The sequence below is a fragment of the Rahnella sp. PAMC25617 genome (assembly GCF_050606005.1).
GTDB lineage: Bacteria > Pseudomonadota > Gammaproteobacteria > Enterobacterales > Enterobacteriaceae > Rahnella > Rahnella variigena.
Genome location: NZ_JBOCUM010000006.1, coordinates 1 through 57,671, shown reverse-complemented (window position 1 = coordinate 57,671; position 57,671 = coordinate 1). Strand labels below are relative to the sequence as shown.

Genomic DNA, 57,671 nt, shown 5'->3' with positions numbered 1-57,671 from the left:
TCCTTTGAATTCATCAAGCACACTTCCAGATGCTTTATCAAGCCCCCAGTGCTCGTGATTAATAATATCGACAAGTCTTTTGAAGAATGAAATGGAAGAATAAGGATGGTAAATACCTCCTTCATAATTCCCCCAATAACTGCAATGCAGGTCCTCAGCAATAAACACACCACCATTTTTGATGGTGCCGAAGTATTTGCAAAAAGCTCGGATAATATCAGGAGATGTATGCGAACCATCATCTATGACAATATCGAACTCAGGCTGAAAACTGATGATTTTTTGGCTGGTGACGTCTGATGTGGCATCTCCGACAAAAACGCTAATGCGGGGATCGGTGTATGTTAAATTCCCGCATAATTCATCGATGTCGCAGCCTATGATTTTTTCTGCCAGAGGGAAATAGTTCGACCAAGCTTCAAGTGAACCGCCATTCTGAACACCAATCTCCAGCATAGTGATTGGCTTATTACGATACGGAGCCATAATGTTATCGTAAGCATCAAAGTAAATATTCCATTTATCTGAAATTTTACCGGTGCTTTCTTCGTACAAATCGTAAAGTTTTTTCATACTATGGCTCTCAAATCAACTTTTGAAAAATTAATACCAACCAGTCCCCAGCGTACTTTGCTTGAAGAGACATTTATAATAAGGGCATCATGCAGAAAATGATGTTGAACATGATCGTGAACATCACCATTAGCAAGTGATGCCATGACGACATATTGACCATTAGGCAACATGGGAAGTTTAAATTTAAATTCTCCCTCGATATTTTGCCCGGGTTCAATTTCTTTTGGATTCAGGTTGGTGAAGGGGAGAGTGTTCTCACCAAATAAATCCTGACCCAGTCTGTCTTTAACAATGAAGCCAAGAATAGGGCGATCAAAGTGGGTATCTACTTTGGCTTTGATGACCAATTTGACGGACTCTCCGCCTTGATACACTGTTTTCGTTTCATTGTTGTAAGTAGTTAGTTCGACAGCGGTAATCTCTCCGGCGCCGCTTTTCCAGCCATTAGCCTGACTGAGATTATCAGTGACCTTAATTTTACTTTCGTAATCGAAGAGTATTGGCTCATTAGCTTCGAATGCTTCGTCGAGAGCCTGGTTTGCATTTTGAGTTGATTCCGCTAATGCCTGGAGTTTGGCATCCTCACCATAGACTTCCTGTAATGTGTACTGCAGGTAATCTTCTGCGATTTCCTTCGCTGAACCTGTTTTAACCAAATCACCTTTGTGAAGCCAGACGGCATCCTGACAAAGATTCAGTACCGAATTCATATCGTGGCTGACAAAAATCAGCGTGCCCGTTTCTTTGAATTTGCGGATAAAGCGCATACATTTTTGCGTAAATACAGCATCACCCACGGCAAGTGCTTCATCGATGACCATAATATCTGCATCAACGTGTGCAATAACAGCAAACGCCAGGCGCACGTACATGCCGCTAGAATAGTTCTTAACCGGTTGATCGATGTGCTCGCCAATATCTGCAAAGGTTTCGATTAAGTCGAATCGTTTTGTAACCTCTTCGCGGCTCAAACCATAGAGCGATGCGGCCATATAAACGTTATCACGCCCGGTAAATTCAGGGTTAAAACCGGCGCCCAATTCAAGTAGTGCTGCGACTTTACCGTGAACTGTGACATTGCCGAGTGTTGGGTTTAACGTGCCACAAATCATCTGCAGGAGTGTGGACTTACCTGAACCATTGCGGCCAATGATCCCTACTGTTTCCCCTTTACGCACCTTAAAGGAAACGTCCCGTAATGCCCAAAATTCTCTGAAGAAGTTTTTGCGGCCACGGAAAAATATTTGCAGCAAACGATCACGGGGTTTTTCGTAAATCTGATAACATTTCCCCAGACCTTCTACGCTAATGGCAATATCTTCCGTTAGGACATTACTATCCGGAGCGTTAACGTCAGTCGTAGAAATTATAGAATTACAAGACATCGGCAAACCCCTTTCTTGTCTTTTGGAACCAGGCAAATCCCAGCCAGGCTACCAGGCTGCAGGCAGCAAAATAAATGCAGAAGGAACTGATTTTTGGGATCCCACCGAAGTAGAGAATGTCGCGCATTTCGGCGATAGCAGGTGCTAGAGGGTTCATTTTCAATAACGGACGATATTGTTCCGGCAATGCTTCAATCGGGAAGAAAATTGGCGATAAAAACATCAGAACAGTGGTTAATACTGCAACCAGTTGGGACACATCGCGCAAATACACGCCTAATGAGGCCAGAGCCCAACTGACGCCAACAGAAAGGAGGACTAACGGTATAATCGTTATCGGCAGTAAAAGAATGGTTAAATGAGGAACCCCGACGACGAAAATGTAAAATATTACCCAAACTAAGACGCTGATCATTGCATGGAATAAAGCGGCACCGACAGCGACCCAGGGAAGGATTTCTAAAGGGAAAACAACTTTTTTAACATAGTTAGCATTGGCCAGAACCAAACCTGGCGCACGATTGAAACAGTCTGCAAATAAATTGAAAACAATAAGCCCTGCAAAAAGTATCAGCGCAAATTCAGTTTTTGACTGCCCACCACCGGCCCATCTCGCATTAAATACGACACTAAACACAAAAGTATAAACAGCAAGCATAAATACGGGGTTAAAAAACGACCAGAGAATACCCAGCATTGAGCCTTTATATCGCCCAATAACTTCCCTTTTAACTAAGTTATAAATTAATGCTCGGTTGCGTACAGCGCTGGCCACGAATTCTCTCGGGGACGCATTGAAAGATTGCATCAGGCAACTACCTCATTACTCATAAAAACCTCGTTATACTTCTACTGTAGGGGTTTCTTAATAGACAACGCTTTACCCTTAGCCGGTAATTTTAACCCCAAAGTTGTGCTAAAGGATACATGCCTTGTGTTGGTTTATCCCCTCAGATAAATCTAACTTGTCACTGCCTGTAAGGGATGGGGACACTTTTATGCAAGTTGAATAAAAATGCAGCGATTAGAATAGTTAAATGCATCCACTAAAATGCGTTGTGTCTGTTTAGCTCTTTTTTACCTGCATTCCCCACATGTTACCGGTAAAGTGAAACCGGCCTCTGAGAAAGGCGAGGCGGGTGGCTGCCGGTACGTGCGATCAGAATATTGTTATGGCTGCAATAGGTTCACCCATCGCCATTCTCATGTACAATGCTTGTGTTCATTTGTATGGCCCGGTGCAGTTAAACTCACTGTTAACAGGAGTTTAGACTAAAAACTGGGCGATCAACTATTTCAGACAGGAGTTGCTAATGTCCAAACAACAGATCGGCGTTGTCGGTATGGCGGTCATGGGCCGTAACCTCGCGCTTAACATCGAAAGCCGTGGTTATTCCGTTTCCATTTTTAACCGTTCTGGTGACAAGACTGATGAAGTCATCGCCGAAAATCCGGGTAAAAATCTGGTCCCGCACTACACCGTCGAAGAGTTTGTTGACTCACTGGAAAAACCTCGTCGTATCTTGCTGATGGTGAAAGCCGGTGAAGCAACTGACAAAACCATCGCATCCCTGACTCCGCACCTGGATAAAGGCGACATCCTGATCGATGGCGGCAACACGTATTATAAAGACACCATTCGTCGTAACCGCGAACTGTCTGAGCAAGGTTTTAACTTCATCGGTACCGGTGTTTCCGGTGGTGAAGAGGGCGCACTGAAAGGCCCGTCCATCATGCCTGGCGGTCAGAAAGAAGCGTACGCGCTGGTGGCTCCGATTCTTGAGAAAATCGCAGCGCGTGCTGAAGATGGCGACGCTTGCGTAGCTTACATCGGTGCAGATGGTGCTGGTCATTACGTTAAGATGGTTCATAACGGTATCGAATACGGCGACATGCAACTTATCGCAGAAGCGTATTCCCTGCTGAAACAGTCCCTGAACCTGAGCAACGAAGAGCTGGCAGCCACCTTCGCTGACTGGAACAAAGGCGAGCTGAGCAGCTACCTGATCGACATCACCAAAGATATCTTCACTAAGAAAGACGAAGAAGGTAAATATCTGGTTGATGTGATCCTGGACGAAGCTGCGAACAAAGGTACCGGTAAATGGACCAGCCAGAGCTCGCTGGATCTCGGCGAACCACTGACCCTGATTACTGAGTCCGTATTTGCCCGTTATCTTTCTTCCCTAAAAGATCAGCGCGTTGCAGCCTCTAAGGTATTATCTGGCCCGGCTGTTAAACCTTTCTCTGGTGACAAAGCTGAGTTCATCGAAAAAGTGCGTCGTGCGCTGTATCTGGGTAAACTCGTTTCTTACGCTCAGGGTTTCTCACAGCTCAAAGCTGCTTCAGACGAGAACAACTGGGACCTGAACTACGGCGAAATCGCGAAGATCTTCCGTGCTGGTTGTATCATCCGCGCGCAGTTCCTGCAGAAAATCACCGATGCATATGCTGAAAATGCCTCTATCGCTAACCTGCTGCTGGCTCCTTACTTCAAAAACATTGCTGACGAATATCAGCAAGCGCTGCGTGATGTTGTGTCTTATGCCGTTCAGAACGGTATCCCGACGCCAACCTTCTCTGCTGCGATCAACTACTATGACAGCTACCGCTCAGCGGTTCTGCCAGCTAACCTGATCCAGGCACAGCGTGACTACTTCGGTGCGCATACTTATAAACGTACTGATAAAGATGGCGTATTCCATACCGAATGGTTGGATTAATAGCCTGACCGGCGCGTGTTAAGCACGCCAGTTTTGTAGCGCCAATAAAAAGCCGCCAATGCATAAGCAAAGGCGGCTTTTTTACGTCTGGACTTTATTAGCGTTAAAGCCTGCTGTTATTTCTTATGACGCTGACGCAGATTTTCGATCACGGCGCTCAGGTTTAGATCCTGATCCTGGAGTAATACCAGCAGGTGATAAATCAGATCAGAGGCTTCGTTTTTCAGTTCGAAGCGGTCATTGACGGTGGCGGCCAGCGCAGTTTCCACGCCTTCTTCACCGACTTTCTGCGCGATACGTTTGGTCCCGCTGGCGTACAGTTTGGCGGTATAAGAGCTTTCCGGATCGGCGGTTTTGCGCGATGCCAGCAGTTCTTCCAGCTGATACAAAAACGCCCAGTCGGTTTCGGCAGGGTGGAAGCAGCTGTTATTGCCTTTGTGGCAGGTCGGACCCACCGGATTAACCAGAATCAGCAACGTATCGTTATCACAATCTGGCGTGATGCTGACCACATTCAGATAGTTTTCTGACGTTTCGCCTTTTGTCCAAAGACGTTCTTTGGTGCGGGAATAAAAGGTGACTTTACCGGAAGACTGGGTAACGCTCAGCGCTTCCTGATTCATATAACCGAGCATCAGTACTTCACCCGACACCGCATGCTGGATGATGGCCGGCATCAGGTTGTCCACTTTTTCCCAGTCGAGCTGGCTGATCTGTTCATCGGTTAACAGACAGGTTTTTACGTCCTGAATACTCACAAGCGGATCTCCACGCCATTTTCGGCTAAGTAGCTTTTCAGCTCACCAATATTAATAATTTGTTTGTGGAACACAGAGGCGGCCAGTGCGCCGTCAACCTGTGCTTCGCGAAAGGCATCGAGGAAGTGTGGCATGGTGCCGGCACCGCCGGAGGCGATCAGCGGAACGTGACACACTTCGCGGATCATCTTAAGTTGCGCAAGGTCGTAACCGTTACGCACGCCGTCCTGATTCATCATATTCAGTACAATTTCACCGGCGCCGCGTTCCTGAACTTCTTTCACCCAGTCAACCGTCTGCCAGGTAGTGACTTTAGTACGCGCTTCGTCGCCGGTAAACTGATGCACCTGATAGATACCGGTCGCTGCATCGTGCCACGTATCAATGCCAACGACGATACACTGTACACCATAGCGGTCGGCGAGGCGGCTGATCAATGTCGGGTCAGCCAGTGCGGGTGAATTAATGGAAATCTTGTCTGCACCAAACTGCAAAATCTGGCCTGCATCTTCCAGGCTCTTGATGCCGCCCGCGACACAGAAGGGGATATCGATGACTTCCGCCACGCGTGATACCCAGCTTTTGTCTACCACGCGACCGTCGCTGGACGCCGTAATGTCGTAAAACACCAGTTCGTCTGCGCCTTCCTCAGCGTAACGCTGCGCTAAAGGCACGATGTCACCGATGATTTCGTGATTGCGGAACTGCACGCCTTTAACAACCTGACCGTCTTTAACGTCGAGGCAGGGGATTATCCGTTTTGCCAGCATGAAATTGCCTCCGTCGCAGTAAATTTACCGTCGAGCAATGCGCGCCCGACAATGACACCTTTTACGCCGCTGTCGCGTAATGCCGCAATATCATCAAGCGAGCCGATGCCGCCGGATGCCTGAAATTCTACCTGCGGATAACGTGCGGTCACTTCACGATAAAGTTCAACGTTAGAACCCGCCAGCGTGCCGTCACGGGAAATATCGGTGCAAAGTACATGTTTCAGGCCGAACGGCAGATATTGCTCGACGACCTGTTCCAGTGTGGCGTTGGAGTTTTCCTGCCAGCCGCTGATGGCGACATTTTTAGTGCCTTCTGCATCGATGCGGACATCAAGTGCCAGCACCAGCGCATCTGCGCCGAAACGGGTGAACCAGCCCTGTACGGTCTGCGGATCTTTTACCGCTGTCGAGCCGACCACCACGCGGGTTGCCCCGGCGCTGAGCAAAGCCTCAACGTCTTGTTCGGTGCGGATGCCGCCGCCGACCTGCACCGGCACGGAAACACCAGCCAGCAGTTTGGTCAGCAAAGGGATCTGACGCGCTGCCGGATCCTTTGCGCCAGTCAGATCCACCAGATGCAGAACCTGCGCGCCTTGTTGCTGATAATCCTGCAACCGTGGCAGCGGATCATTGCCGTAGTCACGCTGCTGGCCGTAATCGCCCTGATGCAAACGCACCACGCTGCCTTCGATCAAATCTAAAGCGGGAATAATCATGCTGTTTACATCTCCAGAAAGTTTTTCAGCAACTGTGCGCCAGCGGCACCGGAGCGCTCGGGATGAAACTGCACGCCGAAGAAGTTGTCTTTTTGTACGGCTGCGCTGAAGGGCTCACCGTATAGTGTCTGCGCGATGGTGTTTTCGCATACCGGCATGGCAAATCCATGGACGAAATAGAAGTAGGCGTTTTCATCGATACCACGGAAAAGATGGCTGTCGGCGTTGGCAATGACCTGATTCCATCCCATGTGCGGCAGTGGCAGCCCCATATCCTGCATACGTGTTACCGGCGTTTCGATAATGCCCAGCGTATCAATCCCGCCATTTTCTTCACTCGAAGAAGCCAGCAGTTGCATCCCCAGACAAATACCCAGCACCGGTTGCGTGCAGGCTTTGATGAGTTCGATCAGCTCGCGTTGTTCAAGTTGTTCCATTGCGGCCTGTGCGGTACCAACGCCCGGCAGAAATAACTTGTCGGCCTGCAACACAATTTCCGCTTCACGGCTAACCGTCGGCTCGTAGCCCAAACGTTGCACCGCGTATTTTACGGAAGAGAGGTTGGCACAGCCGGTATCAAGGATAACGACATTCATCACAGCACTCCTTTCGAACTCGGCAGGGTGTTGCCATCGACGCGAATTGCCTGGCGCAGTGTGCGGCCAAAGGCTTTGAACAGGCTTTCGACGCGGTGGTGATCGTTCTTGCCTTTGGTGCGCAGGTGCAGGGTACAGGCCATCGCGTAGGACAGGGAACGGAAGAAGTGTTCGACCATTTCCGTGCTCAGGTCACCGACGCGCTGATAGTTAAATTCTGCTTTGTATTCCAGGTGCGGACGGCCAGAGATATCCAGCGCACAGCGTGCCAGACATTCATCCATAGGCAGCACGAATCCGAAACGACCAATGCCACGTTTATCGCCCAGCGCTTTGTTCAACGCTTCGCCCAGCGCCAGTGCGGTATCTTCTACCGTGTGGTGATCGTCGATATACAAATCGCCTTTCACTTCGATGTTCATACGGAAACCGCCGTGCGTGGCAATCTGATCCAGCATATGGTCGAAGAAGCCCACACCGGTGCGGATTTTGCTTTCGCCTTCACGATCCAGCCAGACATCGACATCAATCGCCGTTTCACGCGTCACGCGGTTCACTTTCGCATGGCGGTCACGTTTAGTCAGCTGTTCAGCAATGGCTGCCCAGTTCAGGGTATCGCGCTGATAACGCAGCCCGGCGATGCCCATATTGGCTGCCAGCTGAATATCGGTATCACGATCACCAATCACATAGCTGTTTGCCGTGTCCAGCACGCCGCTTTCCAGATAACCTGTCACCAGTTTGGTTTTCGGTTTACGGCAATCACAGTGATCGGCCGGAAGATGAGGGCAGATCAGTACTTCATCAAAAACGATACCCTGCGAGGTCAGGATTTGCATCATCAGGTTGTGCGGCGGATCGAAAGTTTCCTGAGGGAAACTGGCGGTCCCCAGACCGTCCTGATTGGTGATCATCACCAGTTTGAAACCGGCGTCTTGCAGCGCCAGCAGTGCCGGAATAACGCCCGGCTCGAGAGCCAGTTTATCCAGACGGTCCACCTGGAAATCTTCCGGTGGCTCAGAAATCAGCGTACCGTCGCGGTCGATAAACAGTGTTTTTTGCAATAACGGGCTCTGGCTCACATGTGCTCCTTGCGGGGGCTATTTTGATTATCGTTGATGGTCGTGGCGGTCGCGCCCGGTAACGGTTGCAGTGCGTCAATCACGCGTTGCAACTCGTTACGCGTACCAATGGTAATTCGCAGGCAGCCGGAAAGTCCCGGTTGCTTATTCTGGTCACGCAGGATAATGCCCTGATCCCAGAGGTTTTTAAATACTGCACTTGAAGCAGAGAAACGGGCAAGCACATAGTTCGTGTCGCTGGCAAAAGCCTCTTCAACGCAGGCGCATTTTTCCAGTTCTTTCAGTAACCACTCGCGGTTCTCTGTTACTTCAGCCACGCGCTGACGCATAATCGCCAGTCCTTCAGGGCTCAGCGCCTGTGCAGCGATATCGGCGACCGGCGTAGATAAAGGATAAGGCGCGATGACTTTCATTAATAAGCCAATCAGCTCGCTGTTGGCGATCGTGAAGCCGCAGCGCAGACCGGCAAGTGCGAAGGCTTTAGACAGCGTGCGCAAAATCGCCAGATGTGGGTATTCCTGCAACCAGCCGGAAACTGTCGCCTGCGGGCAGAATTCGATATAAGCCTCATCGACGGCGACAATCGCGCGGCCACGGGTCATTTCCAGTACGGCGCGGATTTCATCCGGGTCGATAATGTTGCCGGTCGGATTATTCGGGCTGCACACATACACCAGTTTCACGCCGTCGAGGGCAGCTTCAATGGCAGGAATATCCAGAGACCAGTCGGCTTTCGCGGCCACCGTGCGGCCTTCAACGCCAATGGTTTCGGCACTCACGCTGTACATGCCATACGTTGGCGGACAATAAAGGATGGCGTCTTTGCCCGGTTCGCAGAATGCGCGGATCAAAAGCTCGATGCCTTCGTCTGCGCCGCGACTGACCAGCACCTGTTCCGGATCCACACCCGCATAAGCTGCATAACGGTTGATGACCAGCGCAGGCTGACATTCCGGGTAACGGTTAAACGTTTGCTGTGTCAGTTGGAACTGTGGCGCGATGGCATATTCGTTGGCATTCAGCCAGACATCACCGTTCCCCCCCAGACGGCGGGCGGACTGATACGGCGTCAGTTCCTGCACATTCTTACGTGCCAGCGCCTGAACGCTGAGGTTGTTTTCGTTGCTCATCAGCGTTGCTCCTTTAAAGCGTTAACGCGCAAAGTCACGGCATTTTTGTGTGCGGTCAGCTGTTCAGCCTGCGCCAGGGTTTCAATGGTATTTGCCAGACCGAGCAAACCTTCAGGTGTTAACTGCTGAACGGTCATGCGTTTCTGGAAATCGGCCAGCCCGAGGCTGGAACAGGTCGCGGTGTAACCGTAAGTCGGCAAGACGTGGTTGGTACCGGAGGCGTAATCGCCCGCAGATTCCGGTGACCAGTCACCGAGAAAGACCGAACCGGCGCTGGTAATCCTGTCGACAAGCTGTTCCGGCTCGCGGGTTTGCAGGATCAGGTGCTCCGGACCGTAGGCATTGCTGATGTCGATACATTGCGCGAGGTCTTTCGCCACAATCAGACGGCTGCTCGCCAGCGCCTGACGGGCGATCTCGCTGCGGGATAATGTCTGTAACTGACGTTCAACGGCTTCGCCAACGGCCTGTGCCATTTTCAAATCAGGTGTCAGCAAAATCACCTGAGAATCCGGGCCGTGTTCAGCCTGTGAAAGTAAATCAGAGGCGACGAAATCCGGTGTGGCACCGCTGTCGGCAATCACCAGCACTTCGGAAGGCCCGGCAGGCATATCAATCGCCGCGCCGTCCAGGCTCTGACTGACCTGACGTTTAGCTTCGGTCACATAGGCATTACCTGGTCCGAAGATTTTCGCCACACGTGGCACGGTTTCGGTGCCGAAGGCCAGCGCGGCAATCGCCTGCGCACCGCCAAGCTGATACACCTCTTCCACACCGCAAAGTTGCGCGGCATAGAGAATTTCATCGGCAATCGGTGGCGGAGAACACAGCACCACTTTCTGGCATCCGGCAATACGCGCCGGCGTGGCTAACATTAATACGGTCGATACCAGCGGCGCAGAACCGCCCGGAATATACAGCCCGACGGACTGAATAGGGCGGGTCAGTTGCTGGCAACGTACGCCCGGCTGAGTTTCGATATCCACCACCGCCAGTTTTTGCGCCTGATGGAAGGTATCGATATTGCGCACGGCGTGGGCCATCGCCTGTTTAACGTCATCACCTAAACGCGCGGATGCTGCCTCGATTTGCTGTGCGGTGACGCGCAATTCCTGAACTTCAGTCTTATCAAAGCGGGCGCAAAACTCGCGCAGCGCACTGTCACCTTCACTGCGCACACGGCGCAGAATTTCACTGACAGATTCGGTAATACGGTCGGACGCCGAAATTGCCGGGCGTGTCAGCAGCTCGCGACGCTGTTGTTCGTCGCATTGCTGCCAGTCAATCGGGGTAGTGAACGCGTCAGGCTTCATGGCTTACTCCATCATTTTTTCGATTGGCAGAACCAGAATTGAGCTGGCGCCCAGCGCTTTCAGTTTCTCCATGGTTTCCCAGAATAACGTTTCGCTGCTGACCATGTGCATGGCCACGCGCTGCTGATCGCCTGCCAGCGGCAGAATCGTCGGACGCTCAGCACCCGGCAGCAGGGCAACGATTTCGTCCAGACGCTCACTTGGCGCGTGCAACATAATGTATTTGGATTCGCGAGCCTGAATAACGCCCTGAATACGGGTCATCATTTTGTCGATCAGCAGTTGTTTCTCTTGCGGCATTTCGCCATCGCGCTGGATCAGACAGGCTTTGGAGCGGTAAATCACTTCAACTTCGCGCAGTCCGTTGGCTTCCAGCGTTGCGCCGGTAGACACCAGGTCGCAAATCGCATCAGACAGGCCGGCACGCGGTGCGACTTCAACAGAACCGTTCAGCAGACAAGATTTGAAATCGACGCCTTTTTTATCGAGGTATTGCTTGAGCAGGTGCGGATAAGACGTCGCGATACGGGCGTTTTGCAGACTTTGCGGACCGGTATATTCGGTATCCAGCGGCGTTGCCAGAGACAAGCGGCAGCCGCCGAAATCCAGGCGACGCAGGGTAAAGTAACGCGGGTCTTCGCCCTGAGCGCGACGGCTCAGCAGTTCTTCTTCGAGCACGTTTTCGCCGATAATCCCCAGATCCACCACGCCATCCATCACCAGTCCCGGGATATCGTCATCACGGACACGCAAAATATCGATGGGCATGTTTTCAGCGAAAGCGATCAGACGCTGTTCTTGCAGATTGATTTTGATGCCGCAGCGCGCCAGTAATTCGCGTGATTCATCGCTCAGGCGACCCGACTTCTGCATTGCTATCCGTAAACGTGTTTTATCCAGCATGATGACCTCAGTTTCTCAATTATTTATATAAATCGTTTTGTTTAAAATTCTTTAACTTCAATCCGTCAGGCCAAAAAAAAAGCCCCCGGAAGAAATCTTCCGGGGGCTATCTCTGCGTTCTGCGCCACTGGAAGATCTAAACAGTCTCCCAGCACCAATCGCCTGAAAGACTAGTCAGGGTGATGGTGATGATGGTGGTTAATCAGAACGTTTGTCATGTCAGTGTCTCTATTCAGTGATTCAGATGCCGCGTGATTCAATTTGAATCATTCGCCACACATATCAAATTCGTTGCCAATAAAACTAAACTATCGGGCGGCAACAGCGCAACCTTTTTTTCCGATGATGAGTTTTTCTTATCAGCCGCAGGGTTTTCATCTGATTTTTGAATAATCTGTTAACAGACACCAAGAAAACCTTACGCAGACTGAACGGGGAAAAGGCGACCTTTGCTAGTATAAAGGAAGATATCAGCAGTTGGTGATGTGATACCAGGTGCCTCTGAACAAATGGAGCAAAGTATGAAGAAGGTTTCGATTATCGGACTGGGCTGGCTGGGAATGCCACTGGCGATGGCGCTGGCTGCAAAAGGCTACGATGTCGTGGGCAGCAAAACGACGCTGGATGGCGTGGACGCTGCAAGAATGGTGGGGATCGAATGCTTCCCGCTGGTTTTCACACCAGAAATGGAATGCGAAGCGGAAGATCTCGATCGTCTGCTTAATGTGGATGCCCTGATTATCACTCTGCCCGCGCGCCGGACCGTGGAGGGCAGTGAACTTTATTTCCAGGCGGTGCAGCAGTTAACCGACAGTGCGCTGGCGCATAACGTGAAACGGATTATTTTCACCAGTTCGACGTCGGTATACGGCGAAAGAGAGGGCGTGGTGCGGGAAGATTCTCTTCTCGAGCCGGTGACAGCCAGCGGCAAAGTCCTTAAAGAGCTGGAGAACTGGTTCCACGGACTGCCAAATACGTCCGTTGATGTACTGCGTCTGGCAGGTCTGGTGGGCGGAGATCGCCATCCCGGCCGTTTCATGGCGGGTAAGACCGGGGTGAAAGGCGGTCACCACGGGGTCAATCTGGTCCATCAGGATGACGTAGTGGCGGCAATTGCTTTATTGCTCAGCCGGCCGAAAGGCGGGCATATCTTTAACTTATGTGCACCGAAGCATCCGGCGAAAGCGGATTACTATCCGGCACTGGCAAGACAAATGGGGCTGCAACCGCCGACCTTTGCTGAAGAAGGTTCAGCAGGAAAGGGCAAAATCGTGGATGGGGAGCGGATCTGCAAAGAGCTCGGTTTTGAGTATCAGTATCCCGACCCGCAATCTATGCCTTTTTAATCGTTAAATCGTTTTTGAATAATAATAAGTTATGGCCTGCCTGAAATATCGGCAGGCTTTTTTTATTCAGCTGGATTAACACACAATGACATCCCCCGTTACTTTGAATGAAAGTAATCACCCTTCAAAAGTATCCGCAGTCGTATATTTCACTAATAAGACAAGTTAATGACCTTCCGTTCCTCCGGTTATTCACTTATACCTTTAATTATCTCCGTTAAAAATGTGTCTTATGCGTATTTCATGGGGGGATTCTGGCGTGGGATGCTGGTTAGGTAATAAAAATCCTATTCTTGAGCTGTTAATTTACGCTTGCACCGCACAAACCACTTTTTTAAGCCCAATCATTAAAGTTTTTCTGAACAGTTGCCGATAGGTAAGCACGGCAAAAATCCGCTGTTTCATCACTTCTCCTTATCAATCTGGTCAGATGACTGGATGATTCTTCCTGCGCAGTAACAAATTATTACAATCATTGTCTTTTTACTTTTGAAACCACGTGGTTGCTCACGATTTCAGAACAATTCGTCCTTATTTTAAACACCATTTTTTCAGATAACTCCCCGAAACGCCCCGTCCTGACTGGGTTGCGCATTATTAGCACAATGATCACGCTATTTGAAATTTGCAGCATATAACACTGCATGAACTATGATTAATTGCTGCGTGTGCTAATCATTTGGCTTTAGGTGGTCTTTGTACAAAATGATCTAAAAATGGCGAAAAAAGACAGTTTGAAGACAGCTTTTTAGATGGTTTTTTACTTTTGACTTAAATCTGCGCAAATTCTCACGATAAATTGCACTTTTGGAGACAAAATAAATTTCAAAAGTGTGATGTATGTCACACTTTATTCAAAATTCGTCCACGGCAAGATTGTATGTGTAAAGGGAACGGGGTTAGAGTTGCGTCGTAGTAAGATAATTCCTAATAATGTATGTAAAAGCGTTTCACTGAATGACACGCCATCACAGCAACGGACCCTGCCAGTACACCAAAACTAAAGTGTTTCACTAATACTTAGCAGTGCAATTGTCACAATTAATTTAGTTTACATCAGGAACAACTTTGTATTGGCGGTGAAGTAAATACCGCGGGATAAATCTAATTTTCATCGCAGGATTTATTAAACAGCCAATGATCCAATTGTTTTGATAGTAAAAAATACTCCTGTCACGCCGGGTGAAACTCTCGCTGCATGGAATATGTCTATCAATCAGCCACCTTTAAAAGTGGCATCGGTAATGGGGTAGAACAGAATGTCCGAATTGCTTAAGCACATATATGATATCAACCTGTCATATTTACTGTTGGCGCAGCGTTTGATTAACGACGAAAAAGCCTCAGCGATGTTCCGGTTGGGAATTGATGACGTCATGGCAGACACACTTGGCCAGCTCACGTTGCCACAGATGGTGAAATTAGCTGAAACGAACCAGCTTTTGTGTCAGTTCCGCTTTGATGACAGCAAAACGATTGAACGCCTGACACAAGAATCGCGCGTGGATGACCTGCAGCAAATCCATACCGGCATTCTGTTGTCGAGTCATTTGCTCAAAGGTCTGGCTGCGAAAGATAGCGGCGCGATGAAGAAAAGGGCGTAGCTATGTCTGGGAAAGATGGGTTAACCAAACCGGCAGAAAAAAGTATCGTTCAGGAAGCACGCGACATTCAGCTTGCCATGGAACTGATTACGCTGGGTGCCCGGCTACAGATGCTGGAAAGCGAAACGCAATTAAGTCGTGGCCGGCTGATCAAACTGTACAAAGAACTGCGTGGAAGTCCTCCGCCGAAAGGAATGTTGCCGTTCTCTACTGACTGGTTTATGACCTGGGAACAAAACATTCATTCTTCCATGTTTTACAACGCGTACTCTTTCCTCTTAAAGAGCGGGCATTGTAATGGGGTGGAAGCGGTGATTAAAGCTTACCGTCTGTATCTTGAACAATGTCCTGAACAACCCGGTGAAGCGCCGATCCTCGCGCTGACACGTGCGTGGACACTGGTCCGTTTTGTCGACAGCGGCATGTTGCAACTCTCTGCGTGTAACTGCTGTGACGGTTCATTTATTACCCATGCACACCAGCCCCGTCACGGGTTTGTTTGCAGTCTTTGCCAGCCCCCATCCCGAGCAGTAAAAAAACGTAAACTTTCCCCGCAGGTTGCCGATATAACATCTCAAGAGCTGGACGAACAGGTCAAGCGCGCTGTCTGAGATGATTGGGTTGCAGTAAGTCGTTCTGAGCGGTGGTAACACCGCTCATCATTTCCCCCCCGAATATCTCAGTCATTACTGGCACCGTTTATGCACGTCTTAGCGGCATAAACCTCGGCAGAATCATGGCGTCGCGCTTTTCCTCGCCCTAAAACCACATCGAATTAAGGATTCATCGTGCTAGTGATAATAGGTTACATCGTGGTGTTGGGCTCAGTGTTCGGCGGTTTCATGCTCGTCGGCGGTGAACTGGGCGCGTTATACCAACCCGCAGAATTACTCATCATCGGCGGTGCAGGCATCGGTGCCTTTTTCGTGGGTAACAACGGAAAAGCGATTAAATCCACAATGCGCGCGCTGCCTCAGTTGTTCCGCGCATCGAAATACAACAAAGCGTTGTATATGGATCTGATGGCGTTGCTGTACCGCTTACTGGCGAAATCACGTCAGCAGGGGATGCTGTCGCTGGAAAATGACATCGACAATCCCAACGAAAGCGACATTTTCGCTAATTATCCGCGCATCCTTGCCGATAAGCATTTAGTCGAATATCTGACGGATTATCTGCGCCTGATGGTGAGCGGCAACATGAATGCTTTTGAAATCGAGGCATTGATGGATGAAGAAATCGAAACCTACGAGCACGAAAGCGAAGTGCCTGCCAACAGCCTGGCGCTGGTCGGTGATTCACTCCCGGCTTTCGGTATCGTCGCGGCGGTGATGGGCATCGTTCATACCCTGGCGGCGGCGGATCGTCCGGCGGCTGAGCTCGGTGCGCTGATTGCACATGCGATGGTGGGGACCTTCCTCGGTATCCTTCTGGCATACGGGTTTATTTCTCCGCTTGCCAGCGTTCTGCGCCAGAAAAGCGCGGAAAACGCCAAGATGATGCAATGCATCAAAGTGACATTGCTTTCCAGCATCAATGGCTATGCGCCACAAATCGCCGTCGAGTTTGGCCGTAAGACGCTGTACACCTCTGAACGTCCTTCCTTCATCGAACTGGAGGAGCACGTTCGCCAGGTTAAGTCGCCGGGTCAGAAACAAACTGAAGAAGAAAAAGTATGAAGCATCAAAGCCATCCAATCGTTGTTGTCCGCAAGAAAAAGAACAAGCACGGCGGAGGGCATCACGGCGGTTCGTGGAAGATTGCTTACGCTGACTTTATGACAGCGATGATGGCTTTCTTCCTGGTGATGTGGCTGATTTCGATCTCCAGCCCTAAAGAACTGGTACAAATTGCCGAATACTTTCGTACACCGCTGGCGGTGGCGATAACCGGCGGGCCGCGCAGCAGTGATGCGACCAGCCCGATCCCGGGCGGCGGGGAAGACCCGACCGTGCAGGACGGCGAAGTGCACAAAATGGATCAGTCGCAGGGCGAGAGCAAACGTGAGGCCGGTGATTTACAACGCTTGCAGCAGAAACTCGAAGACATGCTGGCGTCTGACCCGCGGCTGAAAGATTTGCGTCCGCATCTGATGATTAACCTGACCGAACAGGGTTTGCGCATCCAGATTATTGATAGCAAAAATCGTCCGATGTTCCAGCTGGGCAGCGCGATTGTCGAGCCGTATATGCGCGATATTCTGCGCGCTATCGGGCCGGTGCTGGATGATTTTCCGAATAAAATCAGTCTTGCAGGCCATACGGACGATATGCCGTATGCGCAGGGCGAACGCGGGTACAGCAACTGGGAGCTCTCGACAGATCGCGCAAATGCTTCACGTCGCGAAATGATTATCGGCGGACTCAGTGAAGGTAAAGTTCTGCGCGTGATGGGCATGGGATCCACCATGCAGTTAAAAAACCATCCGGCGGGTGACGCGATTAACCGCCGTATCAGCATTTTAGTTCTGAACAAACATGCTGAAGAAGCGATTGAACGTGAAAACAGCGAGGGTGAAGCGATCACTATCAGTGACGCCGGCGAACTGCAAAAAGCTGTGCCGGGACGTCAGACGGCACCGGCGCTGGCGCCAAAAATGAGCCCGGCTCCGGCTGCACCTGCGGTACCTGATTCATCAGCAGCACCAGCACCAGCACCATCACAATTACAGGCACCATCAATACCCGGGATTGAGACGCAGACGCCAGTGACACCACCGGCAGGCGCTCAACCTGCGACGGCAGCTCCGGCTGTCGCGGCAGGCACGGCACCTGCGACACATTAACAAGCCGCGATTCACAGCAGAGGTGATCACGTGAGCATGGATATTACTGATTTTTATCAGACATTTTTTGATGAAGCAGACGAGCTGCTGGCGGACATGGAACAACATCTGTTGTTACTTGATCCGCAGGCGCCAGATGTTGAGCAGCTCAATGCGATTTTCCGCGCAGCGCACTCAATCAAAGGCGGGGCGGCAACGTTTGGATTTACGGTTTTGCAGGAAACGACCCACTTACTGGAAAACCTGCTCGACGGTGCGCGTCGCGCTGAAATGAGCCTGAGCACCGACATCATCAACCTGTTTCTGGAAACAAAAGACATTATGCAGGAGCAACTCGACGCCTATAAATCCTCCCGGGATCCTGATGCAGAAAGCTTTGAATATATCTGTGCAGCCCTGAGACAACTGGCCCTCGACGCGCAGGAACAGCGCGAACCTGCGCCGGAACTTCACGTGGTGGAAGATGAACCCGCAGCGGCTGCGCCCGTCGCGGCAGCAACGCCTGCGGCGAAAGGCGGGATGCGTGTCCGCCTGTCCGGCCTGAAAACGCAGGAAGTGCCTGTCATGCTCGAAGAGCTGGGCAATCTTGGCGAAATCAAAGATCCGGTTCAGACCGCAGACAGCGTGGAAGCCACGCTTATCACTACGGTGACCGAAGACGACATTATTGCGGTGCTGTGTTTTGTGCTGGAACCGGAGCAAATCAGTTTCACACAGGCCGCTGTGCCTGCGGTTGCTGAATCCGCACCTGCGCCAGCCCCGGTTGTCACTGAAAGCGCCGCCGTCGCCGTGCGTCCGGCACCGGTTCTGACTGCCGTGCCTAACAGCGAACCGGCGAAAGCCCGTGCGCCAAAAGCCGCTGAATCGACCAGTATTCGTGTCGCCGTCGAAAAAGTGGATCAGCTGATCAACCTGGTCGGCGAACTGGTGATCACTCAGTCGATGCTGGCGCAACGTTCCGATTTGCTGGATCCGGTGGTTCACAGCGACCTGCTCAACAGCATGGGACAGCTTGAGCGCAACGCCCGTGATTTGCAGGAATCGGTAATGTCGATTCGTATGATGCCGATGGAATTCGTGTTCAGCCGCTTCCCGCGTCTGGTGCGCGATCTCGCCAGCAAACTGAATAAGCAAATCGAACTGACCCTGCTCGGCAGCTCTACCGAACTGGATAAGAGCCTGATCGAACGCATCATCGACCCGTTAACGCACCTGGTGCGTAACAGTCTGGATCACGGTGTGGAAACACCGGAAGTGCGTATTGCCAACGGCAAAGAGCCGACCGGTAACCTGACGCTTTCTGCTGAACATCAGGGCGGGAATATCTGCATTGAGGTCATCGATGACGGTGCCGGTCTGAACCGCGAACGTATTCTGGCGAAAGCCGCGTCGCAGGGCATGAACGTCAGCGAAAACATGAGCGATGAAGAAGTCGGCATGTTGATCTTCGCTGCCGGGTTCTCGACCGCAGAAAAAGTCACGGATGTTTCCGGTCGCGGCGTCGGCATGGACGTCGTGAAACGTAACATCCAGGAAATGGGCGGCCATGTTGAAATCCATTCCCAGCAGGGGAAAGGCACGACCATCCGTATTCTGCTGCCGCTGACGCTGGCCATTCTCGACGGCATGTCCGTTAAAGTGGGCGAAGAAGTCTTTATTCTGCCGCTGAATGCCGTCATGGAATCGCTGCAACCGCTGGCTGAAGATTTGCATCCGCTGGCCGGTGGCGAGCGTGTTCTGCAGGTGCGTGGTGAGTACCTGCCGCTGGTTGAGCTCTACAACGTCTTCGATGTGAAAGAGGCCAAAACCGAAGCCACACAGGCCATTGTTGTGATTTTACAAAGTGCAGGCCGTCGCTACGCCTTGCTGGTTGATCAACTGATTGGTCAGCATCAGGTGGTGGTGAAAAACCTGGAAAGTAACTATCGCAAAGTGCCTGGCATTTCCGCCGCCACCATTTTGGGCGACGGCAGTGTGGCATTGATCGTGGATGTGTCTGCCTTGCAGTCGCTGAACCGCGACAAACTGGCAACGGGCGTCTCTGCTGCATAACCAGCAACGCTTCCGGTGACCGCAATGTCGCCGGGTGTGAAAAACTCAGGCCGATTAAAAGATAAAAGCAAAGGTGAACAACATGGCAGGACTTGCAACCGTGGCAAAAATTGCGGGTGAAACAGTAGGTCAGGAATTTCTGATCTTTACTTTAGGCGACGAAGAATACGGCATCGATATCCTGAAAGTGCAGGAAATCCGCGGTTACGATCAGGTAACCCGCATTGCTAACACGCCTGCGTTTATTAAAGGTGTCACCAACCTGCGCGGCGTTATCGTGCCTATCCTCGACCTGCGTGTTAAGTTCGCGCAGGAAGATGTGATTTACAATGAAAACACCGTGGTGATCGTGCTGAACTTCGAAAACCGCGTCGTCGGGATCGTGGTAGACGGCGTATCCGACGTGCTGTCGCTGAGCCAGGATCAGATCCGTCCGGCGCCGGAATTCGCGGTGACCATGTCGACGGAATACCTGACGGGGCTGGGTTCGCTCGGCGACCGGATGTTGATTCTGGTGGATATTGAGAAGTTGTTGAGTAGTGAGGAAATGGCGCTGGTTGATAGCGTGACGAAAATTTGATTTTCGTTTTTTAACGTCAAGATCAAGACCAGGAACAAGGGCGAGGTCAAGGTCGTGGGCTCGCCGCCCACACTGGCCCAGAGACCCGCAGTCGCGCGGGCCTCTGGACTCCACGCTCTTTTCACTGCGCGCTGCCGCAGGTACGACGGACGTGTTCTTTCACCGCAGCCTGTGGCGCAAAATCTTGCCGCGTTGCGGTGCCTTCTCTCGGTCTTCGAGCCATAGGTCTCGAAGCCGCTCCGTTCAGCAAGATTTTTGATCACGCCATTCCCGATCGAATAAAACCTTCGTTCTGATTCTTTCCCAAAATCCAATGCGGAAGGGTGTTGTCTTGCTCCTTCCCCTGCGAAGGGGAAGGCTGGGATGGGGTATTAATGGCATCTCGAAAATAACCCTCTTTTCCGTACCTCCGCTAACTCATTGATTTCACATACTCAGTAAACCTCTCAGAAAAAGAGGGTATTTCTCCCCAAACAGGGATAATCTTTTCCACTTCAAAGCGTAACCCTGAAAACCCAACGGTTCACTGCCGTACAGGCAGCTTAGAAATGTTAAATGCCCTTCAAAATCAATTTGGGCGCGTTCACTGCCGTACAGGCAGCTTAGAAATGGTCAATTCAATATCAATCGCTGGTCGTAATGTTCACTGCCGTACAGGCAGCTTAGAAAAACATGACGCGCATTGGCGAGCCTGACGAGATGTTCACTGCCGTACAGGCAGCTTAGAAAAGAGATCAGAGACGACACTCTCACCGAGCGTAGTTCACTGCCGTACAGGCAGCCGCTTGCAACTTACTGCAAACCATAAAAACTCCTTGGAAGCAGTATCTCATCTCGGTGATTTGCCCATTTTTAATGTGTGGATATCCAGTTATTGTCTGCTCGCTGCGGCAAAATCCGCAGTCGGGTGTAGGAACCTGATGTGCTAGATAGTGCATTTCACATGCGCTACGTTTTGTTTCATCATTAAAAGTGGATTTAAAACACTTCTGTTATTATCAATGGTGACTCAGACGAGGCAGCTTTCGGGCTGATCGAAAACTCCAGTACATCGATTCCTACCCTCGTCTGGGTTACCACCAAATGTAGGAATTTGGGTGGTAGCGCGTGATACGGTTCTCTGGAAATCAACAAATGACTATCACTAATAATTCTGAAACATCCCCCGATTCATGGACACTCACCGATCGCTGCCGTTTGCTGGCGAATGCGCTGGTGAACCCGCAAAACAGAGGTTCGCAGGACAGACTTTGCATCATGCTGCAAAACGAGCTTGAATACCTTGAAGCGACGTTATCGCAACCCATTCCCGAGCACCGCAAGAATTTGGGGATCCCGATGGACGACGGCTTATTTGATTACGCCGATCTCGAACCCGATGAACTTTGCGATCAGTGCATGGCGCTGAATTTCATACTGATGACGCTGCATGACAGAAAGATAAAAGAGATCATCACGTATATTTTGTGGGAACGTTTTGAGATGCTGCGCTGCTCACTGTATGCCTCCGGTGAGGTGATCGCATGAACAAAGACTGGCATCAGGCTGATATCATTGCGGCAATCAAAAAGAAGGGCACCACAATGGCGGCTGTCTCACGCCGCGCAGGTTTAAGCTCTTCGACGCTCTCAAACGCCTTAACCCGTAAATGGCCGAAAGGGGAAAGACTGATCGCTGAAGCGATTGGCGTAAAAGCCGAAACCATCTGGCCGAGCCGATATACCGAAATAAAATAAACCTGAGAACGGCTCCTTCCCCTGCGAAGGGGAAGGCTGGGATGGGGTATTAATGACAACTCCGAACTGACCCTTTTTCACCTTCTCTAACTCATTGATTTAATTAGTGCGCGCAAGCTAACAAAAAAGAGTGTATTTCTGCCAAAACAGGGATAACCTCTTGCCGTTCAAAGTGTAAATCTGAAAACTCAACGGGTTCACTGCCGGACAGGCAGCTTAGAAACTTGCTCACTTGAGTAGATGCCCAATCTTTAGGTTCACTGCCGGACAGGCAGCTTAGAAAGATAAAGTAATCAGCAAGTAGGATAATTTTGAAAAAAGCCTGTCTGCCGTCCGGGCTTTGACCGAACGTGTATTACTTTATAAGTTTGCCGTTGCCTGCTTTCCACTCCTCATAAGTGGCTTCAATAATCCAAAGGCAAACTGCCGCTTTATCAGTACTCAGCAAAGACAGGCGCGTTTTTTGATAAAACGCATCAATTTCAGCTGCTGATTTATTTATGGGTCCCATACAGACCAGGTCAGTGCCAACTAAATGAGGCCAATCATGGGAGTCAATAACCTCAAGTGTCTTGAGCGCAGCGGCGGTATTTGTTGAAAGCGCAGACGATAAAGCAGCTTCGACGTCTTGTGATTGGTTAACATCAGCGACGGCGGCCAGTTCGGGAACTTTATCGAGCCAAACCTGTTCTCCGGCAGCAATCCCCTTCAAAGCGGCCGGCCAGTCAATATTTGCTGCCATTGAATTCATGGCTATGCACAACAGTAATAGGAATAGAACCCATCGCCTCATCGTACAACCTCTAAGGTTCCACCCTCGCTGATCACTCTCCAGCGAGTTGAGGGAGACATAATAATGCAACCCTCGGAGGCGAAACCTGCAGGCTTACCGACGCGTTCGCCATGAATCCGAAACAGTGAGCGACCAAACGAATCGCCGGAGGTTTGTTCCAAAATTACTGTTGCCGGGCCTTTAGAGCGAGAATGTCCCGCGATTCGATAAGTCCCTCGGGGTAGTGGTCCCATACCTTTGACCTGCTGGCGATCTGGGTTATTTTTATTGGTCAGGACACCAGAGTAACCCGTCTCGACCAGTTCATTCCCCTTGTATAATCTGCCTGTACTTTGCTCATATCTCCATGTCATCACTATTTATCCTTATGCGGTTGCACGCTCATTCCAACTGTCTGAGTGAATAATATTTCCATCCATATAGCACCAGGTGATTTTTTCGTAAATCAGTTCGATCATCTCCAGATGGTTGCGTTTCTCGCCGTAAGAAGACTTGATGTCAAACATCATCGGCCCGACGGTAACAATCCTTACGCCTTCCATCAGAACTCTGAAGTACTCCACTTCCTGGCCCGCGTCATTGATACGATAAAATTTAACTTCGGCTGACTGAAGTTTCTGTCCTGTGGTCACTGATTTATAAAGGTAAGGACTGGAAGCATCGATTTCTTTGCTGAAAAGATAGGGGGCATGTTCACGGGTTGCGGTAGCTTTTCCCGTGGCGTTGTCGGTGGTGATGGAGACGCCGTGATGCAAGCCGTGGATCTCAATGCTACCCTCACGGCCTGTTATATCGACAGAGCCACGTATTGTCGTGCCGCTGTCATCCTTTAACCATAAATAAGCGGGGATCGCCATTTCATTAGTCCTTAATTGTGTGAAATAGCAGATTAGCTTTTTAAAAAGCAAATAATTGTGTTTAAACCTTCAACTCATTGATTTTCGGAAAGTGAGTACATTGAACCGATAACTCATTAATCTTCAAATTACGCCCGCAAGCTCATATGTTTGCAGCTAACCCTCTTTTTTTACCCTATCGCTAACTCATTGATTTTAAATCACCGAATTATCCATCAAAAAAAGAGGGTATTTCTGCCAAAACAGGGATAACCTCTTGCCATTCGAAGCGTAAACCTGAAAATCCAACAGCTGTTCACTGCCGGACAGGCAGCTTAGAAATACAGCGAAAATCTCATTAAACTTTTGAATTTACGGGAGTATGGGCATAGGCAAAGCCACTTGCGTGACCTCAGAGGGATCATTTAACGAAGAGACTGATTTAGCAACAGAATCTGTCGCAAATTATCTATAACCAGACTGATGCATCCGGGCAGTGACCCCGGACTTGTCTAACTGCGCAAACACCAGGAGTAAACGCCTGGCATTCAATAATGGAGATATATGAAAGCAATAATGACAGTAGACAAACTTGAATTACGCAACATTAAGTCAATACGAGATTCAGGAAAAATAGGACACAACTTCGATCTGGTCGCTAAGTTGAAAGTCCAGTCACGCTCTATGGGAGCATTTTCTGGCGAAGGTATTGATTGTCCAGATTTACAATGGATTGAAACAGTAGATTGGTACAAGTTAGATACTAATGCAGACAAATGGATCCACGTAGGAACCAATCCAAATAATAAAGATTTATACAAAGCAAACCCAAAATCGCAAACATTTAAAACCTGGTGGGAAGAGTATCGCTACGCATTTGCAAGGGATACGAAGGGGTTTCCTGCTGCGCTTAAAAATGCTCATGAACGTGATGTAAAACATTGGATCGCACGTAACGGCTTTGAGTGGGAACTTCCAATCAGGGATATACCAAGTATGAGTTTGCTGGGAGGGTCTGGTGGCGGGGCCGGAGCCAGTCTCGTTGTTGGCGACACCCGCCGCCGTGTCATTCGTTTCGAGTTAGGTTTTACTGGATATTCATATCGAATATATTGTGCACAGATACTTGAAACAAGGGATGGAAAACCTAGCATTAATGCTTTTATTCAAAGAAAATTATCGAACATGGATTTGAATAACCAACAAAATTTTATCGACTGGAGAAAGTCATCACGTTTTCCCCAATGCATGAGTTAGATGTGTCAACGCCATTCAGGACGGGTCGGGCAGCTTAGAATGGCATTAGGCATTTAGCCCCATTTTTATTTGGTTCACTGCCGTACAGGCAGCTTAGAAAAACGAGAAGGTCAGAAGTCTGACTGTTATTCAGTTAACTGCCGAACAGGCAGAAAAATCCTCATTCTCTCGTCATAGATACATTTAATCGAACAAGTTAATTAATTCACTAATACATTGTCCGGGATGTTAATTGAAAGTATCACCTCTAAGAACATACAAAATATGAATATATTAATGCGTTGATGTTTTCGTAAATAGGTTTATTTTAATCCCGTTATTAAAATTGAAGGGAATTCAAAATGACTAACGCATTGATGCCTGCTGAGCTAAAAACGATCCTCCACTCCAAACGTTCTAATATTTATTACCTGCAATATTGCCGTGTGCTGGTTAATGGCGGGCGGGTTGAATATGTTACGGAAGAAGGCAACAAGTCGCTGTACTGGAATATCCCCATCGCCAATACCACTGTCGTGATGCTGGGAACCGGGACGTCGGTAACGCAGGCGGCGATGCGCGAATTTGCCCGTGCGGGTGTGCTGGTCGGGTTCTGTGGCGGCGGCGGAACGCCACTTTATTCGGCGAATGAAGTCGAAGTGAATGTCTCCTGGCTGACGTCTCAGAGTGAATACCGTCCGACGAAATATCTTCAGCAATGGGTCAGTTTTTGGTTCGATGAACAGAAACGGCTGGCCGCCGCAGTGGCGTTTCAGAAAGTGCGCAGTGAGCAAATTCGTAAACACTGGTTAAGCGCAACGATGGTTCGAGAAGACGCTTTCCAGCTGGATACCGCCCGTACAGAATCCCTGTTGCAGCGGTTTGAGCAAAGCCTGACGCAGTGCCAGAACACGGGTGAACTGATGGCGCAGGAAGCCGTGCTGACAAAAGCCTTATATAAGCTGGCCGCCACGGCAGCGCGCTACGGCGACTTTACGCGGGCAAAACGCGGCGGCGGTGTTGACGTCGCTAACCGTTATCTCGATCACGGCAACTATCTGGCGTACGGGCTGGCTGCGACGGCGGTCTGGGTTATTGGCCTGCCGCACGGTCTGGCGGTCATGCATGGCAAAACACGGCGCGGCGGGCTGGTATTTGATGTCGCAGACTTAATTAAAGATGCACTGATCCTGCCACTGGCTTTTATTGCTGCCATGAACGGCGAAGACGAGCAGGAATTTCGTCAGCGTTGCCTGAGCAATTTCCAGCGTGCGGATGCGCTCGACATTATGATTGAAACGGTGCAGGACGTTGCACATGAAATAAGCCAGCAACCATGAATATATTACTGGTATCCGAATGTAATAAAAAAGCGCTGACCGAAACGCGGCGGATCATCGATCAGTTTGCTGAGCGCAAGGGCGAGCGGACGTGGCAAACGGCGATAACCATGGAAGGGCTGAATACATTAAGGCGAATACTCAAGAGAACGGCGCGCAGAAATACGGCGGTGGCCTGTCACTGGATCAAATCAAATAATCAGACAGAAGTGCTTTGGGTTATCGGAAATATTCGTAAGTTTAATGATAAAGGCTCGGTACCCACTAATACGACGCAGCGGGATATAGTAAAGTCCGGCAGCGAAAATGCTTTTCACAGTATGCAGACTATCGGATTACTGGCCGCTATCGCCGGGCTTTTTCATGATTTTGGCAAAGCCAGTCAGTTGTTCCAGAATAAGCTCCGCGGGAAGGGGAAAGGCTTTGAACCGTTCAGGCACGAATGGGTGTCTGTTCGTTTATTCCAGGCATTTGTCGGCCAGCAGACCGATGAACAATGGCTGACCCGTTTGCAGCATGTCAGTGCTGAAGACGAATACGCCATGATACAAAACCTGGCCCGCAATAATGCCAGCCACAGTTATAACAGCCCGCTGGAAAGTCTGCCGCCGGTCGCGCGTCTGGTGGCCTGGCTGATTGTTTCGCATCACCGCCTGCCGGTTTATCCGCGTCGAAACGATAACTACACTAATCCGCCGCAACTTTCCGATATTCAGCACTGGCAGGATAAACAATTTGCGCCGTGCTGGAACTCCACCAATATGGATGCGCCGTGGACGGCAAAAGAACAACGCGCTGTCTGGCAGTTCCCGCATGGTACGCCGATGCAAAGCGCGATTTGGCGCAGCAAAGCGCACAAATTTGCCGCACGCGCGCTGCAATTGCCGCTGTTTACTTCGCCTCATATCGCACCTGAACAGCGTTTTACCCGCCATCTCGCACGGCTGGTACTGATGCTGGCTGACCATTTGTACTCTTCGCTGGATGCGACAGCGGGCTGGCAGGATCCGGCGTTTTTGCCCATTGCCAACACCGGCACCAGACAACATCTTGATGAGCACAATATTGGCGTTAGCCAGAACGCATGGTTGCTGGCGCGCAGTCTGCCTTATCTGCGGGATACTTTACCGGCCATCACGCGGCATAAAGGATTTAAAAAACGTGCTCAGCAGGAGACATTTCGCTGGCAGGATAAAGCATTCGACTTAACCTGCGGACTGCGGGAAAACGCCCGCCAGCAGGGATTTTTCGGCGTCAATATGGCCTCGACCGGTTGCGGGAAAACGCTGGCGAATGCGCGGATCATGTACGGGCTGGCGGATGAAAAACGTGGTTGTCGTTTCTCTGTCGCGCTTGGTCTGCGGACACTGACTCTACAGACCGGTGACACACTGGGCGAGAAACTGCATCTCGATAAAGAAGATCTGGCAGTGCTGATCGGCTCGCAGGCGGTAAAGCAGTTGCATCAGCTTCATCACGATACCGCCGAGATAAAGAATACCGGCAGCCAGTCTGCGGATGAACTCTTTGCAGAACATCAGTATGTGCGTTATGACGGTTCGGTTGATACCGGCAGGTTAGGGCAGTGGCTCAAAGGTAAAGACGCTCTCCTGAAACTCATCAGCGCGCCGGTTCTGGTGACGACGATCGACCATCTTATGCCAGCCTGTGAAAGCCTGCGCGGCGGTCATCAGATTGCCCCGATGCTCAGGCTGCTGACTTCTGATCTGGTTCTCGACGAACCCGACGATTTTGATATGGCTGATTTGCCTGCATTGTGCCGGTTAGTGAACTGGGCGGGAATGCTGGGTTCACGGGTGTTGCTTTCATCGGCGACGCTGGCACCGGCGCTGGTGCAGGCATTATTCAGTACGTATGTCGCAGGGCGGAAAGCGTATCAGCAAGCCTGCGGCCAGCCCGGTTTGCCGGTGAACGTGTGCTGCGCGTGGTTTGATGAATTTAATGTCGCGGAAGGTCAGCATATGACCGGCAAATCTTACGGGCAACAGCACCGCGAATTTGTGGCAAAACGGGTGCCGTTATTGCAACAGGCCAGCCCGCTGCGTCAGGCATCGCTGGTCACGGTGTCACCGGAAAGCGCCAGCGTGAATGATGTAGTCAAGGCGGTGTCCGCGCGCGTTCATCAGTCCTTGCTAGAACTGCACAATGCGCATCACAAAGGCAAAAAACTCACCGTCGGTATTGTCCGTATGGCCAATATCGATCCGCTGGTGGCGGTGGCAAAACGTCTGATGACAACGCCGTCTCCGGCAAATATACAACTGCATTATTGCGTCTATCACAGCCAGTATCCGCTGGCGATGCGGGCTCATATCGAAAACCGTCTTGATGTGATGCTGACCCGCCATGACGAAGACGCTGTCTGGCAGGTGAAAGAAGTGCGTAAGGCTTTGGCCGCGCATCCGGAAAAGCAGCATATTTTTGTCGTGCTCGCGACTTCTGTTGCGGAAATCGGAAGAGACCATGATTACGACTGGGCCATCGCTGAGCCCAGTTCCATGCGTTCGCTTATCCAGCTCGCCGGACGTGTTCAGCGCCATCGCCAGTCAGTCCCGCAAAAACCCAATATTCATATCCTGCATAAAAACGTTAAGGCACTGAGAAAGAAGACGCCTGCCTACTGCAAACCGGGTTTTGAAAGCGGCGGCAATGCGTTTACGAGCCACGATCTGCATGACTTACTGCGACCGGAAGAATACGAAACTCTCAGCGCCATTCCCCGCATACAGGAGCGGGAAACAGCCGATCCTCTGCTGAGCATGACCGATATGGAACACGGACGATTATGGCCGGAGTTACTCGGGAGAAAGCACTGCGGCGACAACTATGCCGCCCGCTGGTGGCGTGATCACGCCGACTGGTGCGGCGAATTACAACAGCGAACCCCCTTCCGCCAGTCGGCACCCGATCAGCAATATTATCTGTGGCTGGAGGAAGAGGGCGACGAGCCGCGTTTTCGACAACCGGATGAGGGAACTGAAGGCTGGAAGGATAGCAGCGGATTTAAGGCCATTGATCAGGAATATGCCGAAGGTGTCAGTCCGTGGATGGAGATGAACTGCGAAACCCTCTATCAGGGTCTGGCAGACAGTTTCGGCTGGGAACTCGAGCGCGTCAGTAAAACGTTTGGAGAAATCTGCTTAGCCGACGACGAAAACAAACGGTGGCACTGGAATGAAGCGTTAGGGGTGTTTGGTGCACTCGACTGAGTGCACCACTGCCTGTGCGGCAGTTAACAATTAAATAACAAATGATTTATATATTTCTAAGCTGCCTGTACGGCAAATGCAAGGGCCTAGGATAAGGATTTTAAAAAACATGTCTATGGGGAAATTTAAGAACAAGTGAATGATATAGGTTGCATTAGAAATTCTTAAGTATAATATCCATGCAAAAGACATGGAGATGACTATGGGCATTAATTGGAAGAGACTTACACTTGTGGGTATTTTTCTTGCGCTGATGTTTTACCCGCTGGAGGTTGTGGGTGAGCAGCATGATGAAGTTAATATCTCAAAAATCATGTAGCTCAAGGGCAAGAGTTACATAATAAGAAAGGATGCTTTTATGAATCATAAATCATTAGAATTATTTATCAAAAATCACATTCACGACCGCTGTCAGCTCAAACTGGAAGCGTTCAATAAAGCCGCTGACAAACAACTTTCCGCTGCCAGCGCGGAAGAGAAATCCGGGCTCGAGCAACAGCTTTTTGAACAACGTCGTGAGCTGGAAAAGAAATATGAAGTTCGTACCTGGCTGACTGATGCCGCCGCGCGCGCGGGGCAAATCAGTCTGGTAACACACGCGGTAAAGTATTTTCATGGTGATGCCAGAGGCAGCAGTGTTTACAGCACAGTGAAAAGCGATGAAGCCGCGTATCTGACAACAGCAACGTTGCCTTCACCCGCGGTGGATGCCGTCGGGAATTCCGCCGCGCTGGATGTCGCGAAATTGCTGCAAACGGAACACGAAGGTGATTCTCTGCTTGCCAGCCTCAAACGCGGTGACTTTTCGGCGCTGGCGGCATTAGCGGAAAATGATACGCAGGCAGAGCAATGGGTCAGCGGGTTTATGCAGGCGTTGTCGGATAAAACGCTCTCGACGCACCAGCTCGCTAAACAGCTTTATTTTCCCGTTTCCGGCGCGGGCGAATACCATCTGCTTAGTCCGCTTTATTCTTCTTCACTGGCGCATGATTTGTATCAGCGCATCAGCCATGCACGTTACAGCGAAGCCTCGGTGGCTGCCCGCAAAGCGCGACGTGAAGGGCACTGGCATTCCGAAGCTGTCCAGTATTTTCCTGATCTCGCGGTGCAAAATATGGGGGGCACCAAGCCGCAAAATATCTCCTGCCTGAACAGTGCGCGGGGCGGCAAAAATCATCTTCTGCGCTGCGCGCCGCCGCAGTGGCAGCAATCCCTTAAGCCACCTGCCTCACATAAAACCTTTCTGACGGCGGTTTCCCCTAAAGTTACCCGTGTCGTCTCTGATCTGCGTCGTTATCTGCACACGGTGTATGAACGCGATAACACAATGGAAATCCGCCAGCAGCGCGCCGAATACGTGGATGAACTGATCGGCATGATCTTCAGCTATGCCGCTGAGATTCAGTCACTGACAGTTCTTCAGGGCTGGAGCCAGCAGGAAGACTGCGTTCTCAAAGCGGCGCACCAGCTCTGGCTCGATCCGTTACGTCAGCGCACCGACCCTGATTTTAAACTCCGGCGTGAAGGCGGCGAGTGGATCAGTGAGATTGCGGAGGATTTTGCCCACTGGCTGAATACCCGTCTGAAGCAGGACGAAAAGCTCAATGTTGGTGCCGTTGAATTCCGCGAATGGTCGGTGCTAATGCGCAGGCGTCTGCGGGAATTTGATGCCGCTCAGCAGGAGAACTGGCAATGAGTTATCTGATTGTTCTGCCTCATATTCAGGTCGAAAACGCCAATGCGATTTCTGGTCTGACCTATGGTTTTCCGGCGATCACGCATTTTCTGGGATTTACCCATGCGCTTTCGCGGCAGGTTCAGCAAAGCCACGGTCTGCGATTCACCGGCTGCGGCGTGGTGTGTCATAAGCATCAGGTTCAGGCCTATCAGGCCAGCGAACGGGGTGACCATTACTTTGCGCTGACGCGAATTCCGCTGACCAGAGAGGCGAAAACCGCGCCTTTCAATGAAGAAGGGCGGATGCACATGACCGTTACGCTGTTTGTTGAGTGTGAAGGGAGCATTGCGCATGGCGACACAGGAGCCAGAGAACTGGAACAACATCTGCACATGTTGTGTGTTGCTCAGCGGCTGGCGGGCGGTACGGTGACATTCATGAAACCGGTACGGGTAATGACGCTGCCGCAGAATGGCGATGAATTACAAAACATCACCCGTCGTGAAATGTATCGCGCATTGCCGGGTTTCGCGCTGGTTGACCGCTCAGAACTGCTGGCGCAGCACTTTACCGAATGCCAGGCGCAGGATCCGCAGGCGGAAATGATCGACGCGTGGCTGGATTTCGCAACGATGACTTACCGTGCCGAACAGCAGGAGGATGACTCTGTGCAATGGCAATACCAGCCGAAACCCGCGAAAGGTTATCTGGTGCCGCTGATGGTGGGATTCACCCCGATTTCGCCGCTATATGCTCCCGGCGACGTGGCAAAAACCCGTGATCCCTCAACGCCGTTCCGCTTTGTCGAAGCTGCTTATGGCGTCGGCGAATGGCGCAGTCCGCACCGTGTCACCGATATTCATCAGCTTATCTGGCGTTACCCCGCCAGCACTGAACACTACATCTGCAGCCACGCTAAACCGTTGCAGGAAGCCGACTTAACTGAACAAGACCACTCCGATTTCTAATCATTGAAACAAGGAAAGCACAATGACCAAAACCACCGTAAAAACCGCATCAGTCCTGGCCTTTGAACGCAAACTGGCAAACTCAGATGCACAAATGTTTGCCGGTAACTGGAAGGATTCAAACGACGCCGGAAAATGGCAACCGATCGAAATTCAGGAAAAAGCCGTGCGTGGCACCATTTCCAACCGTATGAAAAATGCCGCTTCCACTGATCCCACCAAACTGGATGCTGAAATCCAGAAACCTAACCTGCAACGTGTTGATGTCGCGGCGCTGCCGTTCGATGCAGATACCCTGAAGCTGCGCTTTACCCTGCGCGTGCTGGGCAATCTGTCGTCGCCGTCGGTGTGTAACGATCAGGATTATCAGGCTGCGCTGACCGCCGTGATTGATGGTTATCGCACTGAACAGGGCTTTGGAACGCTGTCCGCACGTTATGCGGAAAATCTGGCGAACGGGCGTTTTCTCTGGCGCAACCGTATCGGCGCGGAAGGCATTGCCGTTCATGTCACGCACAATAATCAGCGCTGGGAATTTGAGGCGGACGGATACAATCTGCGCCAGTTCAGTCAGCCCACCGGCAGTCTGGCTGAACTGGCCGCAGTGATTGATCAGGGGCTGAGTGGCAAAGAATCTGTGTTGCTGACCGTCGAGGCTTTCGTCCGTTTAGGGGAAGGTCAGGAAGTATTCCCTTCACAGGAACTGGTTTTAGACTCAAGCCGTGAAAGCAAGAAAAGCAAAATCCTCTATCAGGCGGGCGGCATTGCGGCGCTGCATTCACAGAAAATCGGCAATGCGCTGCGCACCATCGATGACTGGTATCCTGATGCGGCAGAACTTGAACTCGGCCCGATTGCCGTTGAACCTTATGGCTCTGTAACCAGTAAAGGCAAAGCCTATCGCCAGCCGAAGCAAAAAATGGATTTTTACACCCTGCTGGATAACTGGGTGACGAAAGACAAAAAGCCAGACACAGAGCAACAGCATTACGTGATGGCGACGCTGATCCGTGGCGGCGTCTTCGGCGAGAAAGGCGAGTAAGGGGCGAGCATGGAGAGTTATCAGGAAATCCGCGTCCTGCCCGATCCGGAATTTGGCAGCGATCTGCTGATGGCGGCGCTGTTTGCCAAATTGCATCGCGCGCTGGGGCAACATGCTGCGGGTAAAATTGGCATCAGTTTTCCGCATTACGGGCAGAAACCGGGCGACATCATCCGGCTGCACAGCACGGCTGCGATACTGACAGTCTTCGGCCAGACCTTATGGATGAAGGGGCTGAATGACCATGTGGCTATCAGCGAAATTAGTGATGTCCCGGCGAATGCGCAACATTGCTGCTTTAGTCGCGTGCAGGTGAAAAGCAGCGCGGAAAGACTGCGCCGCCGGTCTGTGAAAAGAGGCTGGTTAAGCGAAGAGGAAGCCCTTGAGCGTATCCCCGACAGCAAATCGCAAATCACTTCACTGCCGTTTATTCACGTGAAAAGCCTCTCGACCGGTGAAGCATTCAGATTGTTTATCCGGCGTGGGGCGTTGTTAACAGAACCTGTTGAAGGGGTATTTGGAGCATACGGGTTGAGTGCGGTGGCGACCGTGCCGTGGTTTTGAGGGCAAGCTCTTAAGGTCAAGGTCGTGGGCTCGCCGCCCACACTGGCCCAGAGACCCGCAGTCGCGCGGGCCTCTGGACTCCACGCTCTTTTCACTGCGCGCTGTCGCAGGCACGACGGACATGTTTCTCGGCTCCTGTGTGTGGCGCAAAATCTTGCCGCGTTGCGGTGCCTTCTCTCGGTCCTGAAGCCTCCGGTCTTCAGGCCGCTCCGTTCAGCAAGGTTTTTGATCACGCCAGTCCAGGACGAATAAAACCTTCGTTCTGATTATCTTGCAAAATCAGATGCTAAAGGGAGATCTGTCTTGCTCCTTCCCCTGCGAAGGGGAAGGCCGGGATGGGGTATTAATGGCATCTCAGAAATAACCCTCTTTTTGGGGCTGTTTCTAACTCATTGATTTTAATAGTGCGTAAAAGCTTGAGGAAAAAGAGGGTATTTCTGCCTAAACAGAGATAATCTTTTACAGTTCAATGCGTAAACCTGAAAACCTAACAGTTCACTGCCGCATAGGCAGCTTAGAAAGACGACGCCCGACACCTTGCCCCCGTCTGGCTGTTCACTGCCGCATAGGCAGCTTAGAAATACGCCCGTCTTAACGCCGTCCGGCAGCAAGTGTTCACTGCCGCATAGGCAGCTTAGAAAATGTTGTACAATCGCTGGCTGTCCATAGACGGGTTCACTGCCGCATAGGCAGCTTAGAAAGATGATATCGACGTTGGACAGTTCCGCTTCCTGTTCACTGCCGCATAGGCAGCTTAGAAAAGCAGAGGCACGGGTAAAAGAGCTTGAACAGCGTTCACTGCCGCATAGGCAGCTTAGAAACATGGCACTGGCAACCATTGCCCCCTGACGGAGTTCACTGCCTAAAAATAACCGTACGTTTAAAACCGTCCGAAGACGGCTTTAAAGATTTGAGTCAGTCAAAAAGCCATTTACCCGCTCGTGCGGAATCAGCAAGCATTTGAAGAGTTAAAGGGATAGGTTCTTCGTAATCACCGCCACATGAACAAAATGCAAAGATTGAAAATCCTGATGCTTCTGCTGGCCAGTATTTCTCGAAATCAAACTTAGCGGGATCTACTTTGAATTTATCAAAATACTCTTTCATGATGTCGTCACCTGTTTCACACGCCCACACATAATCGCCGGTAGAAAGACTTGTATTAATAGTGACAGGCCAGCGTTTTTTAGAAAAGAAACCGGGCTGATTAAAGCGTTCATTGTACCAGTCAATAATGTCCTCATTGCTTACCATAGGCGGTCTTTCTCATTGGCAATCGTGTTGTAGCGGTTCGTCGCTTTATAGGCGATGGTAGCTTAACTATCCTCAGCTAACCCTCTTTTTTACGCTATCTCTAACTCATTGATTTTAAATCTCCGAATCACCAATAAAAAAAAGAGGGTATTTCTGCCTAAACAGAGATAATCTTTTACAGTTCAATGCGTAAACCTGAAAACCTAACTGTTCACTGCCGCACAGGCAGCTTAGAAACGTCTGGCTTGCCCTTATCGCAAAGTGTCAGCGTTCACTGCCGCACAGGCAGCTTAGAAAAGTAACGATAGCGCCAGATTTTTGAGCCGGTCGTTCACTGCCGCACAGGCAGCTTAGAAATATCGGCACGCATTCCCCACCAGCTACTAACACTTCACTGCCGCACAGGCAGCTTAGAAATGCGTCTTCAGCATTGACGAAGGCATACGAAAGTTCACTGCCGCATAGGCAGCTTAGAAATTCGCTTTATGCCGCTGAAGCGGCTTTTAGTAGTTCACTGCCGTAAAGCCAGCCTCTGAACGCAAAACTCACCCCACCAAATCCCGCTCAACAAACCCCTTCCGCCATTGTGTTGGTGTCGTCCCCAGCCGCTGGCGGAAATGATGCCGCAACGTTTCCGGCGATCCAAAACCGGCTTGTTCGGCGACACGGTCAATACTCAGCGTGCCGTTTTCCAGCAGGGCGCAGGCTTTTTCCAGCCGCACGCTCAGCATCCATTCGCCGGGCGTGGTGCCGGTTGCATCATGGAAACGACGCAGGAAGGTGCGGCGGCTCATTCCGGCTTGTGCAGCAAGCTGATCAATCACCATGGGCGTATTGAGATGGCTGCGTAAATCATCAAGCAACGGGGCGAGCGTTTTTGCCGGATACCGCGGAACCGGTTGCTGGATCAGCTGTGCCTGATTTCCTTCACGCAGCGGCGGTGTCACCATCCGTCGTGCCGTGCGATTCGCCACTTCAATGCCGTAATCGCGGCGGATCAGATGCAGACACAAATCGACGCCCGCCGCACCCCCGGCAGAAGTGATGATGCTGCCTTCATCGACATAAATCATGCCGTGCTCAACCTGCACTTTCGGGAATCTTTGCGCCAGTACATCGGTGCTGTTCCAGTGCGCGGTGGCGCGTTTGCCGTCGAGCAAACCGGCAGCGCCAAGCACGAAACTTCCCGCGCAAATCGATACAATCCGCGTGCCGTTGCTGTGCGCTTTTTGCAGCGCGGCAATCAGCCGGTCAGAGGCCGGTTCGTGGATGCTTCGCCAGCCGGGGATCACAATCGTTCCGGCATCTTCCAGCAGTTCCAGCCCGCCATCGACCACCAGCCGCACGCCGCCTTGTGCGCCGAACGTCCCTTCCTCGACCGATGCAACGGCTAAGTCGTACAGCGGCTCGCCGGTGAGTTCATCGGCGCGGCCAAAGGCTTCGACGGCAGTGCCGAATTCGAAGGTACACAGACATTCATAGGCCAGCAGCACCAGCCGCCGGTTTCGCGGAGCAGGATTGCGCGGGGAAGACATCAGGGGCAGACCAGCGTTTTGCATACAGGGAAAACCATCAGGTTGGCATAATCTTGACGATACATGGCATACGGGCTGATTTCTACTGTGCCGCCAATCTTTCATGCTGTGTGTCTTTAACTCATCGCAGGATTTAAGCATGAAGAACACACTGGCGCTGATGGCCGTCTGCCTCGCTGCACTGATGTCCGGGCTGGAGATTTCCAGCGTTCCCGTCTTATCACCGGTACTTGAACAGGAACTGCATGCCAGCTTCCGCGAACTTCAGTGGATCATGAACGCCTACACGCTGGCCTGTACCACGGTGCTGATGGCGACCGGTACGCTGGCGGACCGCTATGGCCGGAAACGGGTTTTTATTATCAGTATTATCGCCTTCGGGCTGACTTCGCTGATGTGTGGTCTTGCCACAAGTTCGCAATGGCTTATCGCCGCGCGTTTCGCACAGGGGCTGAGCGGTGGCGCAATGCTGACGTGTCTGATTGCGATATTGTCTTCGCAATTTCCGCAAGGAAAAGCGCGCAGTCAGGCGTTTGCCGCATGGGGGATTACGTTTGGTTTCGGCCTGGGATTTGGGCCGATCATCGGCGGCATATTGGTCGCGTGGTTTAACTGGCGCTGGGTGTTTCTGGTTCATGTTTTTATCGCCATATTGACCCTGATTCTGGCGCTGAAAAACGTGGTGGAATCCCGTGACGGACAGGCTAAAAAATTGGATCTCGGCGGATTGATCACGTTATCGGTCACGGTCATGGGCGCAACGTTTCTCATTACTCAGGGCAGCAGCCTGGGCTTGGGCAGCGTCATCGCGCGTGCCGTTCTGCTGGTGACCGCCCTCAGTGCGGCGATGTTTATCTGGATTGAAAAACGTCATCCGCATCCGATGTTTGATTTCTCTGTATTCCGCGTCCGCGCATTTTCCGGTGCGCTGATGGGCTCGGTGGGCATGAATTTCAGCTTCTGGCCACTGATGATTTATCTGCCGGTGTATTACCAGAGCGGACTGGGTTATGACAGCGTCACGACCGGTCTGGCATTGCTGGCCTACACGTTGCCCACGTTGCTGATGCCACCGGTCGGTGAAAAACTGACCGCACGTTATGGCGCGTCCCGCATTATCCCGTTCGGGTTATTCACTATCGGCGCGGGCTTTATCCTGATGCTCATCGCCGTCGTTCATCATCTGAGTTTATTGCCGGGCGCACTGCTGGCAGGCATGGCGCTCGGGCTGACCAATACGCCGGTCACGAACACCACCACCGGTTCCGTCGCGGCAAACCGTGCGGGAATGGCGTCGGGTATTGATATCAGCGCGCGGCTGATCACGCTGGCTGTCAACATTGCCCTGATGGGGAGTCTGCTGGTGGCAGGAATTGCCGCCAGCCTTAAAAAAGTTATGCCGGCAGCGGGAGAGTTGTCTTCGCTGGCAGAACGTATCGCAGGCGGATCGGTGGTTGAAGGATTACAAACTGCGCAGATTGCTCAGGCGCTGACGGATGGCTTTGCCGTCATTCTGATCTATGGCGCGGCGGGTGTGTGGATCCTGGCGCTGATGAGTTATTTCCTCTTCAACGATAAGGGTCGGCGTAAAACGGTAACGTGCGAGCCGTACTGACTTTAAAAATCAGCGTTGCAGAATGTCTCGCGCTGTTTTGCGTAACCTCTTCCATTTGCCTGAAAAATAATTATTTTTCCTGCGCATCATTTTACTGCTTATGGCGTTATAGCCCTGCGGGACGGGGCTTAACGAAAAAAACGGGAAGCCAAATGATAATTTGATTAAGTACGATATCTGGCGTACATTGAGGCCACATGAGTTTCAGAGAGATCAAATGGAAGGTGATCGAATGTTTAAAGAATGGAAATATTGAGTTTGAGGCACGACGCGGGATTCAGCTTAAGAATTTGTTGAGTACGGGCGACATCTCGCCCTATGAAGTGGCTGCCTTAATCGGCAGGGCATCTGGAGATAATTATCAGATTCGTCCCTACCATTTTGACAGCAGTATTGATGTCCATATTATCACTGTCAGTAGTGCCGGAGTACCCTGGTACATCAAGTGGTACTTTACAGAGCCTGCCAGTGTTTTTATCAGCGTTCATCATTAAGGAATAATATGATTATTTATAAAGTCGGAGACGAGAAAAAGGCGATGTGTAACGCCTGTGAGGCTTTCCGCACGGTGAGTTATCAGCTGCGCGATGTACCGTTCGATGACGGCAGCGGTCTGGTGAAAAATATCATCGCGGGCGTGTGTAAAACCTGCGGCAACGTCGCGGTGATCCCTTATCAGTCTGTGCCAGCTATCAAAAAGCAGTTGCAGATACAACGCAAAGCCGTGGAAAGCCGTGTGCCTGCCCACATGATTGATCTGCTGAATATGGCGAGTGCGGAATTGGGGGCGACCCCTGATTTTGTGCCGTTATTGCTTAAATATTATATCCATCATCTGGCTTCCAGTCCGCAAGGCGCAATGCGTCTGGTGACTATGCTGACGTCCGAACTGGCGACCGGTCTGGCGAATAAGCGTCTTTCCCTGAAAGGGCGTGAAATCGGCAATGATATCGAAAAACTTAAAAATCTGTCCCAAATCGACAACACCACCGAATTACTCAAGGGTGTTGTGCTGACCATCCATAACGATCTGCTGGTGAACCCTGACGCTCAACGCATCGCGCTGTTGAAGAGTTTTGTCGCCACTGTTGCCTGATCCCTCGCGTCTCCCCGAAAAAATCCGATCCTCATCACATAAAGTTCCCTCACTTTCTGCCGATAACTATTAAAGATAAATCCAATTCAAAAAGGAACAACATGTTTAACCGTATGAAAGTGGTCACGGGGATCGTGATCTTACTGGTGGTCTTCGGTGCTTTACAGTTGGTATCCGGTGGCCTGTTCTTTAAATCGTTGAAGACAGACAAAGACAACTTCACCACGTCTCAGCAGATCCGCTTACAGCAGGCAGAATTCAACGCCAGCTGGATTTATCTGCTGCAGACCCGTAACACGCTCAACCGGGCGGGTATCCGTTTCATGCTCGACGCTAACCAGATGGGCAGCGGTGCCACGGTGAAAGAGCTGGTTGATACGGCGACGAAAGATCTGCAAATTGCCGATCAGCATTTCGCCAATTATCAAAAAATCCCGGTGGATGCCAGCCAGAATCCGCAGTTCGCCGCCGATGCCAAAAAGCAGTATCAGGTTCTGCATGATGCGCTTTCTGAGCTGATCGAGCTGATTGGTCTGGGCCGCATTAACGACTTCTTCGAACAGCCTACACAGCAATATCAGGACAACTTCGAAAAAGCGTTCGTGACCTATATCGACCAGAACGATCACCTGTACAACGACGCGGTGAAAGTGAGTGAAAACTCCTTCAAACACGCGATGTGGATGCTCGGTTCTGTCCTGATTGTCTTGCTGGTCTTCATCATTCTGGCCTGGACCGGCGTGCAGCGGATCCTGATCCATCCTCTGAAAAATATCGTTGAAACCATCCGCAAAATTGCCACCGGTGATCTCACGCATGAAATAGTCGTGAAAAGCCGTAATGAAATCGGCCAGCTTGCCGATAGTCTCAGGTACATGCAGGACGAACTGATCCGCACGGTTACCGGTGTGCGTCACGGTGCTGATGCTATTTACAGCGGCGCCAGCGAAATTTCGGCGGGTAACAGTGATTTATCTTCCCGTACCGAAGAACAGGCATCGGCGCTGGAAGAAACTGCCGCCAGCATGGAACAGCTGACCGCGACCGTGAAACAGAACGCCGAAAACGCCCGTCAGGCCAGCCAGCTGGCACTGAGCGCGTCAGAAACCGCGCAGAAGGGCGGCAAAGTGGTAGCAAACGTGGTTGATACCATGAATGACATCGCCAGCAGCTCGAAGAAAATTACCGACATCACCGGTGTGATCGACGGAATTGCCTTCCAGACCAACATTCTGGCACTGAACGCCGCGGTTGAGGCCGCCCGTGCAGGTGAGCAGGGACGTGGATTTGCGGTTGTGGCAGGTGAAGTGCGTACCCTGGCGCAACGCAGCGCGCAGGCAGCAAAAGAAATTAAAGGGCTGATTGACGATTCTGTCAGCCGCATTAATACCGGTTCAGTACTGGCAGAAAGTGCCGGCGAAACCATGAATGACATGGTGAATGCCGTCACACGTGTGACTGACATTATGGGCGAAATCACCTCGGCATCTGATGAACAGAGCCGCGGGATCGAGCAGGTCGCACAAGCTATTACTGAAATGGATCGGGTGACGCAGCAGAACGCCTCACTGGTTGAAGAATCCGCTTCCGCTTCGGCGGCACTGGAAGAGCAGGCCAGCCTGCTGACGCAATCTGTGGCGGTGTTTACGCTGAGTCAGACCACAAATAACAACGTGCGCCAGAACCCGGCCTCTTCGGCAAGGCTGCCTCTGTTGACTCCGAACCTTTCAGGTTCTAAAGCCGGAAAAGGTGGAGCACAAAGTACAGATTTAACTGAGAACTGGGAAACCTTCTAAGCACGTACGTCAACATCGCTACCCAAAATAGTCAGGTTTGCAGGAAGGCGGCAAACGAGGAAATCCCGATGAGCTTACTTCAGTAAGTGATTCGGGGACTCAGCGCAGCCAACGACTCTGCAGACCTGAATAACAAGGGTATTAAGAAATAAGGTGCCGGTCAGGGCTGACACCTAACGAGGTTATCCATGTTTAAGCACATCCGTGTGTCCACCTGCATGTTTTTGTTATTGATAGTATTTTTTGTGATGCAACTGGTGAGCAGTGGCTTATCACTTTATGCCGCCCACACGGATAAAATGAATTTTGAGCAGATATCGAATACTGCTGAGCAGCGTGACGCGCTGAACCAGAGCTGGTCATATCTGCTGCAAACCCGCAACACACTGAACCGCGCGGCCACGCGTCTGGCGCTTAAACAGCCTCAGGAAACCGTGACGCAACTGATGGTTGACGCGAAAAACAGCCTGAAAAGTGCTGAAGATTCTTACGCTGCTTTCCTGGCGCTGCCACGCAGAACCGAAAAGGCTTCCGAGCTGACCACCGTTAACAAAGCCAGCTACGAAGCACTGCACGGTATGTTGCAGGTGCTGATTGATTCGTTATCGCGCGGTGACATGGAGGCGTTTCTCGCCAGTCCGACGCAAAAATATCAGGATCAGTTCCAGCAGGAAGTTGGTAATTATGTCGCCTATGTCAGTGGCCGTTTCCAGCAGGCACAGACCCAGACTGCGGCGTCTTATCAGAGCGTGATAATCAACACCACGGTGATCACCCTTTTGTTGCTGGCGCTGACCGCCCTGGCGCTGGTCGTTACCCGCCGGATCCTGTTCCGTCCGCTGACCACCATGCGTGCCCATTTTGACCGTATCGGTTCCGGCGATATTTCTGCGCCGATCGTGGCGGAAGGGCGCTACGAAATCAAAGTGATGCTCGAAAGCCTGCAACAGATGCAGACCTCCCTGGCAGAAACGGTGCGTACTGTGCGCCACGGCGCTGACACCATGTTCGCTGGCCTGAAAGGCATCGCGGCGGGCAATACCGATTTGTCTTCGCGTACCGAACAACAGGCCTCTGCGCTGGAAGAAACGGCCGCCAGCATGGAACAGCTGACCGCCACCGTGAAGCAGAACGCTGAGAACGCCCGTCAGGCGACACAGCTGGCGCGTGACGCCTCAAATACCGCAGAAAAAGGCGGTGAACTGACCGGCAATGTGGTGAAGACCATGAATGACATCGCGGGCAGTTCGAAAAAAATCAGTGCCATTACCAGCGTGATTGATGGCATTGCGTTCCAGACCAACATTCTGGCGCTGAACGCCGCCGTTGAAGCCGCCCGTGCCGGTGAGCAGGGTCGCGGATTTGCGGTGGTAGCCGGTGAAGTGCGCAGCCTCGCACAACGCAGCGCACAGGCCGCGAAAGAAATCAAAGCGCTGATTGATGAATCTGTCAGTCGCGTCAGCCAGGGTTCCGTGCTGGTGGAATCCGCCGGTAACACCATGGATGACATCGTTCGCGCTGTGACCCGTGTGACCGACATCATGGGCGAAATCGCCTCAGCCTCAGACGAGCAAAGTCGCGGCATCGAACAGGTTTCTATAGCCGTCACGCAGATGGATCAGGTGACGCAGCAGAACGCCACGCTGGTTCAGCAGGCTGCTTCTTCCACGCATACGCTGGAAGCGGAGTCTGAAAACCTGACCCGCGCGGTCTCGGTGTTCCGCCTTGCCTCCGCCGGGAGTGCTCAGCCGCGCCACAACAGTCCGGCGCAGGGCTTTACACCACGTCAGGTGGCGCAACCCGCGTTAATTGCGGCGCCCGCGCGAGCAGGTTCTGCGGATAACTGGGAAACCTTCTGATAAGGCCATCTGATGAAAAGTCGCGGATGAACAGTCAGCGGATGAAGAGTGAATTGGGTACCCGTTACACCACCTGTCCCTTTAATGGAGCTGCACCATGAATCAACCAGGCTCGCCAATGAGTGCTGATAACACTTCGATCATGGCACAGATGATCCAGCGTTTACCGCTGTCAGATACCCATTTTCGCCGGATAAGTGAACTTATCTATCAACGTGCAGGAATTGTACTGGCAGACCATAAACGCGAAATGGTCTACAACCGCCTGGTCCGGCGGTTGCGTATCCTCGGGCTGAACGACTTTGGCAGTTATATGGCGTTGCTGGAAAACGACAGCAACAGCCCGGAATGGCAGGCGTTTATTAACGCACTGACCACCAACCTGACGGCGTTTTTCCGTGAAGCACACCACTTCCCGATCCTGGCGGAGCATGCCCGATCCCGCCCGAATAATTACAGTGTGTGGAGCACGGCGGCGTCGACAGGTGAAGAGCCGTATTCCATCGCCATGACGCTCAGTGAAGCGCTGGGTCCGCGCATGGCGAGCTGCCGTATTCAGGCCAGTGACATTGATACGCAGGTACTGGAAAAAGCCACGGCGGGCGTTTACCGGCTGGAAGAGCTGCGCACGCTCAGCCCGCAGCAGTTACAGAAATTTTTCCTCAAAGGCACCGGCCCTCACAGCGGCCTGGTGCGTGTGCGTCCCGAGCTGGCGCAGATGGTGGCTTTCCAGCAACTAAATTTGCTGGCGAACCAGTGGCAGCTTAACGGTCCTTTTGATGCAATTTTCTGCCGTAATGTGATGATTTATTTCGATAAAGAAACACAGGAGAAAATTTTACGCCGGTTTGTTCCGTTACTTAAACCGGGTGGTCTGATGTTTGCCGGACACTCCGAGAACTTCAGCCAAATCAGCCGGGAATTTTATTTGCGCGGTCAGACCGTCTACGGCCTCGCCAAGGAGAGGTAATGAATAAAATCAGAGTGTTGAGCGTCGATGATTCGGCGTTAATGCGTCAGCTGATGACTGAAATCATTAACAGCCATCCGGATATGGAAATGGTGGCGACTGCGCCGGATCCGCTGGTGGCGCGTGATCTCATCAAAAAATTCAACCCTGACGTACTGACGCTGGATGTTGAAATGCCGCGTATGGACGGACTGGATTTTCTGGAAAAGCTGATGCGCCTGCGCCCGATGCCGGTGGTCATGGTGTCGTCGCTGACCGGTAAAGGTTCGGAAATCACCCTGCGTGCGCTGGAGCTGGGGGCGATTGATTTCGTCACCAAGCCGCAGCTGGGGATCCGCGAAGGCATGCTGGCTTACAGCGAAATGATTGCCGACAAAATTCGTACCGCGTCAAAAGCGCGTCTGAATAAAAGCGTCAATACCGAACAGCCGCGCATTCTCAGCCATACGCCGCTGCTGAGCAGTGAAAAGCTGATTGCGATCGGGTCATCGACCGGTGGCACCGAGGCTATCCGCCACGTGCTGCAACCGCTGCCGCCGACCTGTCCGGCACTGATGATTACACAACATATGCCACCGGGTTTTACCCGCTCGTTTGCGGAACGACTGAACAAGCTGTGTCAGATCACCGTGAAAGAGGCCGAGGACGGCGAACGCGTTTTGCCGGGTCACGCCTATATCGCGCCGGGCGACCGGCATATGGAACTGGCGCGCAGTGGCGCCAACTATCAGGTTAAGTTGAACGACGGTCCGGCAGTGAACCGCCATCGTCCGTCGGTTGACGTGTTATTCCGTTCGGTGGCGCAGTTCGCCGGACGCAATGCCGTCGGGGTGATCCTGACGGGAATGGGCAATGACGGCGCTGCCGGCGTGCTCGAGATGCACCGCGCGGGGGCTTATACCCTTGCACAAAACGAAGCCAGCTGTGTGGTTTTCGGTATGCCTCGCGAGGCTATCGCCACCGGCGGCGTAAACGAAGTGGTGGATCTCAGCCAAATCAGTCAGCGGATGCTGGCACAAATATCAGCCGGTCAGGCATTACGTATTTAATTTTTCAGCCTTGTGCTGGGTAGCAAACCTTAGGAGTAGATAAAACATGGCCGATCCAAATCTGAGATTCCTGGTAGTAGACGACTTCTCTACCATGCGTCGTATCGTGCGTAACCTGCTGAAAGAACTGGGCTTCAACAACGTTGAAGAAGCGGAAGACGGCGTTGACGCGCTGAACAAACTGCGTGCTGGCGGTTTTGACTTCGTGGTATCCGACTGGAACATGCCAAACATGGACGGTCTGGATCTGCTCAAAACCATCCGTGCAGATGGCGCGCTGGCTAAATTGCCGGTGCTGATGGTGACGGCAGAAGCGAAGAAAGAAAACATCGTTGCCGCCGCGCAGGCCGGTGCCAGTGGTTATGTCGTGAAACCATTTACCGCCGCCACGCTGGAAGAAAAGCTGGGCAAAATATTCGAAAAACTGGGCATGTAGGAGCACACCTATGGCAGAGATACCAATGCCTGCAAATGATGCAGCAACCGCGGGCGATATTATCGCCCGCATTGGGCAACTGACCCGTATGTTGCGTGACAGTATGCGTGAACTTGGCCTGGATCAGGCCATTGCTCAGGCAGCTGAAGCGATCCCGGATGCACGCGATCGTCTCGATTATGTGGTCACCATGACAGCACAGGCCGCCGAGCGCGCCCTGAACTGTGTGGAAGCCGCGCAACCTCGTCAGAACAAACTTGAATCTGCCGCGAAGAAACTCGATAAGCGCTGGGATGAATGGTTTGAGAATCCGATTGAATTATCGGATGCACGCGAGCTGGTGACAGACACCCGCAGCTACCTGAAAGAGATCCCTGAGCACACCAGCTTTACCAATGCTCAGCTGATGGAAATCATGATGGCGCAGGACTTCCAGGATCTGACCGGTCAGGTAATCAAACGCATGATGACCGTGGTTCAGGAAATTGAAAATCAGCTGTTGATGGTGCTGATGGAAAATATTCCAGAACAACAGGTTAAGCAGAAACGCGAAACTGACAGCCTGCTGAACGGCCCGCAACTCGACGCTAACGGTGTCGGCGTGGTGGCCTCGCAAGAACAGGTTGATGATCTGCTGGATTCATTAGGTTTCTGATGAAGAACGTGTTGTGCCCATCCGTTTTCTGTGACAGGGAGCGGATGGGATGTTGGCTCCCTTTCCTGCGTTTTTCCTCCCTGTGTCCCCGCAAATGCTTTGCATAACGTTTCCCTTAAATTATTTTTAAAAAATTTTGCCGTCTCAGGATCCGCTATTCTTAATATTGTCTGAGAAATATCCTGCATCATAAATCAGGCAGATCTGGCATCGGGCACGGCTGAATTTATCCGGTGCGCTTTATCTTAATTTTATATCAGAAAACTCCTGTGACCTGTGTAACCGAACGGTTGAGTTTGCTCGCTTTATGTCATTTCAGGTGTATTGCCCAATTAAAAAACCGCCGTTACAATGCGCCGCATCCGATAATGAAATCCTGAATGTTTTTATTCAAGGGGATTATTTCGGAGTGCAGGGGGACATGTTTTAATCATGTTTTCTCTGTGCGGGGAATCACTGGAAACAGGTCAGTGAATAATATCTCCAGACTATTGTTATATTAATTCTAACTAAATAAGGATATCACAGATGAAAAAGATCAACATGAATGAAGCAAGCGCAATTGTTGGCGGTACCACGACTTGCGTAAACAGCTTTGAATTAAACCTGGTAGGTGATGCAACTGTTTGTAATGCAGTGAAAACTTGTACTGACAAAAATGGTGTTGTGACTAAAACCTTCACCGCTGCAGCAATCATCAACTGCGGTAACGTAGGCTGAGAAACATCCGTTTCTTATTAAATCAGAATAAATAGTTTTACTGTTTTTCTGACAGGGCGTTGTATTTCATATACAACGCCCGCCTGATATTTCCCCGGTGAGCGTCGCGTATTATTATTTCAGGATGAAAAGCCCCCCATGAAAAAAAGAATTTTGCCCATTCTGGCGTATACCGTTTTTGTCGCGGTTATTTCAGCGCTGATTACGACAGCCTGGATCCATTACCTTGTGCGCAACCAAACCAGCGATGACGGACAACAGGTACTGACGTCGCTGTCGGCGGATAAATTAGCCAAAAGTCCGATTACGGATGGGGAAGATATTATTGAAATCTTCTCATACGGTTGTCATTACTGTGCATTAAACGAAAAGAATGTTGAGGCGCTGGAAAAACGTATGCCAGCGGGTAAAAAACTGGTTCGCCTGCACTTCAGCCTGGATAATCAGGGCGGACTGGCGCGCTTTGCACCGGTATTTGCCACATTGCAGGTGATGGGCATTGAAGAAGCCCACCGTGAGAGCGCCTATGATGCGGTCATGAAAAATCACATCGATTTGGGTGATCCTGCAAAACGAGATGCGTGGCTGGCAGAGAATAAGATTAATGTCGATGAATACCATAAAGTCAGTCAGTCGGCAGAGGTCAAAGACCTGCTCGATTATATGACCCGCGTTTCACAGTATTACGACATTAATGCCACCCCGACCTTTATTGTGGCTAAAAAATGGGTAGCGATTCAGGATCGTGATTTCCCGTCATTCTCTGACAAATTACTCTCTATTTTGAAGAATGATCAGGCGCCGGAGAAATAATGAAATTCGTTGCCCTGTGGTGCGCGCTGTTTTGGAAAAACCTCACCGTCAGATGTCAGTGGTTTTTGTATAAACTCCGGCTTACTGGCTACAGGGCGCATTGTTTATTATTCCGGCACATGCATTATCGCGTTATTTTTGCTTTGTCCCACGTCAGACGCTTTTTAGGGCTGACAGGCCGCGATGTGAAATTACGGGCGGCGGTTGCGCAGTCTAACCGTCAATGTCTGATGAATGACAATAAGAAATTTGATTATATCTGGCTGACCCAGCGGCGACAGCTGCTGATTCAGGCGGTGACCTACGGACAGAATCGTCGTGCATTACGTGAGCTGGCCGACTGCTCGGCCCGGCTCAATGCGGTGGTCGAGCCGCTGCAACGCGCCGGTCAGCCGGTGATCCTCGCGCCACTACACATGGTGTCGGACGTACTCAGTACCATGGTCGGTGCCGCGGCGTTTCCGGGTAAAGCAACGGTCATTACCTCGCGCAGCGCGGATGCACATTCCGCAGCGGAACGGCAACTGGGTGGCGTCGATCTGACCTATTGTTCGATACATGAAGATAATAAAAATATTGCCGGGAATCTGATGACGTCGGTCATGGAGGCCGCCGATAATCAGCGGAATATTATTTTATTCCCGGATATCACGCCTGATTTCACGCAGTTCGCCAGTAAAGACAAAGCAGAAAAATTATCCTGCCGGATATTTGGTCGTCCCGCCAGTTTACACAGCGGTATTATCCGCCTGGCACGAATGATGTCTGCGAAGGTAATTTTTTATCATCTTTATTATGACAAGGGGTTGAATATCGTTATTCATGACCCGGTCAGTGCAAAAGAATTAAAAGAAAAAATGCCGCGCATTATTGAACAAAGTATTCGTGAACATTCAACCGACTGGATGCTGTGGCATTCACATTCGTTATTTTTTATTAATGAGTGAAAACCCATCCGCAACAGCGCAGCGATATTACTGAAAAGAACAGGGCGTTTTAAGGTATCGATTATGGATAATATTATTCCTAAGCTGGTTTATCAGGCAGAAACGAACGAATGCGCGCTGGCCTGTATTTCTATGCTGGCGGAAACTCAGGGCATCAGCGCGCCGCTGGACGTGTTACGCGAACGTTTCCCGACATCGTCCCACGGCACCGCGCTGTCGACCCTGTGCGACATCTTATCTGAGCTGGCGATCCCGGCGTATCCGGTGGCGTTTGATTTCGATGAGCTGGCAGAACTGCCTTTACCCGCCATTTTGCACTACGGTGCCAGTCACTATGTCCTGCTGGCCTATCGTCAGGGCAGCTATGTCTGCGTGATGAATCCGGCGATTGGCGAACAGCTTCTGCCGGTTGCCGCGCTCAGATCTGAAATCAGTGGTTACGCAGTGGTGCTCGATCAGGAGGCGCCGCGCACTGCGCAACCGGCAGAAAAACCACCGCGCACGCGGCGTTTCCGCGCACTCGAATGCATGAGCCTGAAACAAACGGCAGCGATCCCCGGCATTTACAAGCTGATGTTGCTGGCATTTCTGGTGTCACTGACCTTGTTCATCATGCCGGTGATGGTCAGCTCGGCAATCAACAACGTTTTCTCTTCCGGCGGCAAAACCGAATTCCCGTATTTCTATTACCTGCTGGCCTTCGTGGTCTCGACGCTGCTGGCGTTTATTGTGCGCAGCGTGACCGAGCGGTTTATCAAACGTTTTGTCGTGATGCAAAGCGTCAGCGGTTTTGCCCGGTTGCTGAGCAACACGCTTTCTTTCTTTGAGAAACGCAGCCCCGGTGAAATCTACAGCCGTTTCTCCAACTGGCAGATGGCGGCGGCGCAAAAAATCGAGCTGGACAACGGCCTGCGCGTGGACTGGGTCGTCGGCGTGATTGCGCTGGCGGTGATGTGCTATATCAGCCCGCTGCTGGCCGGTATTTCCGCCATCGGCGTCACGCTGATGGGGCTGGTCAGCGTCTGGGCGATTTTCCGCGACCGCTATTACACCCAGCAGGTTCAGGTAAAGAGTGCGGAACAAAGCGACTTCCTGCTGGAAACTATTCAGGGTTTCGCCACGCTCAAATCCGCCGGACTGAACAGCCAGCGTCAGGCGGCATTCGCCGGATATGCACTGTCGCTGTTTGACTGCCGCCAGAAACAGAAAGTGTACGAGCAGGTGAAAAGCAGCCTGTATCAGCTGATTGGCAGCCTCGAGATGGTGTTCTTTATGCTGCTGGCGCTGCCGTTGCTGAAAGATAACCGGATTTCACTGGGTGAATTCTTCGCCTACAGCTTTGTCCGTCAGATTTTTACCGCTTACATCACGCAGATTTTCTTCTCCGTGCTGCAAAAGAATCAGCTGCACGTGATTGATACCCGCGCCGCCGATCTGTTCCCGCCGGTCAGGGAAGAGGCCGCCGGCGACTTACTGCCGCCTGTCCGCTTCAGCCAGGAGCTCAGTTACCGTGAACTTCAGTTTGCTTACGATCCTGGTAAACCGGTGCTGGACCGCGTGTCGGTGACGGTGCGTCATGGCGAAACGCTGGCGATTGTCGGTGAGTCGGGCGCGGGGAAAAGTACGCTGCTGAAAGTCATTACAGGACTTATCGAACCTCAGGGCGGAGAAATCCTGGCCGACGGACAGCCGGTCAGCAGCCGTCAGGCACAGAAGCTGTTCTTCCTGCAAAGCCAGGAGGACATCCTGTTCAATACCAGCGTTCTGCAAAACATCACGCTGTTTGATCGTGAACACGACGCGCAGAAGCAGCTGCGTATAGATAAGTCGCTGCGCGGACTGAACCTGACGGAGGTGATCGACCGTCTGCCAGGCAAACAAAACGCGCTGATCCGCGAAAGCCATCCCGCGCTGTCGCTGGGGCAACGTCAGCGTCTGATGCTGGCACGTGCGATGTACAGCGATTGTCCGGTGATGGTGCTGGATGAGCCGACGGCCAATCTCGATGAAGAGACGGCGCAGCAGGTGATGCAAACCCTGATCAGCCATTGCCGTGAATACGGAAAAACCCTGATCACCGTAACGCACAGTGAAACCGCGCTGGCCTTGTTTGACCGGGTCTGTGTGATGAGAGATGGCCGCGTCGCCGCGACAACGGGCGCTGTGATTTCCGCTATCACCCCGCAAGGAGAACCGGCGTGAGTTTCTCAATCAGACACATCGCCGCCGGACACCGCAAGGCATTTTATACGCTGATCCTTGTGGTGTTGATCCTGCTGGCCGGGGCTGCGTACGGCGTACACAGCATGATGTCCGGCACCGCCGCGCCGCTGGTCTCACAGGCCATAGGTCGCGGGGATATCGAAAAAACCGTACTGGCGACCGGTATCCTCAAGCCTTCCGCGCAGGTCAACGTCGGTGCGCAGGTCAACGGTCAGTTGAAAAAACTGTATGTCCGTGCGGGCGACCGGGTCACCAAAGGCCAGTTACTGGCCGAAATCGACCCGACGCTGCAACAGAGCGAACTGCGTAAATCCGAAGCGGAACTCGACAGTGCCGTGGCGCAAAAACAGGCGTCGCTGTACACGCTCACGCAATATCAGCTGGAACTGAAACGTCAGTTACAGATGGATCGCGATGGCTCAGGTACTAAAAGTAATCTCGAGCAGGCGCAGGCTAAAGTCGATACCCAGAAAGCGCAGATCAAAGTCAACGAAGCGCAGATTGTGCAGGCGCAGATGGCGCTGGAAACGGCGAAAGCCAATCTGGGCTATACGCGGATCCTGGCACCGGTGGACGGGCAGGTGCTCGGCATCGTCACCAAAGAAGGGCAAACCGTGGTGTCCTCGCAGACCGCGCCGACCATTCTGGTGCTGGCCAACGTCGATACCATGACGGTGCAAACCCGTATTTCAGAAACCGACATCCTGAAAGTGCATCCTGGTCAGCCGCTGTGGTTTTACGTGGTCGCCGATCCCAAACATCGTTATCAGAGCGTCATGGGCACCTTGCAGGACGCGCCAAACGACGCCTTACAGGATGAAAGCACCAGCAGCCAGACTCAGCAACCTTCTGCTGTCTATTACAACGGCGTGTTCAGCGTGCCGAATCCCGATCATCTGCTGCGCACCTCAATGACCGCGCAGGTATTTATCATCACCGAACAGGCCAAAAATGTGCTGCGTCTGCCGGTGATGGCACTGGGTCAGCCACTGGGCGATGACCGGTATCAGGTGCAGGTGGTGAACGGCGACAAGACCGAACAACGGGTGATCCGTGCGGGCATCAATGACCGTCAGTTTGTCGAAGTGAAAGACGGGCTGCGCGAAGGTGAGCACGTGGTGATGATGCAAAATGAGGCGGAGACGGCAAATGGCTAATTCTCCGGTTATCGAACTTTCGCATATCTCCCGCCGTTTTGGTGAGGGCAACGCTGCCGTCACCGTGCTCAAAGATATTTCCCTGCGCGTCAATGCCGGGGAAATGCTGGCGATTATCGGTGCGTCCGGTTCAGGTAAATCGACGCTGATGAACATTCTCGGTTGTCTGGATAAGCCGTCGGAAGGCGAAATGCGCATTATGGATGTGCCTGCGCATGTGGCGACCAGCGAACAGCTGGCGCAATTGCGCAGCCAGTATCTGGGCTTTATATTTCAGCGCTATCACCTGATGCCGTATCTCACCGCCCTCGAAAACGTCACCATTCCGGCGCTGTATACCGACATGCCCGCGGCTGAGCGTCAGGCACGGGCGGAACATTTGCTCAACCGGTTAGGGCTTGGCAATCGCATGAATTACCGGCCCGCGCAGCTTTCCGGCGGGCAACAGCAACGTGTCAGTATTGCGCGGGCACTGATGAACGGTGCGCCGGTGATCCTCGCCGATGAGCCGACCGGCGCGCTCGACAGCACCAGCGGTCAGGAGCTGATGGCGATTTTGCATGGGCTGCATCAGGCCGGGCATACGCTGATTATCGTCACCCACGACCGCAGTATCGCCGAACAGTGTCAGCGTATTGTCGAAATCCACGACGGTGAGATTGTCGCGGACCGCATCAATCCGGTGATGCAGCAGGGCAAATCTCAGGGATTACCGGCCATTGCCGCCACCGGACGCACGCCGCTCTGGCAGAGTCTGAAAGAAGCGGTGCGCATGGCGTGGCGTTCCCTGCTCGGACACCGGATCCGCGCCTTTCTTTCCATGCTCGGCATCATTATCGGCATCTCTTCGGTGGTGTCCTCGATGGCGGTGGGCGAGGGCGCACGGCAGAGCATTCTCAGCCAGATAAGCCAGCTTGGTACCAGCACCATCGAAATTCAGCCCGGTCTGGGCTGGGATAAACCGCGTCCTGATTTTGAACGTTCCCTGACGCTGGAAGACGTGGATTTGCTCGGCAGACAGCCGTACATCGACAGCCTGTCGCCGGTAGTGAGCAAAACTGTGATGGCGATCCGTGGCGGTAAGCAGGTGCTGGTGTCGTTGTCGGGCGTCAGTAACGGATTCTTTCGCGTACAGGGGCTTAACTTTATTGCCGGAAACCGTTTTACGCCGCGCGATCTCGACGACCGCGAACCGGTAGTGATTATCGACCCGAATGTGCGCAGTACGCTGTTTCCCGGACAGGATCCACTGGGCGAAATTATCCAGCTTTCCGGCGTGCCTTACCGGGTGATCGGCGTGGCGGATAAAAAAGGGCCGAAGTATATCGGCGAGCAGCTCGGCGCGTGGATCCCTTACACCTCCTTACTGGAGCGCATGTCGGGGGATACGCCGCTGCAATCCATCACCCTGCGCATTGCCGACGGTTATCCGACGGATGTCGCCCAGCGCAACGTTGAGCAACTGCTGGATGCGTCGCATGGCAAACGCGATTTCTTTACCATGACCAACGACCAACTGACGAAAACCATCCGTAAAACATCGGAATCCATGACGCTGCTGATCACCGCGATTGCCGGGATTTCACTGCTGGTGGGCGGTGTGGGCGTGATGAACATCATGCTGGTGTCGGTGACAGAAAGAACGCACGAGATCGGCATTCGTCTGTCGGTTGGCGCACGTCCGGCGGACATCATGCGTCAGTTCCTGATTGAGGCGGTGGTGATTTGTACCCTCGGCGGTCTGATCGGCATTGTCGGATCCGGCGTGGCAGGGCTGATTTTTTCTCAGGTTACGCAGGAATTCACCATGATTTTCACCTGGCCGCCGATCCTTTTAGCCTGCGGTTTCTCGGCGCTTATCGGGCTCGGCTTCGGCTTTTTCCCGGCACGCAACGCCGCGCGTTTGCATCCGACAGAGGCGCTGGCACGCGAATGAACAAACTGAATTTACTCTCAATGGCGGTGATGACGGTACTGATGACCGGCTGTGGTCAGGCGCTGAAAAGCGAGTACCAGCGGCCGATGCTCTCAGTTCCGCAAACCTGGCGCGTGCAGGATACCGGCGAAGGCGTGGCGAAATTTTCCCCGCACTGGTGGGATAACTTTGATGACCCGCAGCTGTCACGGCTGATTGTTTCCGCGTTGCAAAGCAATAATGATCTGGCGCTGGCGGGCATAAAACTGCGGCAGGCGCTGCTGACGGCGGGACTCTCCGACCTGAATCTGACCCCTGATTTTTCCGCCAGTGCATCGGCCAGCAACACCAAAAATATGCGCCGCGAGACCACGCCGGTCGAAAGTTACACAAACTCACTGTCGGCCTCTTATGAGCTGGATTTGTGGGGGAAACTGGCGCGTACCCGTGAGCAGTCCGACTGGCTGGCACAAGCCTCGCAGCAGGATTTGCAGGCCACCGCGCTGACGCTAATTGGCACTACCTCACAGCTTTACTGGCAGATTGCCAGCCTGAATCAGCAGATCAGTAATTTGCAGCAAAGTCTGGCGATTGCCCGGGAAACCCTGGTGATGGTGACGTCACGCTGGAAAGCCGGTGACCTCGGTCAGCTGGATTATTTGCAGGCACAGCAAACGGTGCTTAGCCGCGAAAACAACCTGCGCGATTTGTATCAGCAGCGCGATGAAAACCGTAATGCACTGGCGATTTTACTCAGCCGCCCGCCGGGGCAATACCCTGCGGAGCGTCAGTCGCTGGATATTCATCAGAGCGTGCCGGTGGCGCAGCGTTTACCGCTTGAAGTGATCGCCAGAAGGCCGGACGTGCAGTCGGCTGAACTGAATCTGCGTGCGGCGCTGGCCGGTTCGGACGTTGCACGGCTGAGCTTTTATCCGTCGCTGACGCTGAATGCGTCGCTGAATGCCGGGGCTTCTGTTTTTCAGCAATGGTTCAGCAATCCGGCCAGAACGCTCGGATCTGCGCTCGACCTGCCGTTTATCGAATGGAACAAAGTGCGGTTGACCGTTGAACAATCTGGCCTGGATGTGCAAACCGCGGCGATTCAGTTCCGCAGCGCGTCGTACAGCGCGTTGCAGGATATCGACAATGCCATGTCGCAGCGCCTGACCTATCAGCAGGAAAAACAGCGACAGCTGCAAGATCTGGCATTAAGTCAGCAGCGGCTGGCACTGGTGGAAAGCCAGTATCGCCACGGTTCGGTGGTGTATCAGACGCTGCTCGACGCGCAGAACACCTTGCTCGACAGCCAGAACACGCTGGTCACCACGCAATATAACTATCTGTATTCCACGATGAAACTCTGGCTGGCGCTGGGTGGCGGGGAAGACAACACATTGAGTCAACAAGGATAAAGCATGCAAAAGGATGTTTTACAGACGGCAGACACGCCGCGTCGGGTGGTCGTGACCGGTTACGGTGCGGTGACCCCGCTGGGGCTGAACTCCGCCGAAAGCTGGGCCGCGATCATGGATTACACCCCCGGCTACCGCTACTGCGACAAATCAGCGGCCGGGATTAAATCGCGTTTTTATGGCCTGATTGATCATGAACCTTCGCTCAAAGGCGTGCCCGCGGCAATCCGTCGCCGCCTGCCGCGTTATGCCCGGCTGACGCTGGCCTCTGCGCGGGAAGCCATGCAGATGGCGTTTGGCGATGACAAGCCGGAGCAACATTACGATTTGCGCGACTGCGGCGTCATTATGGGCACCGGCTGGGCGGGGCAGGATGAAACCCAGCTGCATTACGAAGACTATCTGCGTACCGGTATGGGATCTCCTTTTGGCTGCTTTTTCTCCATGCCGAATTCTGCCACGGCGGCAGTCAGTTTGCTGTGGGGGTTGCGTGGCTATCAGAACACGCCGGTCGCGGCCTGTGCGACCGGAACCATCGCGGTCGGCGACGCGTTCGAACTGATCCGCAATGGCCGGGCCAGCATGATGCTGGCGGGCGCGGGAGAATCTCTGCGCTCTGATTCGGCGGTATGGAATATTGACGTGCTGGGCGCGCTGGCCAGTGAACAGGAAGAAATCACCCGCGCCTGTTGCCCGTTCAGCCTGCATCGCAACGGTTTTGTGCTCAGCGAAGGTGCGGCGGTGCTGTGTCTGGAAGAACGGGAATCTGCCCTTGCGCGCGGCGCAAACATTCTCGGTGAGATCCTGGGTTACGGCAATTTCTCGGATGCCTTTGATTTTACCGCGCCAGCCGAAGACAAAATTGCGCGGGTGCAAACCATCCGCCATGCGCTGGCGCAGGCCGGTATTGCTGCCAGCGATCTGGATTATATCAATGCGCACGGCACCTCTACGCCGCTCAATGATCTCAACGAAACCGAAGCGATCAAGATTGCGCTGGGCGAATCGGCGGCTTACGCCACGCCGTGCTCCAGTACCAAATCCTATACCGGACATCTGATCGCGGCGGCAGGGAGTTTTGAATCCATCGTTTGCCTGCAGGCGCTTGAGCATCAGATCATGCCCGCAACCTGCCATCTCGATGCGCCCGATCCAGCGTGCGATCTGGATTACGTCCCCAATGTGCATCGTCCGGCGATACTGAATACCACGCTGAACCTGAGTTTCGGTTTCGGCGGGGCGAACGCCGCGCTGGTGATCGGAAGGGGGAAATAATGCTGGCGGCTGACACTCTGCGTTACAGCCTGTCGGATGCCGAACGCTGGGCGGCATTTTCCGGTGATTACAATCCGATCCATTTTGACGCTGCCAGGGCGCAGCGTCTTGGTCTGACCGGATTATGCGTTCACGGAATGCGCGCGATGCTGGATATGAAGTCGGCGCTGAGTACCTCGCGTGAAAAGCACGGGGTTAGGGCAGAGGGACTGATGTTTACCAGCCGTCTGCGCGAACCGGTGTTGTGCGACACGCTGTATCAGGTGCCGGTGCGCGAAACGCTGCGTGATGACGGGGTGCAGCTGAGCGCCAGTTTGCGTCATGCGCAGACACAGCAGGCCAGCATCAGCAGCAAACTGACACCGACGCAGGCACTGGTGTTACCGCCGGTCACGCAGATGAATACGCTGGGCGCGCAGGAACTGGCAACGCTGCATACGCAGTTTCTGGCTGTCGGCAGCCCGGTGGTTCCGGCGTGGAGCTTTCTTGACGCCGTGCTGTTTCGTCAGCTGGTGAACGCCCCGCAGACGCTGGAAACCGTGCACAGTCTTTTGCCGTCGGTTCAGGCGAACAGTCTGGGTGACATTTTTACTCTGGTACAGGTGGTGCAGACGCATCATGAAACGCATTTTCCCCCGCGATTACTGACCCAGACAGAACAGGGACAGCGTTTCGGCGCGATACATTACGCCATCCGGCCGACGCTGGTCATGGGCGAAAAACAACGCGGACTGGTGCTGCTGGCAGGCATTCAGGCCTGGCAGGACGGTGAACCGCTGATGTCCGTCGCAGTCACGCTTAAAACCGGACCGCTGACTGAATGACACACTGATTTTTCATAAAAAACAAAGACAACTGACTCACTTAAAGGAATAAAACATGGCGAATTATGATGAGGTTTACAGCAAGGTTTGCGAGATGCTGTGTGACGCGAAGGATCTGGAACAGGAAGATCTGACCCCGGACATGCCGTTGTATCAGCTCAAACTCGACAGCCTGGATTACGTTGAACTGATGGTGCTGGCGAAGAAAGAGTTTGGGGTCACCATCGAGGCCGATTTGTTCGTCGATAACGTGAACATTACGGTGCGTGAGCTGTGCCAGTATCTCAGCGAAAAAGCCACTAAGCCATGAAAGAAGTCATGGAAAATCAATGGATTTTAATCACCGGTGGCAGCCGGGGGATCGGACGCGCCGCC

General features: G+C 52.2%; 52 protein-coding genes, 2 CRISPR repeat arrays and 1 other annotated feature (1 of these 55 running past the window's edge). Of the genes, 36 read left to right on the top strand and 16 right to left on the bottom strand.

What is annotated here, in order from left to right; genetic code table 11:
• The 3 genes in view from ACM615_RS06245 to ACM615_RS06235 are tightly spaced (each overlapping or abutting the next) and all read right to left on the bottom strand, a layout consistent with a single transcriptional unit that may run on beyond the window.
• Positions 1-573, bottom strand: partial view of a glycosyltransferase gene (locus ACM615_RS06245; RefSeq protein WP_431011648.1) — the start only. Its footprint begins 3,060 nt before the window's first position; 573 of the gene's 3,633 nt are visible here — the first part of the coding sequence; the start codon lies at positions 571-573; the stop codon falls past the left edge of the window.
• A complete protein-coding gene (locus tag ACM615_RS06240) occupies positions 570-1,961 on the bottom strand; it encodes an ABC transporter ATP-binding protein (RefSeq protein WP_431011647.1) in 1,392 nt (463 codons plus the stop codon). Before ACM615_RS06240 ends, ACM615_RS06245 begins: the two co-directional genes overlap by 4 nt.
• Entirely contained in the window at positions 1,951-2,769 is an 819-nt protein-coding gene (locus ACM615_RS06235) for an ABC transporter permease (protein WP_113878364.1), read from the bottom strand. The genes ACM615_RS06240 and ACM615_RS06235 overlap by 11 nt, the downstream gene beginning before the upstream one ends.
• 505 nt (positions 2,770-3,274) lie before the next feature.
• On the opposite strand from ACM615_RS06235, the gene gndA reads away from it, so the two are divergent.
• Positions 3,275-4,684, top strand: a complete 1,410-nt coding sequence (gndA, locus tag ACM615_RS06230; protein ID WP_431011646.1) for an NADP-dependent phosphogluconate dehydrogenase — start codon at positions 3,275-3,277, stop codon at positions 4,682-4,684.
• Positions 4,685-4,800: 116 nt separating this feature from the next.
• Here the strand turns inward: gndA and hisIE are convergent, their stop codons facing one another.
• Genes hisIE through hisG form a run of 8 tightly spaced genes read right to left on the bottom strand, consistent with a single transcriptional unit; the run spans position 4,801 to position 11,955 of the window.
• Positions 4,801-5,415, bottom strand: a complete 615-nt coding sequence (gene hisIE / locus ACM615_RS06225) for a bifunctional phosphoribosyl-AMP cyclohydrolase/phosphoribosyl-ATP diphosphatase HisIE (protein WP_132964099.1) — start codon at positions 5,413-5,415, stop codon at positions 4,801-4,803.
• A gap of 23 nt (positions 5,416-5,438) precedes the next feature.
• On the bottom strand, positions 5,439-6,212 hold the full coding sequence (gene hisF, locus ACM615_RS06220) for an imidazole glycerol phosphate synthase subunit HisF (protein WP_431011645.1): 774 nt from the start codon (positions 6,210-6,212) through the stop codon (positions 5,439-5,441).
• The gene (hisA, locus tag ACM615_RS06215) at positions 6,194-6,931 is read right to left on the bottom strand and encodes a 1-(5-phosphoribosyl)-5-[(5-phosphoribosylamino)methylideneamino]imidazole-4-carboxamide isomerase (RefSeq protein WP_132963902.1); all 738 of its coding nucleotides are present in this window, start codon (positions 6,929-6,931) and stop codon (positions 6,194-6,196) included. Before hisA ends, hisF begins: the two co-directional genes overlap by 19 nt.
• Positions 6,932-6,936: 5 nt before the next feature.
• On the bottom strand, positions 6,937-7,527 hold the full coding sequence (gene hisH / locus ACM615_RS06210; RefSeq protein WP_112291012.1) for an imidazole glycerol phosphate synthase subunit HisH: 591 nt from the start codon (positions 7,525-7,527) through the stop codon (positions 6,937-6,939).
• Complete coding sequence (gene hisB / locus ACM615_RS06205; RefSeq protein ID WP_369921255.1) at positions 7,527-8,591, bottom strand: bifunctional histidinol-phosphatase/imidazoleglycerol-phosphate dehydratase HisB; 1,065 nt, start codon at positions 8,589-8,591, stop codon at positions 7,527-7,529. Before hisB ends, hisH begins: the two co-directional genes overlap by 1 nt.
• Positions 8,592-8,605: 14 nt before the next feature.
• Entirely contained in the window at positions 8,606-9,739 is a 1,134-nt protein-coding gene (gene hisC, locus ACM615_RS06200; RefSeq protein ID WP_112291016.1) for a histidinol-phosphate transaminase, read from the bottom strand.
• Positions 9,739-11,052 carry a histidinol dehydrogenase gene (gene hisD, locus ACM615_RS06195; protein ID WP_129638671.1) on the bottom strand — a complete coding sequence of 438 codons (1,314 nt, stop codon included), beginning with the start codon at positions 11,050-11,052 and terminating at the stop codon, positions 9,739-9,741. Before hisD ends, hisC begins: the two co-directional genes overlap by 1 nt.
• 3 nt (positions 11,053-11,055) lie before the next feature.
• Positions 11,056-11,955, bottom strand: a complete 900-nt coding sequence (hisG, locus tag ACM615_RS06190; RefSeq protein WP_013575087.1) for an ATP phosphoribosyltransferase — start codon at positions 11,953-11,955, stop codon at positions 11,056-11,058.
• Positions 11,956-12,028: 73 nt separating this feature from the next.
• Positions 12,029-12,150: a sequence feature (His leader region), on the bottom strand.
• Positions 12,151-12,476: 326 nt separating this feature from the next.
• Between hisG and ACM615_RS06185 the strand changes: the two genes are divergently transcribed.
• The 9 genes from ACM615_RS06185 to ACM615_RS06145 all read left to right on the top strand — a co-directional run bounded on the left by ACM615_RS06185 (position 12,477) and on the right by ACM615_RS06145 (position 22,058).
• Positions 12,477-13,301: an SDR family oxidoreductase gene (locus ACM615_RS06185; protein WP_129638672.1), complete on the top strand. Its 825-nt coding sequence runs from the start codon at positions 12,477-12,479 to the stop codon at positions 13,299-13,301.
• Positions 13,302-14,560: 1,259 nt separating this feature from the next.
• Positions 14,561-14,905: a flagellar transcriptional regulator FlhD gene (gene flhD, locus ACM615_RS06180; RefSeq protein WP_101078669.1), complete on the top strand. Its 345-nt coding sequence runs from the start codon at positions 14,561-14,563 to the stop codon at positions 14,903-14,905.
• Positions 14,906-14,907: 2 nt separating this feature from the next.
• Positions 14,908-15,516: a flagellar transcriptional regulator FlhC gene (flhC, locus tag ACM615_RS06175; protein WP_112291020.1), complete on the top strand. Its 609-nt coding sequence runs from the start codon at positions 14,908-14,910 to the stop codon at positions 15,514-15,516.
• Between the two features lie 177 nt (positions 15,517-15,693).
• On the top strand, positions 15,694-16,584 hold the full coding sequence (gene motA, locus ACM615_RS06170) for a flagellar motor stator protein MotA (protein WP_112291022.1): 891 nt from the start codon (positions 15,694-15,696) through the stop codon (positions 16,582-16,584).
• Complete coding sequence (motB, locus tag ACM615_RS06165) at positions 16,581-17,690, top strand: flagellar motor protein MotB (protein WP_431011644.1); 1,110 nt, start codon at positions 16,581-16,583, stop codon at positions 17,688-17,690. Before motA ends, motB begins: the two co-directional genes overlap by 4 nt.
• Positions 17,691-17,726: 36 nt before the next feature.
• A complete protein-coding gene (gene cheA / locus ACM615_RS06160) occupies positions 17,727-19,742 on the top strand; it encodes a chemotaxis protein CheA (protein WP_431011875.1) in 2,016 nt (671 codons plus the stop codon).
• A gap of 82 nt (positions 19,743-19,824) precedes the next feature.
• Positions 19,825-20,322: a chemotaxis protein CheW gene (gene cheW, locus ACM615_RS06155; protein ID WP_013575095.1), complete on the top strand. Its 498-nt coding sequence runs from the start codon at positions 19,825-19,827 to the stop codon at positions 20,320-20,322.
• Between the two features lie 1,134 nt (positions 20,323-21,456).
• Positions 21,457-21,849, top strand: coding sequence for a hypothetical protein (locus ACM615_RS06150; RefSeq protein WP_112291467.1), 393 nt, complete (start codon positions 21,457-21,459; stop codon positions 21,847-21,849).
• Positions 21,846-22,058, top strand: coding sequence for a helix-turn-helix domain-containing protein (locus tag ACM615_RS06145; RefSeq protein ID WP_120162718.1), 213 nt, complete (start codon positions 21,846-21,848; stop codon positions 22,056-22,058). The genes ACM615_RS06150 and ACM615_RS06145 overlap by 4 nt, the downstream gene beginning before the upstream one ends.
• Positions 22,059-22,413: 355 nt before the next feature.
• Here the strand turns inward: ACM615_RS06145 and ACM615_RS06140 are convergent, their stop codons facing one another.
• From ACM615_RS06140 to tssD, 3 genes are read right to left on the bottom strand one after another with little or no spacing between them, the layout of a single operon-like run.
• Entirely contained in the window at positions 22,414-22,800 is a 387-nt protein-coding gene (locus ACM615_RS06140) for a hypothetical protein (RefSeq protein WP_431011643.1), read from the bottom strand.
• A gap of 47 nt (positions 22,801-22,847) precedes the next feature.
• Entirely contained in the window at positions 22,848-23,204 is a 357-nt protein-coding gene (locus ACM615_RS06135; protein WP_129639436.1) for a tlde1 domain-containing protein, read from the bottom strand.
• A 12-nt stretch (positions 23,205-23,216) separates the two neighbouring features.
• Entirely contained in the window at positions 23,217-23,708 is a 492-nt protein-coding gene (gene tssD, locus ACM615_RS06130) for a type VI secretion system tube protein TssD (RefSeq protein ID WP_132963906.1), read from the bottom strand.
• Positions 23,709-24,251: 543 nt separating this feature from the next.
• Between tssD and ACM615_RS06125 the strand changes: the two genes are divergently transcribed.
• The 7 genes from ACM615_RS06125 (at position 24,252) to cas6f (ending at position 33,745) form a co-directional block, all read left to right on the top strand.
• Positions 24,252-24,944, top strand: coding sequence for a hypothetical protein (locus tag ACM615_RS06125; protein WP_159282072.1), 693 nt, complete (start codon positions 24,252-24,254; stop codon positions 24,942-24,944).
• A gap of 341 nt (positions 24,945-25,285) precedes the next feature.
• Positions 25,286-26,263 carry a type I-F CRISPR-associated endonuclease Cas1f gene (gene cas1f, locus ACM615_RS06120; protein WP_431011642.1) on the top strand — a complete coding sequence of 326 codons (978 nt, stop codon included), beginning with the start codon at positions 25,286-25,288 and terminating at the stop codon, positions 26,261-26,263.
• Positions 26,260-29,493, top strand: coding sequence for a type I-F CRISPR-associated helicase Cas3f (gene cas3f / locus ACM615_RS06115; protein ID WP_431011641.1), 3,234 nt, complete (start codon positions 26,260-26,262; stop codon positions 29,491-29,493). The genes cas1f and cas3f overlap by 4 nt, the downstream gene beginning before the upstream one ends.
• Positions 29,494-29,851: 358 nt before the next feature.
• Complete coding sequence (gene csy1 / locus ACM615_RS06110) at positions 29,852-31,189, top strand: type I-F CRISPR-associated protein Csy1 (RefSeq protein WP_431011640.1); 1,338 nt, start codon at positions 29,852-29,854, stop codon at positions 31,187-31,189.
• Complete coding sequence (gene csy2 / locus ACM615_RS06105) at positions 31,186-32,139, top strand: type I-F CRISPR-associated protein Csy2 (protein WP_431011639.1); 954 nt, start codon at positions 31,186-31,188, stop codon at positions 32,137-32,139. Before csy1 ends, csy2 begins: the two co-directional genes overlap by 4 nt.
• A 22-nt stretch (positions 32,140-32,161) precedes the next feature.
• Positions 32,162-33,181 (top strand): type I-F CRISPR-associated protein Csy3, encoded by a 1,020-nt coding sequence (gene csy3, locus ACM615_RS06100; RefSeq protein ID WP_431011638.1) that lies wholly within the window; start codon positions 32,162-32,164, stop codon positions 33,179-33,181.
• Positions 33,182-33,190: 9 nt separating this feature from the next.
• Complete coding sequence (gene cas6f / locus ACM615_RS06095) at positions 33,191-33,745, top strand: type I-F CRISPR-associated endoribonuclease Cas6/Csy4 (protein ID WP_431011637.1); 555 nt, start codon at positions 33,191-33,193, stop codon at positions 33,743-33,745.
• A gap of 493 nt (positions 33,746-34,238) precedes the next feature.
• Positions 34,239-34,566: direct repeats of the CRISPR family, unit length 28 nt; unit sequence GTTCACTGCCGCATAGGCAGCTTAGAAA.
• Positions 34,567-34,660: 94 nt separating this feature from the next.
• On the opposite strand, the gene ACM615_RS06090 is transcribed toward cas6f, so the two are convergent.
• Together ACM615_RS06090 and ACM615_RS06085 are read right to left on the bottom strand one after the other, a co-directional pair.
• Complete coding sequence (locus tag ACM615_RS06090) at positions 34,661-34,999, bottom strand: DUF1493 family protein (RefSeq protein ID WP_129638686.1); 339 nt, start codon at positions 34,997-34,999, stop codon at positions 34,661-34,663.
• A gap of 208 nt (positions 35,000-35,207) precedes the next feature.
• Positions 35,208-35,476: a CRISPR direct-repeat array (repeat unit 28 nt; unit sequence GTTCACTGCCGCATAGGCAGCTTAGAAA).
• A gap of 68 nt (positions 35,477-35,544) precedes the next feature.
• Positions 35,545-36,558, bottom strand: coding sequence for a helix-turn-helix domain-containing protein (locus ACM615_RS06085; RefSeq protein ID WP_132963916.1), 1,014 nt, complete (start codon positions 36,556-36,558; stop codon positions 35,545-35,547).
• 115 nt (positions 36,559-36,673) lie between these two features.
• Between ACM615_RS06085 and ACM615_RS06080 the strand changes: the two genes are divergently transcribed.
• From ACM615_RS06080 to ACM615_RS05990, 19 genes are all read left to right on the top strand, one after another.
• Positions 36,674-38,149 carry an MFS transporter gene (locus ACM615_RS06080; RefSeq protein ID WP_431011636.1) on the top strand — a complete coding sequence of 492 codons (1,476 nt, stop codon included), beginning with the start codon at positions 36,674-36,676 and terminating at the stop codon, positions 38,147-38,149.
• Between the two features lie 197 nt (positions 38,150-38,346).
• Positions 38,347-38,643 carry a hypothetical protein gene (locus tag ACM615_RS06075; protein ID WP_112291603.1) on the top strand — a complete coding sequence of 99 codons (297 nt, stop codon included), beginning with the start codon at positions 38,347-38,349 and terminating at the stop codon, positions 38,641-38,643.
• An 8-nt stretch (positions 38,644-38,651) separates the two neighbouring features.
• A complete protein-coding gene (locus ACM615_RS06070; protein ID WP_431011635.1) occupies positions 38,652-39,245 on the top strand; it encodes a hypothetical protein in 594 nt (197 codons plus the stop codon).
• A 101-nt stretch (positions 39,246-39,346) separates the two neighbouring features.
• On the top strand, positions 39,347-41,041 hold the full coding sequence (locus ACM615_RS06065; RefSeq protein ID WP_129638691.1) for a methyl-accepting chemotaxis protein: 1,695 nt from the start codon (positions 39,347-39,349) through the stop codon (positions 41,039-41,041).
• Positions 41,042-41,229: 188 nt separating this feature from the next.
• On the top strand, positions 41,230-42,900 hold the full coding sequence (locus ACM615_RS06060; protein WP_129638692.1) for a methyl-accepting chemotaxis protein: 1,671 nt from the start codon (positions 41,230-41,232) through the stop codon (positions 42,898-42,900).
• Between the two features lie 97 nt (positions 42,901-42,997).
• Entirely contained in the window at positions 42,998-43,870 is an 873-nt protein-coding gene (gene cheR, locus ACM615_RS06055; RefSeq protein WP_101078653.1) for a protein-glutamate O-methyltransferase CheR, read from the top strand.
• The gene (locus ACM615_RS06050; protein ID WP_431011634.1) at positions 43,870-44,919 is read left to right on the top strand and encodes a protein-glutamate methylesterase/protein-glutamine glutaminase; all 1,050 of its coding nucleotides are present in this window, start codon (positions 43,870-43,872) and stop codon (positions 44,917-44,919) included. The genes cheR and ACM615_RS06050 overlap by 1 nt, the downstream gene beginning before the upstream one ends.
• A gap of 46 nt (positions 44,920-44,965) precedes the next feature.
• Complete coding sequence (gene cheY / locus ACM615_RS06045; RefSeq protein WP_104922338.1) at positions 44,966-45,355, top strand: chemotaxis response regulator CheY; 390 nt, start codon at positions 44,966-44,968, stop codon at positions 45,353-45,355.
• Positions 45,356-45,365: 10 nt separating this feature from the next.
• Positions 45,366-46,010, top strand: coding sequence for a protein phosphatase CheZ (gene cheZ / locus ACM615_RS06040; RefSeq protein ID WP_112291593.1), 645 nt, complete (start codon positions 45,366-45,368; stop codon positions 46,008-46,010).
• A gap of 528 nt (positions 46,011-46,538) precedes the next feature.
• Positions 46,539-46,730 carry a DUF4762 family protein gene (locus tag ACM615_RS06035; protein WP_095922324.1) on the top strand — a complete coding sequence of 64 codons (192 nt, stop codon included), beginning with the start codon at positions 46,539-46,541 and terminating at the stop codon, positions 46,728-46,730.
• Positions 46,731-46,868: 138 nt separating this feature from the next.
• Entirely contained in the window at positions 46,869-47,543 is a 675-nt protein-coding gene (locus ACM615_RS06030; RefSeq protein ID WP_431011633.1) for a DsbA family protein, read from the top strand.
• A gap of 185 nt (positions 47,544-47,728) precedes the next feature.
• Entirely contained in the window at positions 47,729-48,490 is a 762-nt protein-coding gene (locus tag ACM615_RS06025) for an ABC transporter (RefSeq protein WP_232829985.1), read from the top strand.
• Positions 48,491-48,553: 63 nt separating this feature from the next.
• Positions 48,554-50,692 carry a peptidase domain-containing ABC transporter gene (locus tag ACM615_RS06020; protein WP_431011632.1) on the top strand — a complete coding sequence of 713 codons (2,139 nt, stop codon included), beginning with the start codon at positions 48,554-48,556 and terminating at the stop codon, positions 50,690-50,692.
• 104 nt (positions 50,693-50,796) lie between these two features.
• Positions 50,797-51,870, top strand: a complete 1,074-nt coding sequence (locus ACM615_RS06015) for an efflux RND transporter periplasmic adaptor subunit (RefSeq protein WP_112291609.1) — start codon at positions 50,797-50,799, stop codon at positions 51,868-51,870.
• On the top strand, positions 51,863-53,806 hold the full coding sequence (locus ACM615_RS06010) for a MacB family efflux pump subunit (RefSeq protein WP_431011631.1): 1,944 nt from the start codon (positions 51,863-51,865) through the stop codon (positions 53,804-53,806). Before ACM615_RS06015 ends, ACM615_RS06010 begins: the two co-directional genes overlap by 8 nt.
• A complete protein-coding gene (locus tag ACM615_RS06005) occupies positions 53,803-55,197 on the top strand; it encodes an efflux transporter outer membrane subunit (RefSeq protein WP_129638697.1) in 1,395 nt (464 codons plus the stop codon). The genes ACM615_RS06010 and ACM615_RS06005 overlap by 4 nt, the downstream gene beginning before the upstream one ends.
• A gap of 3 nt (positions 55,198-55,200) precedes the next feature.
• The gene (locus ACM615_RS06000; RefSeq protein ID WP_431011630.1) at positions 55,201-56,472 is read left to right on the top strand and encodes a beta-ketoacyl-[acyl-carrier-protein] synthase family protein; all 1,272 of its coding nucleotides are present in this window, start codon (positions 55,201-55,203) and stop codon (positions 56,470-56,472) included.
• Positions 56,472-57,296 (top strand): MaoC/PaaZ C-terminal domain-containing protein, encoded by an 825-nt coding sequence (locus ACM615_RS05995; RefSeq protein WP_431011629.1) that lies wholly within the window; start codon positions 56,472-56,474, stop codon positions 57,294-57,296. Before ACM615_RS06000 ends, ACM615_RS05995 begins: the two co-directional genes overlap by 1 nt.
• A gap of 55 nt (positions 57,297-57,351) precedes the next feature.
• Entirely contained in the window at positions 57,352-57,606 is a 255-nt protein-coding gene (locus tag ACM615_RS05990; protein WP_112287865.1) for an acyl carrier protein, read from the top strand.
• The last annotated feature ends 65 nt before the right edge of the window (positions 57,607-57,671 follow it).

Excerpts from the sequence above, each read along its gene's own strand:
- ACM615_RS06240 (WP_431011647.1), bottom strand. The coding sequence starts at position 1,961 with ATGTCTTGTAATTCTATAATTTCTACGACTGACGTTAACGCTCCGGAT.
- ACM615_RS06235 (WP_113878364.1), bottom strand. The coding sequence starts at position 2,769 with ATGCAATCTTTCAATGCGTCCCCGAGAGAATTCGTGGCCAGCGCTGTA.
- gndA (WP_431011646.1), top strand. The coding sequence starts at position 3,275 with ATGTCCAAACAACAGATCGGCGTTGTCGGTATGGCGGTCATGGGCCGT.
- hisF (WP_431011645.1), bottom strand. The coding sequence starts at position 6,212 with ATGCTGGCAAAACGGATAATCCCCTGCCTCGACGTTAAAGACGGTCAG.
- hisA (WP_132963902.1), bottom strand. The coding sequence starts at position 6,931 with ATGATTATTCCCGCTTTAGATTTGATCGAAGGCAGCGTGGTGCGTTTG.
- hisH (WP_112291012.1), bottom strand. The coding sequence starts at position 7,527 with ATGAATGTCGTTATCCTTGATACCGGCTGTGCCAACCTCTCTTCCGTA.
- hisC (WP_112291016.1), bottom strand. The coding sequence starts at position 9,739 with ATGAGCAACGAAAACAACCTCAGCGTTCAGGCGCTGGCACGTAAGAAT.
- hisD (WP_129638671.1), bottom strand. The coding sequence starts at position 11,052 with ATGAAGCCTGACGCGTTCACTACCCCGATTGACTGGCAGCAATGCGAC.
- hisG (WP_013575087.1), bottom strand. The coding sequence starts at position 11,955 with ATGCTGGATAAAACACGTTTACGGATAGCAATGCAGAAGTCGGGTCGC.
- ACM615_RS06185 (WP_129638672.1), top strand. The coding sequence starts at position 12,477 with ATGAAGAAGGTTTCGATTATCGGACTGGGCTGGCTGGGAATGCCACTG.
- flhD (WP_101078669.1), top strand. The coding sequence starts at position 14,561 with ATGTCCGAATTGCTTAAGCACATATATGATATCAACCTGTCATATTTA.
- flhC (WP_112291020.1), top strand. The coding sequence starts at position 14,908 with ATGTCTGGGAAAGATGGGTTAACCAAACCGGCAGAAAAAAGTATCGTT.
- motB (WP_431011644.1), top strand. The coding sequence starts at position 16,581 with ATGAAGCATCAAAGCCATCCAATCGTTGTTGTCCGCAAGAAAAAGAAC.
- cheA (WP_431011875.1), top strand. The coding sequence starts at position 17,727 with ATGGATATTACTGATTTTTATCAGACATTTTTTGATGAAGCAGACGAG.
- cheW (WP_013575095.1), top strand. The coding sequence starts at position 19,825 with ATGGCAGGACTTGCAACCGTGGCAAAAATTGCGGGTGAAACAGTAGGT.
- ACM615_RS06150 (WP_112291467.1), top strand. The coding sequence starts at position 21,457 with ATGACTATCACTAATAATTCTGAAACATCCCCCGATTCATGGACACTC.
- ACM615_RS06145 (WP_120162718.1), top strand. The coding sequence starts at position 21,846 with ATGAACAAAGACTGGCATCAGGCTGATATCATTGCGGCAATCAAAAAG.
- ACM615_RS06140 (WP_431011643.1), bottom strand. The coding sequence starts at position 22,800 with ATGGCAGCAAATATTGACTGGCCGGCCGCTTTGAAGGGGATTGCTGCC.
- ACM615_RS06135 (WP_129639436.1), bottom strand. The coding sequence starts at position 23,204 with ATGACATGGAGATATGAGCAAAGTACAGGCAGATTATACAAGGGGAAT.
- tssD (WP_132963906.1), bottom strand. The coding sequence starts at position 23,708 with ATGGCGATCCCCGCTTATTTATGGTTAAAGGATGACAGCGGCACGACA.
- ACM615_RS06125 (WP_159282072.1), top strand. The coding sequence starts at position 24,252 with ATGAAAGCAATAATGACAGTAGACAAACTTGAATTACGCAACATTAAG.
- cas1f (WP_431011642.1), top strand. The coding sequence starts at position 25,286 with ATGACTAACGCATTGATGCCTGCTGAGCTAAAAACGATCCTCCACTCC.
- cas3f (WP_431011641.1), top strand. The coding sequence starts at position 26,260 with ATGAATATATTACTGGTATCCGAATGTAATAAAAAAGCGCTGACCGAA.
- csy1 (WP_431011640.1), top strand. The coding sequence starts at position 29,852 with ATGAATCATAAATCATTAGAATTATTTATCAAAAATCACATTCACGAC.
- csy2 (WP_431011639.1), top strand. The coding sequence starts at position 31,186 with ATGAGTTATCTGATTGTTCTGCCTCATATTCAGGTCGAAAACGCCAAT.
- csy3 (WP_431011638.1), top strand. The coding sequence starts at position 32,162 with ATGACCAAAACCACCGTAAAAACCGCATCAGTCCTGGCCTTTGAACGC.
- cas6f (WP_431011637.1), top strand. The coding sequence starts at position 33,191 with ATGGAGAGTTATCAGGAAATCCGCGTCCTGCCCGATCCGGAATTTGGC.
- ACM615_RS06090 (WP_129638686.1), bottom strand. The coding sequence starts at position 34,999 with ATGGTAAGCAATGAGGACATTATTGACTGGTACAATGAACGCTTTAAT.
- ACM615_RS06085 (WP_132963916.1), bottom strand. The coding sequence starts at position 36,558 with ATGCAAAACGCTGGTCTGCCCCTGATGTCTTCCCCGCGCAATCCTGCT.
- ACM615_RS06080 (WP_431011636.1), top strand. The coding sequence starts at position 36,674 with ATGAAGAACACACTGGCGCTGATGGCCGTCTGCCTCGCTGCACTGATG.
- ACM615_RS06075 (WP_112291603.1), top strand. The coding sequence starts at position 38,347 with ATGAGTTTCAGAGAGATCAAATGGAAGGTGATCGAATGTTTAAAGAAT.
- ACM615_RS06070 (WP_431011635.1), top strand. The coding sequence starts at position 38,652 with ATGATTATTTATAAAGTCGGAGACGAGAAAAAGGCGATGTGTAACGCC.
- ACM615_RS06065 (WP_129638691.1), top strand. The coding sequence starts at position 39,347 with ATGTTTAACCGTATGAAAGTGGTCACGGGGATCGTGATCTTACTGGTG.
- ACM615_RS06060 (WP_129638692.1), top strand. The coding sequence starts at position 41,230 with ATGTTTAAGCACATCCGTGTGTCCACCTGCATGTTTTTGTTATTGATA.
- cheR (WP_101078653.1), top strand. The coding sequence starts at position 42,998 with ATGAATCAACCAGGCTCGCCAATGAGTGCTGATAACACTTCGATCATG.
- ACM615_RS06050 (WP_431011634.1), top strand. The coding sequence starts at position 43,870 with ATGAATAAAATCAGAGTGTTGAGCGTCGATGATTCGGCGTTAATGCGT.
- cheY (WP_104922338.1), top strand. The coding sequence starts at position 44,966 with ATGGCCGATCCAAATCTGAGATTCCTGGTAGTAGACGACTTCTCTACC.
- cheZ (WP_112291593.1), top strand. The coding sequence starts at position 45,366 with ATGGCAGAGATACCAATGCCTGCAAATGATGCAGCAACCGCGGGCGAT.
- ACM615_RS06035 (WP_095922324.1), top strand. The coding sequence starts at position 46,539 with ATGAAAAAGATCAACATGAATGAAGCAAGCGCAATTGTTGGCGGTACC.
- ACM615_RS06030 (WP_431011633.1), top strand. The coding sequence starts at position 46,869 with ATGAAAAAAAGAATTTTGCCCATTCTGGCGTATACCGTTTTTGTCGCG.
- ACM615_RS06020 (WP_431011632.1), top strand. The coding sequence starts at position 48,554 with ATGGATAATATTATTCCTAAGCTGGTTTATCAGGCAGAAACGAACGAA.
- ACM615_RS06015 (WP_112291609.1), top strand. The coding sequence starts at position 50,797 with ATGATGTCCGGCACCGCCGCGCCGCTGGTCTCACAGGCCATAGGTCGC.
- ACM615_RS06010 (WP_431011631.1), top strand. The coding sequence starts at position 51,863 with ATGGCTAATTCTCCGGTTATCGAACTTTCGCATATCTCCCGCCGTTTT.
- ACM615_RS06005 (WP_129638697.1), top strand. The coding sequence starts at position 53,803 with ATGAACAAACTGAATTTACTCTCAATGGCGGTGATGACGGTACTGATG.
- ACM615_RS06000 (WP_431011630.1), top strand. The coding sequence starts at position 55,201 with ATGCAAAAGGATGTTTTACAGACGGCAGACACGCCGCGTCGGGTGGTC.
- ACM615_RS05995 (WP_431011629.1), top strand. The coding sequence starts at position 56,472 with ATGCTGGCGGCTGACACTCTGCGTTACAGCCTGTCGGATGCCGAACGC.
- ACM615_RS05990 (WP_112287865.1), top strand. The coding sequence starts at position 57,352 with ATGGCGAATTATGATGAGGTTTACAGCAAGGTTTGCGAGATGCTGTGT.